This is a genomic window from Rhodococcus sp. IEGM 1302 (assembly GCF_030056935.1).
In the GTDB taxonomy this organism is placed as follows: domain Bacteria; phylum Actinomycetota; class Actinomycetes; order Mycobacteriales; family Mycobacteriaceae; genus Rhodococcus_F; species Rhodococcus_F qingshengii.
Genome location: NZ_JASHKY010000005.1, coordinates 219,709 through 274,825, shown reverse-complemented (window position 1 = coordinate 274,825; position 55,117 = coordinate 219,709). Strand labels below are relative to the sequence as shown.

Annotated in this window: 51 protein-coding genes (1 of these 51 cut by a window edge); 24 read left to right on the top strand and 27 right to left on the bottom strand. The window is 62.7% G+C overall.

Features of this window, described 5'->3' with window-relative positions:
• The gene (locus QM609_RS12160; RefSeq protein WP_010596804.1) at nucleotides 1-1,053 is read left to right on the top strand and encodes a beta-keto acid cleavage family enzyme; all 1,053 of its coding nucleotides are present in this window, start codon (nucleotides 1-3) and stop codon (nucleotides 1,051-1,053) included.
• A 139-nt stretch (nucleotides 1,054-1,192) separates the two neighbouring features.
• Nucleotides 1,193-2,551, top strand: coding sequence for an MFS transporter (locus tag QM609_RS12155; RefSeq protein ID WP_010596803.1), 1,359 nt, complete (start codon nucleotides 1,193-1,195; stop codon nucleotides 2,549-2,551).
• A 231-nt stretch (nucleotides 2,552-2,782) separates the two neighbouring features.
• On the opposite strand, the gene QM609_RS12150 is transcribed toward QM609_RS12155, so the two are convergent.
• A complete protein-coding gene (locus QM609_RS12150; RefSeq protein WP_076948576.1) occupies nucleotides 2,783-3,655 on the bottom strand; it encodes an alpha/beta hydrolase in 873 nt (290 codons plus the stop codon).
• Complete coding sequence (locus QM609_RS12145) at nucleotides 3,652-4,878, bottom strand: metal-dependent hydrolase family protein (protein WP_228232440.1); 1,227 nt, start codon at nucleotides 4,876-4,878, stop codon at nucleotides 3,652-3,654. The genes QM609_RS12150 and QM609_RS12145 overlap by 4 nt, the downstream gene beginning before the upstream one ends.
• Nucleotides 4,879-4,976: 98 nt before the next feature.
• On the opposite strand from QM609_RS12145, the gene QM609_RS12140 reads away from it, so the two are divergent.
• Both QM609_RS12140 and QM609_RS12135 read left to right on the top strand, forming a co-directional pair.
• Nucleotides 4,977-5,540 (top strand): TetR/AcrR family transcriptional regulator, encoded by a 564-nt coding sequence (locus QM609_RS12140; protein WP_007734140.1) that lies wholly within the window; start codon nucleotides 4,977-4,979, stop codon nucleotides 5,538-5,540.
• A 250-nt stretch (nucleotides 5,541-5,790) separates the two neighbouring features.
• A complete protein-coding gene (locus QM609_RS12135) occupies nucleotides 5,791-6,159 on the top strand; it encodes a cupin domain-containing protein (protein WP_050656836.1) in 369 nt (122 codons plus the stop codon).
• A gap of 26 nt (nucleotides 6,160-6,185) precedes the next feature.
• On the opposite strand, the gene recD is transcribed toward QM609_RS12135, so the two are convergent.
• From recD to recC, 3 genes are read right to left on the bottom strand one after another with little or no spacing between them, the layout of a single operon-like run.
• Nucleotides 6,186-8,054 carry an exodeoxyribonuclease V subunit alpha gene (recD, locus tag QM609_RS12130; RefSeq protein WP_050656835.1) on the bottom strand — a complete coding sequence of 623 codons (1,869 nt, stop codon included), beginning with the start codon at nucleotides 8,052-8,054 and terminating at the stop codon, nucleotides 6,186-6,188.
• Nucleotides 8,051-11,368 carry a UvrD-helicase domain-containing protein gene (locus tag QM609_RS12125; protein ID WP_050656834.1) on the bottom strand — a complete coding sequence of 1,106 codons (3,318 nt, stop codon included), beginning with the start codon at nucleotides 11,366-11,368 and terminating at the stop codon, nucleotides 8,051-8,053. The genes recD and QM609_RS12125 overlap by 4 nt, the downstream gene beginning before the upstream one ends.
• A gap of 3 nt (nucleotides 11,369-11,371) precedes the next feature.
• A complete protein-coding gene (gene recC, locus QM609_RS12120) occupies nucleotides 11,372-14,653 on the bottom strand; it encodes an exodeoxyribonuclease V subunit gamma (RefSeq protein WP_050656833.1) in 3,282 nt (1,093 codons plus the stop codon).
• Between the two features lie 97 nt (nucleotides 14,654-14,750).
• Here recC and QM609_RS12115 point away from each other — a divergent pair, with 97 nt between their 5' ends.
• The 4 genes from QM609_RS12115 to QM609_RS12100 all read left to right on the top strand — a co-directional run bounded on the left by QM609_RS12115 (nucleotide 14,751) and on the right by QM609_RS12100 (nucleotide 18,366).
• On the top strand, nucleotides 14,751-15,584 hold the full coding sequence (locus QM609_RS12115; RefSeq protein ID WP_003945415.1) for an ABC transporter ATP-binding protein: 834 nt from the start codon (nucleotides 14,751-14,753) through the stop codon (nucleotides 15,582-15,584).
• Nucleotides 15,581-16,411: an ABC transporter permease gene (locus QM609_RS12110; RefSeq protein WP_042449422.1), complete on the top strand. Its 831-nt coding sequence runs from the start codon at nucleotides 15,581-15,583 to the stop codon at nucleotides 16,409-16,411. The genes QM609_RS12115 and QM609_RS12110 overlap by 4 nt, the downstream gene beginning before the upstream one ends.
• Nucleotides 16,408-17,205 carry an ABC transporter permease gene (locus QM609_RS12105; RefSeq protein ID WP_003945590.1) on the top strand — a complete coding sequence of 266 codons (798 nt, stop codon included), beginning with the start codon at nucleotides 16,408-16,410 and terminating at the stop codon, nucleotides 17,203-17,205. Before QM609_RS12110 ends, QM609_RS12105 begins: the two co-directional genes overlap by 4 nt.
• A gap of 78 nt (nucleotides 17,206-17,283) precedes the next feature.
• Entirely contained in the window at nucleotides 17,284-18,366 is a 1,083-nt protein-coding gene (locus QM609_RS12100; protein ID WP_031332841.1) for an ABC transporter substrate-binding protein, read from the top strand.
• 10 nt (nucleotides 18,367-18,376) lie between these two features.
• On the opposite strand, the gene QM609_RS12095 is transcribed toward QM609_RS12100, so the two are convergent.
• A complete protein-coding gene (locus QM609_RS12095) occupies nucleotides 18,377-18,976 on the bottom strand; it encodes a TetR/AcrR family transcriptional regulator (RefSeq protein ID WP_050655894.1) in 600 nt (199 codons plus the stop codon).
• Between the two features lie 118 nt (nucleotides 18,977-19,094).
• Between QM609_RS12095 and QM609_RS12090 the strand changes: the two genes are divergently transcribed.
• Complete coding sequence (locus QM609_RS12090; protein WP_050655888.1) at nucleotides 19,095-20,039, top strand: alpha/beta hydrolase family protein; 945 nt, start codon at nucleotides 19,095-19,097, stop codon at nucleotides 20,037-20,039.
• A gap of 17 nt (nucleotides 20,040-20,056) precedes the next feature.
• On the opposite strand, the gene QM609_RS12085 is transcribed toward QM609_RS12090, so the two are convergent.
• Nucleotides 20,057-20,413, bottom strand: coding sequence for a hypothetical protein (locus QM609_RS12085; protein ID WP_050655893.1), 357 nt, complete (start codon nucleotides 20,411-20,413; stop codon nucleotides 20,057-20,059).
• A gap of 125 nt (nucleotides 20,414-20,538) precedes the next feature.
• On the opposite strand from QM609_RS12085, the gene QM609_RS12080 reads away from it, so the two are divergent.
• Nucleotides 20,539-20,973 (top strand): cupin domain-containing protein, encoded by a 435-nt coding sequence (locus QM609_RS12080; protein ID WP_050655887.1) that lies wholly within the window; start codon nucleotides 20,539-20,541, stop codon nucleotides 20,971-20,973.
• On the opposite strand, the gene QM609_RS12075 is transcribed toward QM609_RS12080, so the two are convergent.
• Entirely contained in the window at nucleotides 20,962-22,167 is a 1,206-nt protein-coding gene (locus tag QM609_RS12075) for a cytochrome P450 (protein ID WP_007734124.1), read from the bottom strand. The two genes, QM609_RS12080 and QM609_RS12075, sit on opposite strands and share 12 nt — an antisense overlap.
• A gap of 139 nt (nucleotides 22,168-22,306) precedes the next feature.
• Between QM609_RS12075 and QM609_RS12070 the strand changes: the two genes are divergently transcribed.
• From QM609_RS12070 to QM609_RS12060, 3 genes are all read left to right on the top strand, one after another.
• A complete protein-coding gene (locus QM609_RS12070) occupies nucleotides 22,307-23,167 on the top strand; it encodes an SDR family oxidoreductase (RefSeq protein WP_076948575.1) in 861 nt (286 codons plus the stop codon).
• Nucleotides 23,164-23,892 (top strand): acetoacetate decarboxylase family protein, encoded by a 729-nt coding sequence (locus tag QM609_RS12065; protein WP_042920495.1) that lies wholly within the window; start codon nucleotides 23,164-23,166, stop codon nucleotides 23,890-23,892. Before QM609_RS12070 ends, QM609_RS12065 begins: the two co-directional genes overlap by 4 nt.
• Before the next feature lie 95 nt (nucleotides 23,893-23,987).
• Entirely contained in the window at nucleotides 23,988-26,045 is a 2,058-nt protein-coding gene (locus QM609_RS12060) for a neutral/alkaline ceramidase (RefSeq protein ID WP_050655885.1), read from the top strand.
• An 81-nt stretch (nucleotides 26,046-26,126) separates the two neighbouring features.
• Here the strand turns inward: QM609_RS12060 and QM609_RS12055 are convergent, their stop codons facing one another.
• Nucleotides 26,127-27,323, bottom strand: a complete 1,197-nt coding sequence (locus tag QM609_RS12055; protein WP_050655884.1) for an MFS transporter — start codon at nucleotides 27,321-27,323, stop codon at nucleotides 26,127-26,129.
• Between the two features lie 143 nt (nucleotides 27,324-27,466).
• Between QM609_RS12055 and QM609_RS12050 the strand changes: the two genes are divergently transcribed.
• Nucleotides 27,467-27,913 carry a MarR family winged helix-turn-helix transcriptional regulator gene (locus QM609_RS12050; protein WP_003945852.1) on the top strand — a complete coding sequence of 149 codons (447 nt, stop codon included), beginning with the start codon at nucleotides 27,467-27,469 and terminating at the stop codon, nucleotides 27,911-27,913.
• Here QM609_RS12050 and thrS read toward each other — a convergent pair.
• On the bottom strand, nucleotides 27,910-29,130 hold the full coding sequence (gene thrS / locus QM609_RS12045; protein ID WP_076948574.1) for a threonine--tRNA ligase: 1,221 nt from the start codon (nucleotides 29,128-29,130) through the stop codon (nucleotides 27,910-27,912). The two genes, QM609_RS12050 and thrS, sit on opposite strands and share 4 nt — an antisense overlap.
• Nucleotides 29,131-29,460: 330 nt before the next feature.
• Between thrS and QM609_RS12040 the strand changes: the two genes are divergently transcribed.
• Together QM609_RS12040 and QM609_RS12035 are read left to right on the top strand one after the other, a co-directional pair.
• Nucleotides 29,461-30,735 (top strand): DUF445 domain-containing protein, encoded by a 1,275-nt coding sequence (locus tag QM609_RS12040; protein WP_003945674.1) that lies wholly within the window; start codon nucleotides 29,461-29,463, stop codon nucleotides 30,733-30,735.
• 2 nt (nucleotides 30,736-30,737) lie between these two features.
• Nucleotides 30,738-31,562 (top strand): Abi-alpha family protein, encoded by an 825-nt coding sequence (locus QM609_RS12035; protein WP_003945623.1) that lies wholly within the window; start codon nucleotides 30,738-30,740, stop codon nucleotides 31,560-31,562.
• Nucleotides 31,563-31,630: 68 nt separating this feature from the next.
• On the opposite strand, the gene hsaB is transcribed toward QM609_RS12035, so the two are convergent.
• From hsaB to hsaA, 4 genes are read right to left on the bottom strand one after another with little or no spacing between them, the layout of a single operon-like run.
• The gene (hsaB, locus tag QM609_RS12030) at nucleotides 31,631-32,215 is read right to left on the bottom strand and encodes a 3-hydroxy-9,10-secoandrosta-1,3,5(10)-triene-9,17-dione monooxygenase reductase subunit (protein WP_003945677.1); all 585 of its coding nucleotides are present in this window, start codon (nucleotides 32,213-32,215) and stop codon (nucleotides 31,631-31,633) included.
• A complete protein-coding gene (gene hsaC, locus QM609_RS12025) occupies nucleotides 32,212-33,114 on the bottom strand; it encodes an iron-dependent extradiol dioxygenase HsaC (protein ID WP_003945585.1) in 903 nt (300 codons plus the stop codon). Before hsaC ends, hsaB begins: the two co-directional genes overlap by 4 nt.
• Nucleotides 33,114-33,992: a 4,5:9,10-diseco-3-hydroxy-5,9,17-trioxoandrosta-1(10),2-diene-4-oate hydrolase gene (gene hsaD, locus QM609_RS12020; RefSeq protein WP_003945808.1), complete on the bottom strand. Its 879-nt coding sequence runs from the start codon at nucleotides 33,990-33,992 to the stop codon at nucleotides 33,114-33,116. The genes hsaC and hsaD overlap by 1 nt, the downstream gene beginning before the upstream one ends.
• A 10-nt stretch (nucleotides 33,993-34,002) precedes the next feature.
• Entirely contained in the window at nucleotides 34,003-35,178 is a 1,176-nt protein-coding gene (gene hsaA / locus QM609_RS12015) for a 3-hydroxy-9,10-secoandrosta-1,3,5(10)-triene-9,17-dione monooxygenase oxygenase subunit (protein WP_039973406.1), read from the bottom strand.
• Between the two features lie 195 nt (nucleotides 35,179-35,373).
• Between hsaA and QM609_RS12010 the strand changes: the two genes are divergently transcribed.
• Both QM609_RS12010 and QM609_RS12005 read left to right on the top strand, forming a co-directional pair.
• Nucleotides 35,374-36,534 carry a 3-ketosteroid-9-alpha-monooxygenase, oxygenase component gene (locus tag QM609_RS12010; RefSeq protein WP_003945847.1) on the top strand — a complete coding sequence of 387 codons (1,161 nt, stop codon included), beginning with the start codon at nucleotides 35,374-35,376 and terminating at the stop codon, nucleotides 36,532-36,534.
• 2 nt (nucleotides 36,535-36,536) lie between these two features.
• The gene (locus QM609_RS12005; RefSeq protein WP_003945499.1) at nucleotides 36,537-36,908 is read left to right on the top strand and encodes a hypothetical protein; all 372 of its coding nucleotides are present in this window, start codon (nucleotides 36,537-36,539) and stop codon (nucleotides 36,906-36,908) included.
• A 70-nt stretch (nucleotides 36,909-36,978) separates the two neighbouring features.
• Here the strand turns inward: QM609_RS12005 and QM609_RS12000 are convergent, their stop codons facing one another.
• The 6 genes from QM609_RS12000 to QM609_RS11975 all read right to left on the bottom strand — a co-directional run bounded on the left by QM609_RS12000 (nucleotide 36,979) and on the right by QM609_RS11975 (nucleotide 41,531).
• On the bottom strand, nucleotides 36,979-37,812 hold the full coding sequence (locus QM609_RS12000) for a hypothetical protein (RefSeq protein WP_050655882.1): 834 nt from the start codon (nucleotides 37,810-37,812) through the stop codon (nucleotides 36,979-36,981).
• 197 nt (nucleotides 37,813-38,009) lie between these two features.
• A complete protein-coding gene (locus QM609_RS11995; protein WP_050655881.1) occupies nucleotides 38,010-38,636 on the bottom strand; it encodes a TetR/AcrR family transcriptional regulator in 627 nt (208 codons plus the stop codon).
• 74 nt (nucleotides 38,637-38,710) lie between these two features.
• Nucleotides 38,711-39,967 carry an NAD(P)/FAD-dependent oxidoreductase gene (locus tag QM609_RS11990; protein ID WP_050655880.1) on the bottom strand — a complete coding sequence of 419 codons (1,257 nt, stop codon included), beginning with the start codon at nucleotides 39,965-39,967 and terminating at the stop codon, nucleotides 38,711-38,713.
• The gene (locus tag QM609_RS11985; protein ID WP_050655879.1) at nucleotides 39,967-40,158 is read right to left on the bottom strand and encodes a rubredoxin; all 192 of its coding nucleotides are present in this window, start codon (nucleotides 40,156-40,158) and stop codon (nucleotides 39,967-39,969) included. Before QM609_RS11985 ends, QM609_RS11990 begins: the two co-directional genes overlap by 1 nt.
• 30 nt (nucleotides 40,159-40,188) lie before the next feature.
• Complete coding sequence (locus tag QM609_RS11980) at nucleotides 40,189-40,359, bottom strand: rubredoxin (protein ID WP_007734092.1); 171 nt, start codon at nucleotides 40,357-40,359, stop codon at nucleotides 40,189-40,191.
• On the bottom strand, nucleotides 40,356-41,531 hold the full coding sequence (locus QM609_RS11975) for an alkane 1-monooxygenase (RefSeq protein ID WP_003945652.1): 1,176 nt from the start codon (nucleotides 41,529-41,531) through the stop codon (nucleotides 40,356-40,358). The genes QM609_RS11980 and QM609_RS11975 overlap by 4 nt, the downstream gene beginning before the upstream one ends.
• Before the next feature lie 383 nt (nucleotides 41,532-41,914).
• Between QM609_RS11975 and QM609_RS11970 the strand changes: the two genes are divergently transcribed.
• Nucleotides 41,915-42,205 (top strand): HIT family protein, encoded by a 291-nt coding sequence (locus QM609_RS11970; RefSeq protein WP_283337284.1) that lies wholly within the window; start codon nucleotides 41,915-41,917, stop codon nucleotides 42,203-42,205.
• A gap of 139 nt (nucleotides 42,206-42,344) precedes the next feature.
• Complete coding sequence (locus QM609_RS11965; protein ID WP_050655878.1) at nucleotides 42,345-43,952, top strand: FAD-dependent monooxygenase; 1,608 nt, start codon at nucleotides 42,345-42,347, stop codon at nucleotides 43,950-43,952.
• Here QM609_RS11965 and QM609_RS11960 read toward each other — a convergent pair.
• The 6 genes from QM609_RS11960 to QM609_RS11935 are packed head-to-tail and all read right to left on the bottom strand — an operon-like array spanning nucleotide 43,939 to nucleotide 49,518.
• On the bottom strand, nucleotides 43,939-44,427 hold the full coding sequence (locus QM609_RS11960; RefSeq protein WP_050655877.1) for a VOC family protein: 489 nt from the start codon (nucleotides 44,425-44,427) through the stop codon (nucleotides 43,939-43,941). The two genes, QM609_RS11965 and QM609_RS11960, sit on opposite strands and share 14 nt — an antisense overlap.
• Entirely contained in the window at nucleotides 44,424-45,176 is a 753-nt protein-coding gene (locus QM609_RS11955; RefSeq protein ID WP_050655876.1) for an SDR family NAD(P)-dependent oxidoreductase, read from the bottom strand. The genes QM609_RS11960 and QM609_RS11955 overlap by 4 nt, the downstream gene beginning before the upstream one ends.
• Nucleotides 45,177-45,179: 3 nt before the next feature.
• Nucleotides 45,180-46,223, bottom strand: coding sequence for a 4-hydroxy-2-oxovalerate aldolase (gene dmpG, locus QM609_RS11950; protein WP_007734084.1), 1,044 nt, complete (start codon nucleotides 46,221-46,223; stop codon nucleotides 45,180-45,182).
• The gene (locus tag QM609_RS11945; RefSeq protein ID WP_050655875.1) at nucleotides 46,220-47,122 is read right to left on the bottom strand and encodes an acetaldehyde dehydrogenase (acetylating); all 903 of its coding nucleotides are present in this window, start codon (nucleotides 47,120-47,122) and stop codon (nucleotides 46,220-46,222) included. Before QM609_RS11945 ends, dmpG begins: the two co-directional genes overlap by 4 nt.
• A gap of 8 nt (nucleotides 47,123-47,130) precedes the next feature.
• Complete coding sequence (locus tag QM609_RS11940; RefSeq protein WP_042449395.1) at nucleotides 47,131-47,916, bottom strand: 2-keto-4-pentenoate hydratase; 786 nt, start codon at nucleotides 47,914-47,916, stop codon at nucleotides 47,131-47,133.
• A 3-nt stretch (nucleotides 47,917-47,919) separates the two neighbouring features.
• Nucleotides 47,920-49,518: an FAD-binding protein gene (locus QM609_RS11935; RefSeq protein ID WP_050655874.1), complete on the bottom strand. Its 1,599-nt coding sequence runs from the start codon at nucleotides 49,516-49,518 to the stop codon at nucleotides 47,920-47,922.
• A 115-nt stretch (nucleotides 49,519-49,633) separates the two neighbouring features.
• Between QM609_RS11935 and kstD the strand changes: the two genes are divergently transcribed.
• The 3 genes from kstD to QM609_RS11920 all read left to right on the top strand — a co-directional run bounded on the left by kstD (nucleotide 49,634) and on the right by QM609_RS11920 (nucleotide 54,038).
• Nucleotides 49,634-51,358 carry a 3-oxosteroid 1-dehydrogenase gene (gene kstD / locus QM609_RS11930; protein WP_007734077.1) on the top strand — a complete coding sequence of 575 codons (1,725 nt, stop codon included), beginning with the start codon at nucleotides 49,634-49,636 and terminating at the stop codon, nucleotides 51,356-51,358.
• On the top strand, nucleotides 51,348-52,205 hold the full coding sequence (gene chsH3, locus QM609_RS11925; protein WP_050655873.1) for an enoyl-CoA hydratase ChsH3: 858 nt from the start codon (nucleotides 51,348-51,350) through the stop codon (nucleotides 52,203-52,205). The genes kstD and chsH3 overlap by 11 nt, the downstream gene beginning before the upstream one ends.
• A gap of 69 nt (nucleotides 52,206-52,274) precedes the next feature.
• Entirely contained in the window at nucleotides 52,275-54,038 is a 1,764-nt protein-coding gene (locus QM609_RS11920) for a cholesterol oxidase substrate-binding domain-containing protein (protein WP_076948572.1), read from the top strand.
• A gap of 135 nt (nucleotides 54,039-54,173) precedes the next feature.
• Here QM609_RS11920 and QM609_RS11915 read toward each other — a convergent pair whose 3' ends face one another.
• Nucleotides 54,174-54,410, bottom strand: coding sequence for a hypothetical protein (locus QM609_RS11915; RefSeq protein ID WP_007734072.1), 237 nt, complete (start codon nucleotides 54,408-54,410; stop codon nucleotides 54,174-54,176).
• Between the two features lie 484 nt (nucleotides 54,411-54,894).
• On the opposite strand from QM609_RS11915, the gene QM609_RS11910 reads away from it, so the two are divergent.
• Nucleotides 54,895-55,117 carry the 5' portion of a MerR family transcriptional regulator gene (locus QM609_RS11910; protein WP_003945791.1) on the top strand. It continues 65 nt past the right edge of the window, so only the first 223 of its 288 coding nucleotides appear in the window; it begins with the start codon at nucleotides 54,895-54,897; its stop codon lies off the right edge, out of view.

The following is a 55,117-nucleotide window of genomic DNA, read 5'->3' as shown; positions in this document are numbered from 1 at the left end:
ATGCACTTCCACGACGACGCCCTGTTCCCCGAGAACCAGGAGAAGCTGGTCATCACCGTCGCCCCCTACGGCCCCGAGTGGGACATCGACGACTTCGCCGAGGATCTGCCACTGACCATGGACGAGCACGTGCAGAAGGCGGTGGACTGCTACGACGCCGGAGCCACCGTGCTGCACATCCACGTCCGTGAACTGGACGGCAAGGGCTCCAAGCGGCTCTCGAAGTTCAACGAACTGCTGGCACGGCTGCGCGAGGCGGTGCCCGAGATGATCCTGCAGGTCGGCGGCTCGATCTCGTTCGCCCCCGAAGGCGAGGGCGCGGACGCGAAGTGGCTCTCCGACGACGCCCGCCACATGCTCGCCGAACTCGACCCCAAGCCCGACCAGGTCACCATCGCGATCAACACAAACCAGATGAACATCGTCGAGCTGATGACCGCCGACGACATCGCCGGCACCTCCTTCGAGCGCCCCGAGGTGTACGAGGCCTACCGCGAGATGACCGTCCCGGCCGGGCCGGGCTGGGTCGAGGAGCACCTGCGCCGGCTGCAGGCCAACGGCATCCAGCCGCACTTCCAGCTCGCCGACATCGCCCAGCTCGAAACCGTCGAGCGGTTGATCCGCCGCGGCGTCTACACCGGCCCGCTGATGGTGACCTGGGTCGGTATCGGCGGCGGTTTCGACGGCCCCAATCCGTACAACATGATGGAGTTCGTCCGCCGCACCCCCGACGGCGCGGTGCTCACCCTGGAAACCCTGATGCGCAGCGTGCTGCCGGTCAACACCATGGCCATCGCAATGGGTCTGCACGCCCGCTGCGGCACCGAGGACACCCTGTGGGGCCGCAAGGGCGAGAAGATGACTTCCGTCGCCCAGGTCGAACAGCTCGTCCGCATCGCGAACGAACTCGGTCGTGAGGTCGCCACCGGCAAGGAGGCCCGCGAGATCTACCGCCTCGACGAGCACTACACCGACGCCGACGAGACCCTCGCCAGGATCGGCTTTGCGCCCAACCGCCGCCCCGGTCAGCGCGGCTTCACCCAGCACGCCTGACGCGGTATCCGCGTGACCGGTGGGCGCGACACCACAACCCGGTGCCGCGCCCCCGGATACGCGAAACCCCCTCCCAGCCAACGTCATCGGTTCCACCTCGGCCGTCGAGCTCGTCCCCTCACCCAGATTCAGGAAGATCATGTCGTCTGTCACCACCACCGCGCCGGAGCGGCCCGCGGCCGTTTCGGCGCCGTCGCGCCGCAGCGGGCGATCCCGGTTCTACCCGTGGCTCGTGTTCGCGCTCACCTTCGGACTGCTGCTGTCGGACTACATGTCCCGGCAGGTCCTCAGCGCGGTGTTCCCGTTCCTGAAAGCCGAATGGGCGCTCTCGGATTCGCATCTCGCATCGCTGAACAGCGTGGTCGCGTTGATGGTGGGGTTGCTCACCCTGCCGCTGTCGATGCTCGCCGACCGGTGGGGCCGGGTGCGCAGCCTCGTCGTGATGGCCGCGTTGTGGAGCGTGGCGACCCTGCTGTGCGCGGTGGCGGGCTCCTACGAGCAGATGCTCGGCGCCCGGTTCCTGGTCGGGGTCGGTGAGGCCGCCTACGGCAGCGTCGGTATCGCAGTCGTGCTCAGCGTGTTCGCCCCGCGGCTGCGAGCCTCGCTCTCGGGTGCATTCATGGCCGGCGGTTCGTTCGGGTCGGTGATCGGCGTCGCATTCGGCGGGGTCATCGCCGTACAGCTGTCCTGGCGCTGGTCCTTCGCGTCGATGGCGGTCTTCGGGCTGGTCCTGGTCGCACTGTTCTGGGCGCTGGTCAGTGAACGCAAGCTCGCCCGCCACGCCGTCGACGACGACGACGCGAACACCACCCACATCGCTGCGCCCGGCACGGCTGCACGTGCCCCGATCTCGAGCCTGTTCACCAACCCCGCGGTGCTGTGCGCCTACATCGGCGGCGGGCTGCAGATGTTCACCGCCGCCGCGCTGATGGCGTGGCTGCCCAGCTTCTTCGGCCGCTCCTACGGGCTGGCCGCGGACAAGGCCGCCGCGATGGCCGCGGTCTTCGTGCTGCTCATCGGCGCCGGCATGATCGTGTGCGGCATCGTCGCCGACCGGGCCGCCCGCATCGACCCGGCCCGCAAGTGGACGGTCGCGATCGCGATCAGCCTCGCCGCCGGAGTACTGCTCATCGTCGGGTTCCAGCTGCCGGTCGGCACCGCGCAGCTGGTGCTGGTCGGACTGGGCGCGTTCTTCTCCGCCGGCTCCACCGGCGCGGTCACCGCGATGGTCGCCAACCTGACCCACCCCACCGTGCGGGCCTCGGCGTTCGGCACCACCACCCTGGCCAACAGCCTGCTCGGGCTGGCTGCGGGCCCGTTCGTGGTCGGCATCCTCGCGGACAAGATCAGCCTCGCCAATGCGCTGCAGCTCGCGCCGCTCGTCTACCTGGGGGCCGTCGTGGCGCTGCTGGTCGGCAAGCGCGTCTACCCCGCCGGCGTCCGCAAGCTCGCCACCGTGTCCGCCGCCTCCACGCAACGGACCGGAACCGAGCAGTGAACTCTCCCGAACCCGAGGCAGGCTACGGCCACCGGCCCGCCGCGGAGGATGCCGTCCGCGAGCTCGCCGAGGCTCCGCAGCTCCCACCGGTCCCCGTCGCGGGCTGACCCCGGACCGTGGGGGGGGGCCCCCCCGGTGGGGCACCCCCACCCCCCACTTCTCCTTCAACGGCGTCTACGGAAAATCGCCCGTCGAACGTGTCAGCGTGCACATCGTCGCCGGGACGAACAGCTACCGTGCATGGCATTTTTTCAAGTAGCTCAGGAACGATGCCTGCAGCCCGGTTACGTGCGTCTCGTGCAACAACGCGGTCGAAACATCCTGCGACCGTCCCTTGCCATGCAACTGCTCCACGACGGCGAGAACGTTGCGTGACAGTCCGCGATAGATCGGAATGGGTCCAGTCAGTTCGGCTTCGTTCAGCGTGACGTGCAGCTGCGGAACAACTGAGCCCGCGCCACGCTCGGGCAGTGCCTCGACCAGTGTGTGGATCTGGCTGTCGGCGTTCACAACTCCGGGACTACCCGCACCGAAGGTCGCGAATGGGGGCGCGTCGCGCAGCCATGCGTAGAGGGCGAAAAGGCCTCCGTACGAGTACCCGAAGAGTCCGTGCCCGGACTCGCTGACACGTAGCTCCGACGAGTACAGGCGAGGGTGGAGTTCGTTGGTCAGGAAGTCGAGGAAGACGTCCCCGTGGGTGTCTGCCAGCTCCTCGAGGTAGGCGTCCACGTACGCCTGGGTCATTGCACCCGAGTCGCGAGCAGCGGCGAGAGTAGCCATCATTTCTTCGCCTACCGGTTCCCCAGGCGGCACGAGATCGCGGTTGCGGAGCCGTGCCCAGTTGGCAGCTTCCTCACCGGCATATCCGACGCTGACCTGGATGTACGGGGCGACCGTCAGGTACGGGTCTGCCTGCGTGACGATGAGCGGGGCGGTAAGACCTACAGCCCAGTTGCCGTCCATCACGTAGATCAGCGGTAAGGGATCCATGGAGTCCGCGTAGCCGGGGGGTGTGGTCACCCAGACGCCGTAGCTGTGTCCCGACTTCGCCGTGATTTCGAAGTACTCCGTGTCTGCAAAGCATCCGTGCAGCATTGCGCTCATCGAACGTCTCCCTTGACGATATTTCCGGACTTCACGACGAGAACAGCCATGTCCGGATCGGCGAACACCTTTGCGTCTCGGAGTGGGTCTTGCTGCCAGGCAACCATGTCCGCCTGCATACCGACGCGGATCGTCCCGACGCTTTCCCCGATACCGAGAATGTCGGCATTGACGCTGGTGGCCGAAACGAGTGCATGCATCGGCGACTCCAACTCCGCGCGCAAGTGCAACTCCTCACCTCGGTGCTTTTGGTGCGGCCCGATGAGGTCCGAGCCCAGGCCGATCCTCAGGCCTGCTGCGCGAGAGGCCTCGAGCGCTCTGGCCATGCGTTGACGCACTCCGGCTGCACGCTCTCGTATTGCCGGGTCCAGGTCCATGCTCTCGGTGTCCGCCAACTGCTCGACCACGGCGAAGGTAGGGACCAGAGCCACGTCATGCTCGCGCATCAGCTGGGCCGTCTCCGCATCGATGTCGGTGCCGTGTTCCACGCACCGGACACCGGCTCGCACCGCGTTGCGAATGCCCGCATTGTTGTGCGCGTGCACCGTGACGTAGGTGCCGCGCGACGCTGCTTCTTCCACTGCCACGGAGATTTCCTCGACGGTGAACTGTGTGTCGGTGAGGCTGTCATGGCCTCCGACGACACCGCCGGTGACGCACAGTTTCAGAAATGTTGCACCTCGGCGGAACGACTCGCGCACATTGCGTCGTAGCTCGTCGGCATTACCCGACATCAAGGACAAGGCGCAGAGCCCGGGAATGTGGTGCATGTTCCACAGCTCGGTCGGCTCCCACGCGGCCCCGTAGTAGCCGTGTCCACCGGTCTGGCACTGCACAGGACCGCACGAGAGGACACGCGGACCACGCACCTTGCCGCTCGCGATAACGTCGACGACTCCGCCGTCGATGCCACCGACGTCTCGCACCGTGGTGAAGCCCGCGTCGAGGGCATCGCCCGCAGTGGCGAAGATGCCCGCAGCCAGTTCGGCTGCCGAGAGCTCAAACCCGAATTGCCTTCGGATCGGACTCGAAATACCCAGGTGCACATGAGCATCGATCAGCCCCGGAGTCAGAAGCATGCCGTCCAAGTCAACTGTCGTCGAACCCGACGGCGCCTGTCCGATCGCGGTGACAATGCCGCCACTCACGCACACGTCGACTTCGACCGGGTCGGTGCCCGATCCATCCGCGACCATGCCGCCGGCAAACCATACGTCAGTCAAAGGGACCTCCCGAGCATTGGAAACCACTCTCCTAAACACTGGTGAATTCGATATGCGGTACCGTACTCAACAGTGGTGAACCCGTCAATGGAGGTAGCGTGAGATCGCCGGTTGGGGAGGGTCGAGAGCGACTGTTACAGGCGCTGTTCGACGAGTTCGGTGAAACCGGCCCAAGCCCGAAGCTGTCGATGCGCCAAGTAGCGGAGCGACTCGGAGTGCACCACACGCTGCTGACCTATCACTTCGGATCACGACCGGGACTCCTCAGCGCCGTACTGTCGGAAGCTCGCCGCCGTGACAACCTCGTCATCGCCGCGATGGGCAAGGATCTCGGGTTCGCGGCCCTGTGCAGGGCGATCTGGACCTTCTACTCGAACGCCGAGCACGAAGATCGAAGCCGCACCTTTTTTCACCTGGCCGGACTTGCGGTGTACGAGCACAAAGCATTTCAAGATTTCGCCGCCGACCTCGACGATTTGGCGCACCTCCTCGAAGCGGCGGCCCTCCGCGAAGGGTTCACAATGGTGGACGCAAAGCAGCAGAGCATCATCGCAACCGCATGTCTGCGAGGACTGTTGCTACAGAGGTTGCTCACCCCCGACGCCGAGGTCGACGCGGCCGCCGAGCGCTTCATCACCTCGTTGACAGCGTCCACCACGTAAACCCCTCATACACAACCGATCACCCCCGTTCGAGATCACCGGCGCGGGGGCGTTTTCCCTGGGCTCGGGCATGTTTCGGCGTGAGACGGGTCTCTGAACCCCGGTTGAATGATGGTCGATCACCCTTTCGACATCTGTACGAGCGAAACGCCGAAAGATGCGACAAGTGAATGTATCCCGGCTCAGCAGACACACGACATCATCGACAAGTCCGATGATTCACATGAGTTTCGAAAGTCAGGATTGAATTGTGACCATTACCTTCCGTGCCGCAGAGTTGAACAGCGCAAGTGGGATCTTCCAGCAAGCACTGCTCGGCCAACCCAGTGCAGAGCCACTCGGCGGAGACATCATCACTCGTGCAGATGTCGAGTTCACCAGTGACGACGGCCGCATTCAATCCGGAGTCTGGGAGAGCGAACCGGGAAAGTCGCGGTGGGAGTTCCTCACCCGCGGCGAGATCATCACCATCGTCTCCGGCGCCATGACCGTGGAGGAGGACGACGGCGATCCCGTACATCTCGTTGCCGGAACGAGTGCAATCTTCCCAACCGGATGGAAGGGTACGTGGACGGTCACCGAGACCGTACGCAAGGTGTTCGTCGTATACAACGAATGACCAAGAGAATCCGCAACATCCGACTTTCACGGCCCGTCGTACGGACGGATCTCCCGACGCAGCCCACTTGCCCTGAGTACCTGTCGCTGCACTCCCGCCCTCACGGAATCCTCGGTGCCGATTACTCTCACATGGTTTCTGGCGCGAGTGATCGCCGTGTACAACAACTCCCGAGTCAGCAGTGACGACGCCTCGGCCGGCAACATCACCGATACGGTGTCGTACTGGCTGCCCTGGCTCCGGTGAATCGTCATCGCGTAAACCGTCTGCACCGACGAGAGTTGGCTCGGGTGAATCAGAAACGCATCACTGCCCCGCTGGAATGCGGCAATAGGCACGCCATCCTCACGCTGCACGATCACCCCGGCATCCCCGTTGTAGATCTTCGCCTCGTAGTCGTTGGCCGTCACCAACAGGGGTTGGCCCGGATACCACCTCGTCGGGTCCAGGAATTGCCCTGATGCCGTGCCGACCCACTCCATCGCCTGCTGCGCCCACCTCCCGACACCGTACGGTCCGTCACGGTGGGCGCACAGAAGGCGGTGCGATTCCAAGCCTTTCAGCGCGCCGATCGCATCACTCACCTCGGCCGACGCCGTCACCACCTCTGAACTCGCAACGATGTCGGCGCGCAATGCGTCAACATCCTCGGGCGAATGGAAGGAGACGGCTGGATCACCGCTGCGCAGGATACGCAGAACCTCAGCGGAATCTCCCGCTCGAACTGCCCTGGCCAACGACGCGATGGTTCCGTCGAAGCGGCGCCCGCGTGAGAGTTGAATGATCCCGCCCCGCAGACGATCCTGTTCATCCGCACTCAATGCCTCTTCGGAACCAGTGGCCGTGAGATCGTCACCCACCAACTGTGTCAGCGTCGGATTTCCACTGACCTTTACCGGGCGGGCGACAAGATCAGCAAGAACAGCGCCCGCGTCGACTGAGGTCAACTGATCGGGATCGCCGACGAGCAGTAGCCGGGCATCGGGGCGAACGGCTTCGAGCAGGCGCGCCATCAACGTGAGGGAGACCATCGACGTCTCGTCGACGACGACCACATCGTAGGGAAGTCTGTTGGTCGCATTGTATTTGAAACGACTCGAACTCCCCCGCTGCCAACCGAGTAGGCGGTGCAGGGTCATGGCCGCGAGTTCTTCGGGAAGGCCAAGGCTCGCGGTCTGCTCACGTACGGACTCCTGCAGCCGCGCTGCGGCTTTACCCGTCGGTGCGGCCAGACCGATGCGAGCATTCGAACCCAATTCCTCCGACAGGAGAGCGAGAATACGTGCGACCGTATGGGTTTTGCCGGTTCCGGGCCCACCGGCGATGACGGTGGTCCACTGTGTCGCGGCGAGAGCAGCTGCTATCCGTTGACGATCCGGCGCGATGGTCGGCCCGTTCTCGTCGACGAACAGCGAATCCAGCCGCGTTCGGACCGCTTTCAGGTCGGCGGGCGGCCACGTGGACGCCCGCTCGTCGAGCACTCGCCGAATCGTCTGCTCCTGCAGAAAATATCGATCGAGGTAGAGGAGTTCACCGTCGTCCGTGTCGACCAACCGGAGCGGTCTGAGAGGTCCGGCGTTTCCGCCGATCACCAGAGGGCTCAGCCGAAGGGCGGCAACGATCTCCGACGGTTCGGGCCACGGCAACGACGTGAGTTCCTCCTCCGTCGCATTGTCGACGCTCACATCACGCATCCGTTGCAGATCGAGGCACACCGAACCTGAGCGCACAGCGCGGACCGCCAACGCTGCGGCCAGCATCACCTCGTCCGACGTTTCACCGCCCAGGCTGCACACTCTCGTCGCGACATGAACATCGGCGGCAACCAGAACCCCGGCTTCGTTGAAGATTCGCACGATCCCTTTGGCGCGCTGCGCCAATTGCGCCTCGGTCATCGAATCTTCTCCCCTACTGTGTGGGACGCATCAAGACCGGCCAGCAGATCCGATAGTTCAACCGTCAGCTGAGCAGGCGGTTTCCATTCGAAGACACCGCATTCCGGCGGGCTGTCCGGGCCGAGCATCCCACGCACGAATTGATACTGCACGCCCCCGAGATGACGGTGCGGATCGTAGTCGGGCAGGCGCCACCGCAGATACCGATGCAGTGCAACCGAATACAGCAGTGCCTGCAGCGGATAGTGCGAGCGCATCATCTCCGTCGCCATGAGTTCACGCGTGTAGCTGGCAGCCGTCAGATCGCCGCGACCGATCCGGTTGGTCTTGTAATCGACGATCACGAACGACGGGCCCGGGATCCGCAAGACTGCGTCGATACTGCCCGTCAGGAATCCGCGCATCGGTGACGTCTCGACACGGTCCAGATAGTCGGCGTACGACGCCAGAATGTCGTCGGAGGAAAGGTGGCGCCTCAACAGTTCCGATACTCCGCGGAGTGTGACACTCATCGACACCGGATCGTCGCCACCGGCCAGTGGGAGTTCGAAATCGAGTTCGGGAAGACGATCTTTCGGCGCGATCGTGGCCAAGGTTCCGAATCCCAAGGGAGTCTGCATCACCAGATACAGCGCATCCGCGAGTGCTTCGGAGTCGACCTCGGCCGCCCGTACCGAGACCGCCTCGGCGCAACGCATCCCGAGTTCCGCTCTCAGATCTGCCACAGCCGTGTCCACCACCTCGAGCACCTCATGCACCAGCGTGCCGAATGCGGCGCCCGCGGGAAGTCCGTTCATGGGTGAAGGGAACGCCTCCAGGGGCGAGGGGGTAATGCTCTCGAGGTCTACGGAATCCTCTGGCTCGTCGTCTTTTTCGGGATCCTCGACCTCACTGCCCGTGGTCGTGACCGCGTGGTGCGCTCCGGCGGTGAGTGCCGAGTACGACGTACGACGCCACAGAGTGTCCAGGTCTCGATCGAAACGCGCCGCGGCCAGTTCGGTCACGTCCGCAGCCGCTCTGGACCAGTGGACGGGCGAGGGCGGATGGGGACCAACAGGTTCCACCGAGATCACGTCGGACGCTGCTGCCGGCCAGGTTGCGAGCCGTGCTGCGGTTGTACCGTCGTCGAGCACCTTCACTACCCGAGCAGGTTCGGCGATGCCGGGTGTACGTCCGAGCATCAACCGGTGCAGCGGCGAGCGGGAGGTCCCGTAGCTGGGTGCCCACCAGAGCACGAGTTGGCACTGCGCCCGGGTCAGCGCCACGTACAGCAGCCGCAGTTCTTCGCCCGCTTCTTCGGCCTCCGCAACAGTCTTTCTGGCGTTGTACCCCGGGCCTTCCTGCCCGCCGACGTCGAGGATGCGGCGTCCCTCCGGGTCGTGCAACAGCTGCGTCGGCGAGTTGAAGCCGCCAACGCTCTCCCAACTGAACGGGACGTAGACGATCGGGAACTCGAGCCCTTTGGTGGCATGCACCGTAGCGATTTGCACTGCGGCAGCGTCACTGTCGAGGCGACGGCTTCTGTCGGTCGCGCTCCCGGACGTCGGATCCTTGATCCGGTCGGAAAGCCAGCGAACCAGTGCGCTCAACCCGAACGCTTCCTCGGTCGCGACGCGACCGAGGAGTTGTGCGACGTGCCGCAGATCGGTGAAATCTCGTTCGCCGGACGGGGCCGCGAGTACACGCTTCTCCAGATTTGTTTCGGCAGAGATTCTTTCGAACACAGCCGCAAACCCGACGCGTGCGAACAGCCCGGAATAGGAGCGCAGTTGACCGGCAAGTTCCGCGACGATGTTGTCGCCATCCTTGTCCAGTTCTTGGGCGGTGCGCCCGAAAATTGGTGAGAGGGCCGTCAACCGGACACGATCGGAGCGATGGGGCTGCTCGATCGCCTGCAACAGCCACAGCCACTGGGTCGCACTGGGTGTCGCGAAAACACTGGACCCTCCGGTCAAAACGGAAGGTACACCGACGGCATCGAGAGCATCGCGGATCATCGCCACGTGCTTGTGGGTGCGCACCAACACCGCGACGTCTCCCGGTTCGACCGGGCGTGGAACACCGTCGACTGCCAAGCGGGCATCGCCGCCCAGGAGCGCGACCACGTCTGCTGCGACGTCGTCCGCGACGCGACTGCGAAGTCTGCCTACGGCTGGAAATCCCGAACGATTGAGCGGTCCGGCTCCGGTACGGGGCAGATGGCGTACACGCATCGGCACCGGGCCGAACAACCGAGACTTTTTGTGCGAAGCCTCCACCGGATGCGCGACGATGCCTTCGTTGCCGAGTGCGGCACCACCGTAGAGGTGTTCGAGTGCCGCCAACAACCCTGGGTCGCTACGCCAATTGGTGGTCAACTCCTGGTGCGCATCCGCCTGATCGACCGCATCGAGATAACTCAGAACTTCTGCCCCGCGGAACGCATAGATGGCTTGTTTGGGATCACCGACCAGGACCAGGGTGGTGTGACCGTGGAAGGCCAAACGCAGAATGTCCCACTGCAACGGATCGGTGTCCTGGAACTCGTCGATCAACACGACCTTGAACTTCTCGCGCACCCGACGACACGCGACGGGACCGTATTCCGGATCGGTCAATACGCCGTGCAACAGCGTCAGCAGATCGTTGAAGTCGCGAATTCCTTTGGTCCGCTTACGTCGTTCGACCTCGACACGAGCAGCAGCCGCGAAGAGAACGCGCTGACCGGGTGCGGTCTCCTCCTCGCCGTCGGGTTCGAGAATTGCCTGACCATCGCCGACTGCACTTCGGGCGATGGCCAGCGCGTCCTTCGTGGAGAACGGTGGAGACGAGTCCGTCCGGCTGTAGCGGCTGAGGTACAAATCCGAGACGACCTCACTGATCAGGTCGTCGACCGACTCCACAAAAGTTGTGTCCGGTTCGCGTTCCCCGGCGATGCCGAGTCCGTCGAGCATCCTCTGACAGAAACTGTGGGTGGTCGTGATGGTGCCGGCGTCGAACTCCGCGAGAGCGCGCAGGAGTCGACGACGCCGCACGCCGATCTCCTCGTCGTCAGCTGTGGCGAGGTACGCCACCAGATCATCATCCGACCGCCTCGCCTCCTCCGGGTCGACCAGAGCGGCGGACACTCCCGCGAACCTCTCCCTGGCACGCTCACGAAGTTCCTGAGTGGCGGCCCGGCTGAATGTCACCAGCAGAACTTGCGAAATGTCGGCGAGACCTTCGGCAACACAACGGGTCGCGAGTCCGACGATCGCGTAGGTCTTGCCAGTTCCGGCGCTCGCTTCCAACACCGTGGTGCCGGTAGGCAGTGGCCCCAATAGATCGAAGTCCACGGGTTACTCCGCTCTTTCGTTGGTCAGCAACGGATCCCACAGTCGTCGGGCGAGAACTCCGAATCGAGTCGGTTCCTCGGCCCAGACGAATTCGTCGTCCGACGGCGGATCCGCAGCCAACTCCGCCAGTGTTCGAGCTTCTCCGAAAACGTAAGCGTTGCTTGGATCGATCATCTCGCCGTACTGCCCGGTCCACTGGGTGTCCGCACCGTTTGTCGCATCGTCGACCGACTCGCCACCAAAGCGTCGGCGCGCATATTCGGCTGAAGTAGCGGCCCACATCGGCAACGGACGCTGCAGCCCCCGCTCGCGTAGGTCCACCAGTTGCTGCAGGATCTCGACCGCATTGCCTGGCGCATCGAGCACCGACCGTGCCGCTGCGATCTTTCCCCGACCCCGTCCGATCGAGACTGCATCGAGCGCACCGGGTCGTCCGTGCGCTTTCAAGGCGAGCAGGTTTATCCAGGCCGTCATCCGATGTTTAGGCGCCAGTGAGGAATACGACGCTCCCACCACTGAATTGCCGTGCACACCGGTTACCGTTCCGGTGAGACGACGCCCGTCACCGAGGTCGATGTCGACGTCGACGGCCTCGGAGTCGCCCTCGAGGTGTGGCAATGCAAGACCGGCAAGTTGGTCTACCACCCACTCGACGTTGCCCAGAACCGTTGCGCCCAGGTTGTAGGGCGGCAAAGTACCGCGGCGCCACTCGGCTGCACGGAAATCCGCCGAGCTGCGTCCAGCCAAGCGCGAGAGAAGCATTCGGTCACCCAGAGCCCAGGTGGACAGTGGATCGAGCTCGGTTGCCAGCGAATCCGCGATGTCGTCGTCGAGTTCCGGTACCCGGACGCCGAGGCGTTGGCGCAGAAAACCACGCGCGGGATGTACCAGGAAGTTCACCAAGTCGGCGAGGTTCACTTCCTTCGGATGCACCTCGGGTAGCTCGGCCGACAAGACTGTCGGCAATTCGACCGGTGTTCCGGAGGCAGCCCTCGCACCGGCCAGCGCTGCCGTGTCGAAGCTGAACGGCTTGTTCGGCGCGAAGTTTCGATTGTCGAACGATTGCAACGGATGCCGTGTCAGCACTCCGTTGATCGCTTCCGGACCCACCGTCGCACTGAGTACGTCGAGAAGGCCACTCAGGGGGATCGCCGGTGGTCTGACGACACCGGTGACCGGATCGGCACCGGTATACAACAGAATCAGATGTTCGCCCGCAGACATCACGGCATCGAGAAGCAGTTGCCGGTCTTCACTGCGCAGATCACGCTCCCCCACAACGGGATCACGGGACAAGATGTCGTCGCCGTCGACTCCACCGGTTCGAGGGAACACCTCGTCGTCGAGTCCGATCAGCACGACCACGCGATGCGGTACCGAACGCATCGGAACCATCGTGCACACCGTCAGTTCGCCGGTTCGGAAGTTGGCACGCGTCGGTCTGCCCGCGAGGCTGCGCGAGAGCATCGCGCGAACATCGGCCAGACGTAACACCGTCTCTCCGCCGAATTCGACAGCAGCTACCAGTTCGCGGTGGGCCCCCTCGCTCTGCCAGGAATCTGCGGGCGCTGTGTCGGTCAGCAGATCCAGGGCCCGCATCAGCACACGAAGCCATTCGGCCGGTGAATGTGGGCCGGCAAGATCGCGAAGCGAGACGGCCAGGCGATCGACGAACTCTGCGAAACGTCCAGTCAGGTCGATGTCTGTGCCGTCCACGTCATCGAGTGGTAGCGCGAGATCCAACCAGGCATTTTCCGATTCGTCCGCGCTGACCCCCAACAAGATTCGGTCCATGGCGGTGTTGAAGGTGTTCTGCGGAAATGCGTCGAGGCCGAACGTGGCACGCTGCCGACTACCGATTCCCCAGCGAGCACCCGCTTCCGTCGTCCATTCCCGCAGTCTTTCCAACTCGTCGTCGCCCCACGAAAAACGTGTGCGGACAGGGTCGGTCGCGGCCAGGTCGAGAACCTCACTGGCTGTGGCCCGGCCGTCGGCCAATTCGAGAAGAGAGCCGAGAACGGCCAGGACAGGATTGGTCTGACGTAATCCGCGGTCTGCCAGCCTTACTCGAAGGAGATGCCCCGGGTGGCCATGGACGCCTTGCCCGAATGCAGCACGAACCAAAGGTGCGTACGTTTCGACGTCCGGGCACATCACGAGTACGTCGCGCGGCTGCAATGTCGGGTCGTCCTCGAACAATCGGAGCAGACATTCGCGGAGCACCTCGACCTGCCGTGCCGGCCCGTGGCAAGCGTGGACCTGAACTGTCCCATCCGGTTCCGCTGCAACGCTGGGAGCACGATCTGCGATGACATCGGCCTTGACCGTCGCCAGGAGGGATTTCGGGCCGGCTGGTTCGGGAAGATGCACCGACTCGAACTCGGCGGCACCGAGGCTGATCTGAAGTTCACGAACGTCGCGAGCAAGACTCGACAGCAACGGATTGGCGGATATCAGCGCTGACCCGTCTTCCGAACGTCGGATCGTGCTCTCGCTTCGAGGCTGCATGCGCGAGCTCATCTTGGTCCACAGCGCGGGGCTGGGATGCGGGAGCCAGACGTGGACGTCCCGATTCGCACTGAGTGCGCTCAAGATCATTCGCTGATCGACCGGCAGCCGTGTCGGCCCGAAGACCGACAAGCGTTCCGGTAGGTCGACCAAGGCCGGGTCCTCGACCAGCGCGCGGCTCACTTGCCCCAGTCGCTCTGCGGGCCCCGGAACCTCGATCTTGTCCGCGACGATGCACCACAGACGTGCCTGCCATTCGAAATCCTCCGACAGCGCCAATCCGTGTCCGTCGGTCAACCGCCCGGCGGCCCAGTCGATCAGCATCTGCGGGCGTTGCGCGGCATAACTGCGGAAGAGGTCGGTGACATGTGTGGCGGAGGCAAACCGTCGACCTTCACGATGGCCTTCGAGATGTTTCGCCAGGACTCCGCACCAGGGCTCGCCGAGGGACTCGTCGATCACATCGAGAACCGTCCACACCAATCGCGTCGGCGACCATGGGTCGTCGTCAGCCGTGATTCCACTGACCGCGGCCACGGACTCCGCGACCAGGCGCGCGGGTGAAGGAAACGCGATGTTCGCAGAAATTCCGTCCACTGCTGACGGTCCGGACGTGCCTAGCTGGGAGGACAGCCGCTGATTGAGCCAACGCTCGACGCCCTTGGCCGGCACCGCAACAGTTTCCCGGGCGAATGGATCCGACAGCGGGGTACGGAGGAGCGTGGCCAACGCCGAGACCAAGGTGTCCGAACGCTCGGCCCGGTACAACTTCAGCAATCTTCGCTCCCCTCACTCCGTCCAGAGGTCCATCTCACCACGGCGCTATGACAGGAGACGCTGAACCAGCCTCACGCAGCGGTGACGCGTAGGCAACATGACCGCAACCGGACGTTCGTACTGTGCGGGAATGACCAGTCCCGTCACCACACCTCGCCCCGCTGGAACCGGTCTCGACATCTCCGGCCTCGGCAAGACCTTCGAGATGGGTCGTCGGTCGGTGACCGCGCTGACCGACGTGTCCCTTCAAACCAGCGAAGGCTCTTTCCTGTCTCTGCTCGGGCCGTCCGGATGCGGGAAGTCCACCGTTCTCCGCATCCTTGCGGGCCTTGATAGTCCGACGTCGGGAACGGCCCTTGTCAACGGACAGTCGCCGGCCGAGTTACGCAAGCGCCGCGAACTCGGAATCGCCTTCCAGGATTCGGCTTTGCTGCCGTGGCGAACAGTGGCCTCCAACATCAAACTGCCCCTTCAGGTTGCCGGCATCGATCCCGACCCCGACCTGATCGCCGACCTGATCGCTCTCGTCGGCCTCGAAGGATTCGAGAAGGCCAAGCCCGCTCAATTATCCGGCGGTATGCGTCAGCGTGTGTCGATCGCGCGATCGCTCGTGGTCAAGCCGAGTGTCCTGCTACTCGACGAACCCTTCGGCGCGCTGGACGACATGACCCGTCAACGGCTCAACATCGAATTGCTCAGGATCTGGACCGAGAAACCCGCGACCACGTTGATGGTGACTCACGGAATCGCCGAAGCCGTGTTCCTCTCCGACGTCGTCGCCGTCATGACGCCGCGGCCCGGACGCGTCCTCGAAGTCGTGCCGATCGACCTGCCGCGCCCGCGTACACCCGAGATGATGCGTACACCCGAGTTCCACGAGATCCACGACTACCTCTCCGGACTGCTCTTCGGAAAAGCAGGCGTCGCATGACAATTACCGATATCGAGAACGTCGCGACCGCGGCGGCGCAGCCATCTGTGCCCCGCCGGATCCGATTGAAGCGTCCGACGTGGTTCGGTGGTGCAGTCGGCATCTGCGGACTGATCACTCTCTGGTGGATTCTGGCGGCGGCCGGTGTTGCGGGAGGCACGATTCCGACGCCGTGGGTGGTTGTCTCGACGATGTTCGACGACGGTTGGTCGCTGTACGGACCCAATTTCACCGTCACGGCTTCCGGTGCGCTGCAGGGCTTCCTCTGGGGAAACCTGCTGGCGATCACGCTTGCCGTGCTTGTCGTTCTCATTCCGCCCATCGAGGGATTGGCCACACAACTGGCGATCCTGAGCTACTGCACACCGCTGTTGGCGCTTGGCCCAATCATCCTGGTCGTCTTCGGCGGCCGGACCCCCACAATCTTTCTCGCCGCAATGTACTGCTTCTTCACCACGATGGTCGGCACACTCGCCGGCCTGAGATCGGCCGACAAGACGAGCCTCGATCTCGTCGCCGCCTACGGCGGTGGGCGTTGGCAGAAGTTCACCAAAGTTCAACTTGTGAGCGCACTTCCGAGCACCTTTGCTGCCCTCAAGATTGCTGCACCTTCGGCCGTACTGGGTGCAATTCTCGGTGAGTATCTCGGCGGGGTGGACAGCGGGATCGGCGTCGCACTAACGGCCGCTCAGACGTCGTACAACGTCCCGCGAACGTGGGGAATGGCTATCGCCGCCGCCTTGCTCGCCGGTCTGGGGTACGCCGTAGTCGCAGCGATCGCCCGGCTCGTCACGCCGTGGACCAGCGCTCCGGGAGCACAGAAATGACCGCGGTACGAGGAACATTGAGATTCCTCGCCCCGATTGCCATCGCCTCGGCGCTGTTGCTTGTCATCTGGGTGGTCTTCCTCAACGCCTTCCCCCAGGTCGGCCCGCGTGTGGGAAAGACGCCGGCCGACGTCTGGGAGTACCTGTTCTCCGGCCCAAAATCCGCCGACGCTCGTTCGGGCATCATCGACAACCTGTTCATCACTCTGCGCGACGCCGGTGTCGGCTTTGCCGTCGGAATGACTGCCGCGCTCGTGGTGGCATCGATCTTCGTCGTTTCCCGCACTGTCGAACAGACTTTCATGCCCGTTGCAATGCTTCTACGATCTGTTCCTCTCGTTGCGATGACCCCGATCATCGTCCTGATATTCGGCCGCGGAATCGTGGGTGTGACAGTCATGGTTGCGATAGTGGTGTTCTTCCCAGCCCTCGTCATGATCATGGTCGGTCTACGTGCCGCTCCGGCTCAGGCACAAGACCTCATCGCTGCCTACGGCGGGAGTCGTTGGACCGCATTGCGAATGGTGTCCGTGCCGTCCGCACTTCCGGCTGTGTTCGCCGCTGCACGAGTATCCGTACCCGGCGCCTTGATCGGAGCACTGATCGGCGAATGGCTCGGTAGCGGCCAAGGCTTGGGTTCGAGCATGATCAAAGCCATTCCGCGCTACCAGTACAACGAATTGTGGGCATCTATCGTGGTGATCACCGTGGTGTCGATCGTCCTCTACGCCGTGGTCGGGATCTTCGAAAGCATCGCTCTGTCTCGTTTCGGTCCTTCGGCGGGCAAGTCGTGACATCTGTTAACACGACCTCAACAAACTCTCTCTCCCAAGCAAACTGAACGAAACCGACTGGCCCTAGTGTTCCGATTCATGACGCCATTCAAGCCCGTCCGCCAGCTGGACCGCAGGGCCTTCTTCCGCTACTCCGCGCTGACCGGCATCGCAGTCGCCGGTAGTGCGTCATTGCTCGCGTGTAGCAGTGACTCCAGCAGTTCGAGTGGCGGAACCACGGACGACGGTTCCGAATTCGGAACAGTTGCAGTGCAGTTGTCCTGGATCAAGAACATCGAGTTCGCCGGTGAGTACTTCGCTCTCGACAAGGGGTACTACAAGGATGCCGGGTTCGGGAATGTAGACCTGGTGGCAGGCGGCGCAGCCGGCACCGGCGTCGAAGCCGGCCTGGACACCGGCAAGGTGTGGATCGGAATGTCCGCACCGCAGCTCACAGCCCCCGCCGTACTCGACGGACTGGAGGCAAAGATCGTCGGTGCGACATTCCAGAAGAACCCGTTTGCGATTGTCAGTTCCGCTGCGGCACCGATCAACTCACCACAGGACATGATCGGCAAGAAGATCGGCGTCCAGGATTCCAATCAGCTCGTCTTCGGAGCTCTCCTGGCAGCAAACGGCCTGACCGAAAGCCAGATGACGATCGTGCCCGCGCAGTTCGATCCGAGCCCCTTGGCGAACGGCGAGGTGGACGGCTGGGTCTCCTACGTGACCAACGAGCCGATCACACTGGCCGCCAAAGGTTTCCCCAACGCCCACTTCCTCTTCGCGGACTACAACCTGCCGTTGGTCGCCGAATCGTTCACGGTTCTCCAGTCCACCATCGACAACGAGAGGGACAAACTCAAGGCATTCCTGAAGGCCGAGATCCAAGGATGGAAGGATGCGGTCGCCGATCCGGCAGAGTCGGCACGGCTTGCCGTCGAGGTCTACGGCAAGGACCAGAACCTCGAACTCGAAGAGCAGATCAAGGAAGCCACCGCACAGAACGATCTGGTGGTGTCGGCAGATACCAAAGCCAACGGGTTGTTCACGATGACACCACAACTGATCGAACAGAACATCGCGGCACTGTCGAAAGCTGGGCTGGAGATTACGGCGGAGCAACTGTTCGACATGTCGATCCTCGAAGAGGTGTACGCCGAGAATCCGGAGCTGATCTGACTGCCGAGCGTCAGCGAACCTCTCGCGCGAGTACGCCCGAGATGAAAAGCTGTACAAGGACCTCGGCCTTGTACCGGCCATCGGACCCAGCACCGATACAAAGGTTTCCGATGCCTTTGAGCACGTTGTACGCATCGACCCGCGAAGCAGTGCCAACGGACTCGAGCGCTGCCGCGAGGAGGGAGTCACATACCGGGACGAGGCGGTCGACGAAGTAGGTATGCAGAGCGTCGGACCCGGCGCTGTCTCCTTGCAGTGCACCGGCAAGCCCATGCTTGGTTACCAGGAACTCCACGAACAAAGCCACCCATGCCCGCAAAGCCGCCTCGGGCGTTGCACTCTCCGCGAGCATCTGTGGGCCCGCGTCCGCACACGCCTCGACTTGGTGTCGGTATACGGCTACCACCAACTCGGGACGCGTCGGGAAGTGGCGGTAGATCGTCCCCATGCCGACGCCGGCCTTCGCCGCAATCTCCCGCACCGGAGCGTCGACTCCGGACTCCACGAACACTGCTGCCGCCGCGTCGAGCAGCGCCTGCTCGCTTCGACGTGGGCGACCGACTTGCTTGGGAGACGCGACGCGCGACTGCTCGTCCTGGGCATCAGCCATGTGCACTCCTCGCTGACTCACATCATATGTTTGCATTACGGAACAACGCTCCGTAATGTTGCGGAGCGACGCTCCGATAAACAGTATCGCAGGGTGCAGCCTCAGCAAGGAACTTGCCATGACCTCATCAATGATCGACACTCTGAACGGCATCATCGGCGCCGGCACCCCGGTCGTCTCCGTTTCCCCCGTCGAGTTGTTCGCCCCCGATCGACCTGTCCCGCTGGAAGTACGTGTGTCTGCTCCGGCAGCAGGCACGAACCTCCCCGTTGTGGTGTTCTCCCACGGCAACGGCTGGAACCTCGATGGATACTCGCCACTCACGGCATTCTGGGCATCCCACGGATTCGTGGTGATCCAGCCGACACATCTGGACTCGCGCCGGAACGGTTTCGGGTTCGACCACCCGGTTTTCCCGACGATCTGGACTGAGAGGATCGCGGATCTCACACGCATCCTTGATCAGCTCGACACCATCGAATTTGCCGTGCCCGGGCTTGCCGGCCGCATCGACCGCAGTCGAGTTGCCGCCACTGGTCACTCCTGGGGCGGGCAAACCGCTCAGTCGCTCCTCGGAGCAAGGATCTTCGACGAGGCCGGCCAGGTCGGCCAGGACATGTCCGACAGTCGCGTCACCGCGGGAATCCTGTTCGCGGCAACCGGTCTCGGCGGCGAGAACCTGCATCCGTTCGCGCAGGCGAACTTCCCGTTCATGCGCCCCTCGTTCCAGGAACTGACGACGCCGACACTCGTCGTCGCGGGCGACCACGACCGGTCCAAGATGTCCAGCCGCGGACCTGACTGGTTCACCGACGCCTACACGCACAGCCCCGGAGCCACCGACCTCCTGACCTTCTACGGTGCCGAGCACGCACTCGGCGGAATCGTCGGATACGAAGTCGCCGAGACCACTGACGAGAACCCAGAGCGGGTCGCCGCCATCCAACGGATGAGTACTGCCTACCTTCGGACCACGTTGCGCATCGATGAGACCAGCTGGCCAGCGGCCCGGGCCGCATTCAGCGACAACGCCGACCCGATCGGCCGAGTCGACACCAAGTAATGCGGCAGTGATCCGACTTATTGGCCGAAGTTGAACCTGAGATTCGCATTGATCAAGGTGTTGAGCCGCTTTCGCATTCTGACAACCTCCGCCTCGGGCGGTATCGGATCGTCCAAGAAAAGCGTCCAACGCAGCATCGTGCTGTTTCCGACCGCCTCGATGTCGAATCGGATGACGGCGTCGGGTCGGTCCGGCCAGATCGACGACCAGATCACCAGCTCCGGTTCTTCAGCCCTGACGATCTCCGGTGCGATCTCGCTCTCGAGAAGTTCCAGCCAGTGCCGGGCGGGCTGGCGGTACGGATCGATCAATGCCTCGAACATGAAGCGCGCAGGCGGCGGCTGGCTCCGGCGCCTCGTCGCGACTTGCAGCATGGCACGAGCGTAACCGCCTCTCAAGGGCATACCTCTGCCTTCGCAGTGCTGGATCCACGAAAACTGGGATAAACCGGGCATCGACGGAGGACACTCAGGAGCACATCCGTCTGGGAGGGCCGCTCATGCGTAAACGCCATCAGGTTCTGTTTGCAGTGTCCGCAGCGATCGGACTGTCGCTGACGCCGATCAATGCGTCGGCAACACCGAGCACGGGAGTACACGGAGAAATCCTCGGGCAGGTGACTTTCGACGGCAAGGACTACATCCTGCGCCAGATCACCATCGACCCCGGCGGTTCCACCGGTTGGCACTTCCACGACGGGACGCTCTACGCGCTGATCGCGCAGGGCACGTTGAGCCACTACCGATCCGATTGCTCCGTCGACGGGATCTACAGCGCCGGAAATACTTTGATCGAACCGAGCGGTTCAGATCATGTGCACATCGGAAACAACTCGCAGACAACACCATTGGTGCTCGAGGTCGTCTACGTCAATCCGGCGGGCAGCCCCCTCTCCGAAGATGCTGCGCCTCCTAACTGCCAACTACCCGGCTGACGGGGCAGAAGAGTTAAACCGCACCGGCATCGATTCGAGCCCGGACACGAAGTTGGCCGCACGCCGCTGCAACGGCGCGTCGGTGGCAAGTTCCATGTCCGGCAGCCTGGCGAAGAGTTGCTCGAACATGATCCGTCCCTCCAACCTGGCCAGCTGATTGCCCAGACAGAAATGAGTTCCGAAGCCGAAGGCCACGTGCGGATTCGGTGTGCGGCCGACATCGAACCGTTCGGCGTTCAGGAACACGGACTCGTCGAAATTTGCCGATTCGAAGAGCAGCAGCATCTTCTCACCTGCCTTCAGCTGCGCGCCGAAGAAATCGGTGTCACGGGTCAGGGTTCGAGCCATGTTCTTGATCGGCGAGGACCACCGCAGCATCTCCTCCATTGCCAAGGGAATGGCATCGGGATCGTCGACTAGCTCCCGGCGCTGGTCCGGATGGCGCAGTAGCTGTTCCATGCCGCCGCTGAGCACGTGCCGTGTGGTCTCGTCACCGCCGATCAGGATCAGCAGGGATTCGTTGACGATTTCCTGATCGGAGAGGGCTTCGCCGTCGACCGCACTGTGAATCAACGTGCTCACCAAATCGTCGGCCGGGTCGCTCCTCCGCTCGGCGATGGTTCGCATCATGTACGCGGTGAAATCGACGTACGCAACCATCATGGCCTGCAGTTGATCCTGGGAAGCGTTGCTTCCCAATGCCTTCACCAGATCGTCCGACCACCGCAGAAACAACGCGCGTTCCTCCGGACGGACACCCAACATGTCGCCGATGACGGCCATCGGCAGCGGTGCCGCCAGGTCTGCGACGAAGTCGGCTTCTCCTTTCTCACAGACGGCGTCGATCAGTTGATCGCAGATCTCCCGGATACGGCCGGCCTTGGCTTCGACCTTCTTACGTGTGAAACCCGCATTGACCAAGCGTCGACGTGTGAGGTGCTGCGGGTCGTCCATGTCGATCATCTGCGGCAATGGACCGGTTTCGGGGCGGATGCCACCGGCGTTGGAGAACAGTTCGGGATCCCGCTCGGCTGCGACGACGGCGTCGTAACTCGCGGCCGCGGTGATTCCGTTAGCGTCGTCTCGGTACACGGGCTCGTGATCACGCATCCAGGCGTATGCGTCGCGCACATTCCCGAGGTCTCCGCTGTAGAAGCGTCCGTCGATCAAATCGAAGGTCGGTCTGGTAGCCATCACTCCACCTCTCGCACAACCCTTGCCTCAATAAGTAGAACCTGTTCCTATATAGCGTGGGGCGTTTTCACCGAAGCCGGACCGGAAAACCTCCAGAAGCAGCACGCGAGCCCGCCGGAGCAACGACCAGGAGACACGCATGGACGACGACACCGCCTCAGCGGGCATACCCACTTTCACCGGCACATCGATACTGGTGACCGGCGGCGGTAGTGGCATCGGCCTGGGCATCGCTCGTTCGCTCGTTGCGTCCGGCGCTCGCGTCACGATCTGCGGACGCAACAAGGAGAAACTCGATGCTGCCGCCGAATCGATCCGGCACGCGACTGCCGCAGGATCGGTCAGCGTCTCCCCCGCCGACGTCACGATCGAGACAGACGTCGTCGCCGCTGTCGCCGCGGCGGTGTCCGTCACCGGAAAGCTCGACGGAGTCGTGGCCTGCGCCGGCGGGAACGAAACCATCGCACCGGTCACGCAACTCGACGTCGACGCCTGGCGCCACACCGTCGACCTCAACGTCACGGGGACCATGCTGACGATCAAGCACGGCGCGCGGGCACTAGTGGCAGGAGGCGGTGGATCCATCGTCGCGATCTCGTCGATCGCCAGCAGCAACACACATCGCTGGTTCGGCGCGTACGGCGTCTCGAAGTCCGGCGTCGACCACCTGGTGCAATTGGCGGCAGACGAACTGGGCGCCAGCAACATTCGTGTCAATGCGATCCGGCCGGGTCTGACCCGAACGGATCTGGTCGCGCTCATCACCGACGGTGGCCCCATCCTGGACGACTACCTGGCCAACACGCCGCTCGAACGCGTCGGCGAGGTCGAGGACGTCGCCGGACTCGCTTCTTTCCTCCTCGGACCGCAATCCACCTGGATCACCGGGCAGATCATCAACGTCGACGGAGGCCAAATGCTGCGCCGCGGACCGGATTTCCGCTCGATGCTCGAACCCGTCTACGGCTCCGACGGACTCCGTGGGGTGGTAGCGCCATGAGCTACACGATTCTGGGCAAGAGGGTCGAGATGCCCGTCGAAGTTCGCACCGCGTCGGCCTTCATGGCGTTGTACTCGGTACCGAGCACAACCGCGCAGTCGATCATCGACTACACCGGCTTGACCGTGCTCCAGTACCGCCCCGGCCGGGCGCTGTGCGGCCTGGTTTTTGTCGACTACATCGACGGGGATCTGGGTCCGTACAACGAATTCGGAGTGACGTACATGGTGCGCAGCCACACTGCGCCTCCCGAAACCTCGGTGCTGGGAGATCTACGTTCGCTCGCTGCCGGAACTGCAGGGGCACTCATTCACGAGTTGCCGGTGGACGGAGAGTTCACCAAGGCCGCCGGCCGGGAAATCTGGGGATTCCCGAAGGTGCTCGCCGAGTTCGACACCGAGCACGTCGGCTCGGTCAAGCGCGGATCCGTCTCGCGCGACGGCAAACTCATCACACAGTTGAGTGTGAAATCCGGCGTCAGCGTGCCTGGCGGCGGAGCCAACATGTCGTTGGCCGCGTACTCACATCTCGACGGCGCCACCAGGTGCACGTCGTGGGACATGGCACCGACCGGCGTCAAATCTCGCCCTGGTGGAGCCGAGGTTCAACTGGGCAGTCACCCGATGGCGGCGGAGCTTCGGAAACTGGGACTCCCCCGCCGGGCCCTGATGACCACGACCATCAAGAACCTGGCGATGACGTTCGGGGAGGCCACAACAATCTGAGTGTCGGCCGACGGCACCCCTTTCGGTCACGTGTGACTCGGGCTACACTCCTGGACGGTTGACCAACTCGCGTCAGACCGCCCGAAAGGACACTCGTGCAGATCACCCGACGCACCGTACTGGCAGGCGCTGCCGCCGCACCTGCGCTCGCCGCTCTGTCGACGAACCAGGCCGTCGCAGCTTCGCCGGCACGCACCGTTTCACCCGCACGCACCGACAAGTCGTCGGCGTCACTGCAGGTGGGCGTCGGAATTTCTGACGTGACCGGACCGGTCGCCGAAGTCGGCATGATGGGCTACTCGAGCTTCGATCAACGCGCCGAAGGCCTGCACCAGCGAATGCGCGCACGCGCCTTCATCTTCGAGTCCGGCGGGTCGCGGGTCGCCTACGTGTGCGTCGACAACTGCATGATCTTCCAGTCCGTTCACGACGAGGTCCTGCGCCGACTGGCCGGGAGGTTCGGTGACATCTACACCGAACGCAACGTCATGTTGACGGCCATCCATTCACACGCGGCATGTGGTGGGGCCTCGCACAACTACGCGTACAACCTCGCAGTTCTCGGCTTCGAACTGCAGGTGTTCGAAGCCGAGGTCAACGGCATGGTCGAGGCGATCAGCGCTGCGCACGAGAACCTGGCGCCAGGCACGGTCCGTTTCGGGCGGTCCGATCTCACCGACGCCAGCGTCAACCGATCGCGAGTGGCGTTCGACCTCAACCCCGAAGAGGACAAGGCCTACTACCCCGGTGGCAACGACCACCACATGCGTGTCATGCGGATCAGTCGGGGCAGCAAGGACATCGGAGCGATCAACTGGTTCGCCACCCACTGCGCCTCGCTCACGAACGAGAACCATCTCATCTCCGGGGACAACAAGGGCGCCGCGGCGTACTTCTGGGAGCACGACGACCAGGGCGTGCGCTACCTCGACGGCGACACCAGCTTCATTGCTGCGTTTCCGCAGACCAACAGCGGCGACATGTCACCGAACCTCTTCCTCGAGCCCGGACGCGGACCGACCGAAGACGAATTCGAGAACGCACGCATCATCGGGCTGCGCCAGGTAGCGGCAGCTCGAACTGCCTTCGACGCGGCGTCCGACACCGTCACCGGTGGCGTCGACAGTCGGATCATGTACCTGGACATGGCAAATCAGGTGGTGAGCGGAAGATTCACCCCCGACGGACGCGAGCACCGCACCGCTCCGGCCGCGATCGGCGCGGCAATGAGCGCCGGAAGCGTCGAGGACGGACCGGCAATCCCGATCTTCCCCGAGGGCACCCGAAACCCCATGATCGACGCCCTGGGCGGTATGGATGCTCCTGTGCCTCAATGGCTTCAGGATGCACAGGCGCCCAAACTCGTAGTCGTTCCGGTCGGCCTGCTGCCACCGGGAGGATGGGTGCCGAACGTACTCAAGATCCAGATCCTGCGGATCGGTCAGTTCTACATCGTCGGTGGCCCTGCGGAATTCACCATCGTCTCCGGATTACGAGTGCGTCGAACCGTCGCCGAGGAGCTTGGGGTTCCCCTCGAGAACGTCATCTTCCAGGGATACGCGAACTCGTACTCGAGCTACTGCACCACACCACAGGAATACGATTCGCAGCAGTACGAGGGCGGTTCGACGATGTTCGGTCGTTACACACTGCCGGCCTATCAGCAGGGGTATGCCGCCCTTGCAGCCGCGATGCGCGACGGCACCGAACCTCCTCGCGGCCCCGCTCCGGCAGACCTGTCCGGGTTCCAACCCAGCTTCGGACCTGGCGTCGACTTCGACGAGCCCTTGCCGGGAACACAATTCGGCGACGCAACCGTCCAACCCGGCGACACCTCACCGGGTGGGCAGGTTGCCGTCGAGTTCGTCACCGGCCACCCCAAGAACGACACTCACCGAAACGGGACCTTCTACGAGATCCAGCGCAATACCGGCGGATCCTGGACACGGGTCGCCGACGACAACGACTGGCCCACCAAACTGCACTGGCGCCGGGTCGGGAGCAACGGTTCCGTCGTGCGCATCACGTGGGATGTTCCGGCCGATACTCCGGCGGGTACGTATCGAGTCCAACACTTCGGTGCGTCGAAGGCTCGGGGTAGCGGCGCGATTTCGCCGTTCTCCGGGGTGACCGCCGAATTCCGCCTCACCTGACCCGCGTGAACGTATCGCTCCCCTTGTTGGACAAGGGAAGCGATACGTTCACGCGATGGGGTCAGAGCGCAGTGGACAGGTTCAGGCGGCGGTCGGGTGCAGCGAGGTGCTCGGCGTCGACGGCTCTGACGCTGCCGGGCGGTCGATCTTCGCCGCGACGAGCAAGACCAGCAGACCGGCGACAGTGACTGCCGCTCCCATCCAGATCGGGGAGGTGAAGCCGAGTCCCGCGGCGATGGTGATTCCGCCCAGCCATGCCCCGAGTGCGTTGCCGACGTTGAAGGCGGCGATGTTGGCACCCGATGCCATGGTCGGTGCTGCCGACGCGTAGTTCATGATCCGCATCTGCAACCCGGGTACCGTCGCAAAACCGAAGGCGCCCATGAAGAACAGTGAGATCACTGTCATGACCTTGCTCTCCGCGGTGGCGGCGAACACGATCAGAACGACGGTCAGGATCGCGAGAATCCAGACCAGCGCCTTCGTGAGCGAACGGTCGGCCGCCTTGGCGCCGAGGAAGTTACCGACGAACAGGCCCGAGCCGAAGAGGATGAGCAGCCACGGAACGCTGGACGTCGCGAAGCCGGTGACCTCGGTGAGGGTGAAGGCGATGTAGGTGAAGGCTCCGAACATTCCGCCGTAGCCGAGGATGGTGATGGCGATCGAGAGCCATACCTGCTTGTTGCGGAATGCCCCCAACTCTCCGCGCAATCCGCCACCGGTCGTGCTGGCGGGCGTCGTCGGGACGAGTGCTGCAATTCCGATCAGTGCGATGACGCCGATGACGGTGATGGCCCAGAACGTCGAGCGCCATCCGAGTTGCTGGCCCAGCAGCGTGCCGAACGGAACGCCGAGAACGTTGGCGATGGTCAGGCCCGCGAACATCATCGCGATGGCGCCGGCGCGCTTGTTGGGCGCGACCATGTCGGCGGCAACCACCGAGCCGATTCCGAAGAACGCACCGTGGCACAGCGCCGCGACGATGCGTCCGCCCATCATGACCTCGTAGGAGGGAGCGAGCGCGGACATCAGGTTGCCGATGATGAACAGCACCATGAGCGAGAGAAGGACCTTCTTGCGCTCGAAGCGGGTGACGGCAGCGGTCAGGAGGATCGCGCCGATCGCCACCGACAGTGCGTAGCCCGAGATCAGGTAGCCCGCGACGGACTCGGTGACCTCGAAATCAGCCGAGATCTCGGGCAGGAGGCCCATGATGACAAATTCGGTGAGGCCGATCCCGAACCCGCCCATAGCGAGGGCAATGAGACCCAATGGCATCTCGATGTTCCTTTCACAGAATTACGCGTAAGCCGTTAGCGGGCGTGTGCAGTAGTTGCAGGCGCGCTATAAATAGTTGCACGCGCGCGCTACATGCGCAAGCTGGTAACCTGGAGTCGCAGGAAACGGACAAGGAGAATCACATGGGGATCGCCGACGACGCCGTCGAAATCCGTTCGCAAGGGTGGCGCACGCTCGCAGCACTGCACGGCGCCCTCGACACCGAACTGGAACGCGCGCTCCAGCGTGAGCACAAACTGTCCGTCGTCGAATACACCGTGCTCGACGCACTGAGCCGCCAGGATGGCTGGCACATGCGGATGGCTCAGTTGGCTCGCGCTGCCGCACTGAGCAGCAGCGCCACGACGCGCTTGGTCAATCGACTCGAAGATCGAGGACTATTGACGCGCATCCTGTGCGCCGACGACCGTCGAGGCATCTACACCGAGCTGACGCCGGCCGGCCGCGAGCTTCTCGAAAGCGCACGGCCGACGCACGACGCCACCCTCGAAGCCGCACTCGACGAGGCATGCAAGACACCCGAACTCGCGCCACTGGTGCGCGCCCTCCACGAGCTTCCCGTCGGCTAGAAGTCTGCCGGAAGCAGGGCACGCTCTTTGATGCCCGAGACCACCTGAGCGACAAACACACTCGCATCGACGACCACCCGCCCACCACGCGCGGGGACCAGAACGTCGACGGTGCCGCCGTGCACCTCGTTGTCTCCGATCACCGCGATGTACGGGTCACGGTGAGTGCGTGCCTCGCGGATGCGACGTCCCAACGATCCGTCAGGCGCGATCGCCACTCGAACATCGCGAGCCTCGAGATCGGCCCGCAAACGCTCGGCCTCAACCTGGTGCCGGTCGCCGACGGGCAGAATCGAGACTTGGTTGGGTGCCAGCCACGGCGGCATCCGCCCTTCGAACCTTTCGATCAAAAGCGCAGTCATGCGTTCCATCGATCCGAGCAAGCCCCGATGGATCATGACGGGGCGAGCCTTGGATCCGTCCTCAGCGGTGTACTCGAGGTCGAACCGCTCCGGTTGATTGAAGTCGAGTTGCACGGTCGAGAGTGTTTCCTCGCGGCCGTGCGCGTCTCGCACCTGGACGTCGATCTTGGGACCGTAGAACGCTGCCTCCCCATTCGCTTCCACGTACTCGATCGAGCGTGCATTCAGCGCCTCGCGAAGGTGATCCTCAGCGTCCGCCCACTGCTCGTCGGTGCCGAGGTACTGCCCCTCTCCCCCTCTGATCGAGAGGCGGTACTCCCGTTCGGCAATCCCCAGAGTCGAGTAGCAGCGCTCGATCGCGACGAGCGCGACGATCACTTCTGCTTGCACTTGTTCACGACTACAGAAGACATGTGCGTCGTCGAGATTGATCTGTCGGACTCGACTCAATCCGCTGAGAACTCCGGAGAGTTCGCTACGGAACATCGAGCCGAGTTCACGAACGCGGAAAGGTAGCTCGCGATAACTACGACCGTGAGCGGCGAATACCTGAGCGTGATGAGGACAGTTAGCCGGACGAAGGAGAAATGACTCTCCGCCTATCTTCATTTCGGGGAACATGTCTTCCGAGAACTTGGACCAATGACCAGATCTCTCGTACAACTCTTTCTTCGCCATAACCGGGGTATAGACACCCTGACAACCGGAGCGCGCTGCTTGTTCGGCGGCGAACTTTTCGAGTTCGTTCCTGATGACGGCGCCGTCCGGTAACCAGAGCGGAAGGCCGGCTCCGACTATGGGGGTGGTGGCGAAAAACTCCAGGTCGCGCCCGAGTTCGCGGTGGTCAACACTCATGAGAGCTCTCCAAATCGTTCAAGGGGAGACGCACACGGAGCGACGAAACAGGAAAGCCCCGGGGCGATAACTCCCGGGGCTGAAAGGGTTCGGTCAGCAGTTGCTAAACGATGCGCCGGAAGAGAACCGGCGTCGTCGTGTTGTGCGCAATACTGACCATGTACGTGAGGTTACATCAACTTCCTACCCACCTACAGCCCGAATTGTCGGGCCTCTATGCTGACGCAACTGGGAAGGCGCAGCAGTAGCCAACGAAACACCCACGAAGAGCGAAGTTTCGGCAATCATGTCCGAACGTGAGGTTCTCGGATATGAGGAGGATGTGCGACGGTGCCGGACCACTTGCTCGAACAGTTGATCACCATTCCTTTGTTCACCGGAATCATCGGGTACATCACCAATTGGTCGGGCGTCCTGATGCTGTTTGCGCCGATCAACTTCCACGGGATCAAAGTGCCCGGCCTCAAACTGCTCTTCCCGTTCCTCCCCCGACGCGTCCAGGTGATCCCCGCGATCACCAGCGACGGCAGATTCGGTTGGCAAGGCATCGTCCCCTCGCGGGCGGAGAAGATGGCGTCGATCGCCGTCGACAAATCCCTCGCGAAAGTCGGCAGCATCGCCGATTTCTATCGCGTCCTGGACCCGGACAGCATCGCCGAGCACTTGGTGAACATCTCCCGCAGTGAAGTGCGCGGCGTGGTCACCAGAATCATGACGGCCGAGAATCCTCAGCTCTGGCACAACCTTCCGACGTCGGTGAAGGAAGCCGTCTTCCGCAAGGTGGAGGACGATCTTCCGGCCAGCGTGCGCATGATCACCGACCGCATCGAAGAGGACATCGACGAGTTCATCGACGCGAAGCTGATGGTGATCCGCTACCTCTCCTCGCACCCCAAACTGCTCAACGACATCTTCCGCACGATGGGCAACAAAGAGCTCAGGTTCATGCAGAACTTCGGCTTCTACTTCGGGTTCCCGATGGGCTTCGTGCTCGTCGGAATCCTCCATCTGGTTCCGCAGTGGTGGGTGCTTCCCATCGGCGGTGTGATCATCGGATACATCGTGAACTACCTCGGCATCACGATGATCTTCGAGCCGATCACCCCCAACCGTTGGGTGCCGTGGAGGCAGGGGCTCTTCCTGAAGCGACGCACCGAGATCATCGCCGGGTACGCAAAAACCCTCGCCGATCACGTCGTGACGCTCGAGAACATCGGCACCGAACTCCTCGAAGGTCCCCGCTCGGACCGAACGCGGCGGATGCTCGATCAGGTACTGCGCGAATCCGTCGACGACGCAGCCGGCTGGGCAAAGTCGGTGGTCAAGATGACCGTCGGTTCGCAGAGCTACAAGCGTCTGCCCGGACTGGCCACCACCGAAGTGCTCGACCTGTACCCAAGGGTCTTCGAGGACGCGGAGTTCGCCGAGAACCAGTCGGAGAAGATTCGTGTCTTCGTCACCGAACGCATGAGCATCCTTTCACCGGAAGATTTCAGCGAACTACTACGCTCAGCCGTCAAGCAGGACGAGTGGCTGTTGTTCGTACACGGGGCCGTGCTGGGCTCGTTTGCCGGTTTCCTACACCTCGCAATATTCGGAGTATGAGCATGAGTGAGCACGACCATCGCATGATCGTCGAAGCGGAATCGTACGACTGGGCTGCGGACATCACGCCGGTCGAATCCGTCGAAAAGCGTCTGATCCGTAGCCTTGTCGGGCTGACCGCCACGACGACGCTCACGTCGATCAAGCTGACGGGTTGGGCCTTCGGAACGGCGAAGGAGGCGACACGGCAAATCGTTCAGGCTGCCGCCGAAGCCGCGGCAGAGGCCGCTGAATCGGCCAATGTTCAATCCGAACGTCGGGCCGAGAACTCCAACGGAGACGGCTCGCGGACCGAGAACCTACGGGCGGCAATGGCAACTCGTACCAATCGCAAGCAGAGCGTCGAGGCCACTCTCGCGGCGCTGCGGGCACGCGGCGACAGGTTGCTGGACCGTTCCGCGGACGTGACCGATCGCGACGATCTGCACCCGGCCTACGACCGGATCCTTGACGAGATCGCGCCGGACGAAGCTCGAATTCTTCGGTTGCTGGCCACTTCAGGTGCGCAACCGAGCGTGGACGTACGTACGGCGCGGCCGTTCGGCGTCGGCTCGGAGATGATCGACGAGGGTCTGTCGATGATCGGAGAACTGGCGGGATGTCGCCATCTGGACCGCATCAGCGCGTACCTGAACAACCTGCATCGGCTCGGTTTGGTGGCGTTCTCACGCGAGCCCGTCGAGGCCGACCGGTACCAGGTGGTCGAGGTGCAGCCGTCGGTGATCGAGGCGGTCAAGCGCGCCGGCCGATCGAACAAGATAGTGCGTCGTAGCATCCTGCTGACGCCGTTCGGTGACGACTTCTGTCATACCTGTTTTTCTCTGTAGGGCCTCCGGCCCTGTGCGCCTTTTTGGTAGTTACCACTACCAAAAAGGCGCACAGGGGGGCTTGCCCCCTACAGCCAGGTATCTTCTGTCGTGGTCGTCAGGAACGCTTCCAGATCGTCACGCCAGGTAGCCGGAACAGTCTTGTCCGGCTCGATGCCCGTGTACTGCCCGCGATAGAAGAGCAGCGGGCGTTCGGTCTTGATCTCACTCATCGACGACACCCGACCGAAGACGACGTAGTGATCGCCACCGTCGTGGACGGTTTCCACCGTGCAGTCGATGTGTGCAAGGGACTTGTCGATGATCGGCGAGCCCAGAGGCGATGGCGTCCAATCGATGCCCGCGAACTTGTCCGGCTCACGCGACCCGAAACGAGCACACACCGCCTGCTGTTCCTCCGCCAACACGTTGACGGCGAACTTCCCGGTCCGCTCGATTGCCGCCCACGACCGAGAACCCTTGGTGGGGCAGAACAACACCAAAGGCGGGTCGAGTGACAGGGCCGCGAAAGACTGACATGCGAACCCGACAGGCTCACCGTCGTCGACTGTCGTGATGATGGTGATACCCGTGCAGAATTGCCCGAGAACCGTGCGGAACTGGCGTGGATCGATCGCCTGCTCCGCACTCACCGACGCGTCGGGCGAACTCACGGCTTCATTCCCACCGTGAAGTCGTGACCCCACAGGCTCACGGCCGTGCTTTCCCTCGCGATCCAGTTTTCGTCCTCGACCTCTAGCCCCTCACAACCGAATTCGATGTCGAACCCGCCTGGAGTCTTCATGTAGAACGAGAGCATCTCGTCGTTGACGTGGCGACCGAGAGTCGCCGACATCTTGACCTTCTTGCGCAGTGCCCGGTCGAGGCACAGTCCGACGTCGTCGGAGTTCTCCACTTCGAGCATCAGGTGCACGATGCCCGTCGGGTTGGGCAACGGCAGGAACGCCAAGCTGTGGTGACGCGGGTTGCAGCCGAGGAACCTCAGCCACGCCGGGTCGCCGTCCGCGGGCCGGCCGACCATCTGCGGAGGCAGACGCATCGAGTCGCGAAGCTTGAATCCGAGTACGTCGCGGTAGAACCGCAGCGAAGCATCGTCGTCATCGGTGGTGAGCACGACGTGGCCGAGGCCCTGCTCACCCGTCACGAACCTGTGCCCGTACGGGCTCACGATCCGGCGGTGTTCGAGAGCAGCTCCGTGGAACACCTCGAGGGAGTTGCCCGAGGTGTCCTCGAACGCGATCATCTCGACGACGCGACGGTCCTTGAGCTGCTCCGCCGTGCCTTCCTTGAACGGAACACCGGCTGCCGACAACCTGTCACGGATATCCTGCAGCTCAGCGGCATTCGCGGTTTCCCAACCCGAGACGAGCAGACGGTCCGTGTCGTTCGGAACGATGACAAGACGCGCCGGGAAGTCGTCCATACGCAGATACAGCGATTCCGCGTCAACGCCCTTGCCCTCGATCATTCCGAGGATCTTGAGTCCGTATTCGCGCCACGCAGCCATGTCGGTGGCCCCGATGCGCATGTACGCCAGAGATCGAATACCCATCATTTACCTCCGTCGAGCAGGAAGTCGGTTGCGAGCCGGTTGAATTCGTCGAACTTCTCGAGCTGCGCCCAGTGACCGCAACCGCCGAAGACGTGGAGCTGCGCGCGCGGGATCATCTTGAGCGCGACCAGTGCGCCGTCGAGAGGGTTGACCCGATCCTCACGGCCCCAGATCAGCAACACACGCTGACGAAGCTTGTACGCCTCGCGCCAGAGCATGCCGAGCTCGAAGTCACCGCTGGAGAAGGACTTACCCATCGCCTTGGCCGCAGCCAGCGACTCGGGAGTGCTGGCGGCAGCAAAACGTTCGTCGACGAGTTCCGGCGTGATCAGCTTCTGATCGAAGACCATGATCCGCAGGAATGCTTCGAGGTTTTCTCGGGTGGGCTGGTAGCTGAACTTTCCGAGGTTCTTGACGCCCTCGGTGGGGTCCGGCGCAAACAGGTTGACACTCAGACCGCCGGGGCCCATCAGAACGAGGCGACCCGCACGGTCCGGGTAGTCGAGCGCAAAGCGAACAGCAGCGCCACCACCGAGCGAATTGCCCAGCAGATCAACGCGACCGGTGATCTCGAGCGTGTCCAGGAGATCGTTGAGCGCCGACGCACTGTGCACGAAGTACTGCGGATGCTCCGTCGGCTTGTCGGACTGCCCGTAACCGGGCTGATCGACCGCGATGACGTGAAAGCTCTTCGCCAACACCGGAATGTTGCGGGCGAAGTTAGACCACGACGACGCGCCTGGGCCACCGCCGTGCAGCAGCACGATGGTCTTGTCGTTTCCGACGCCCGCCTCGTGGAAGTGCAGTTTCAGATCGGGGCGCACTTGCGCGAACCGTGAAGTGGACTCGTAGGTGAGGGCTTCTTCGGTGGTTGTCACTGAGCCTCCTCTAGACCATCGTGTCGGTGATCGGCAGACCGAATTCGCCGGTTCCGAACATGACGTAGGCGCGTTCGGGATCGTTGGCGGCGTGGACGCGACCAGCGTGAGCATCGCGCCAGAAACGCTGAATAGGAGTGCCGTTCTGCAGCGCCGTGGCGCCGGAGTTCTCGAAGAGCTTGTCGATCGAGGCGATCGCGCGGCCCGTGGCGCGCACCTGGTCACGTCGAGCGCGCAGCCGCAGTTCCATCGGAACCTCTTCGCCCGCAAGGATCAACGCGTACTCGTCGGCGACGTTGCCGGAGAGCTGACGCCACGCGGCGTCGATGTCGCTGGACGCCTCGGCGATGCGCACCTTGGCAAACGGATCGTCCTTCGACTTCTCGCCGGCGAACGCAGCGCGCACACGCTTGCCCTGGTGCTCGACGTGCGCTTCGTAAGCTCCGTAAGCCATTCCGACGATCGGTGCCGAGATCGTCGTGGGGTGAATGGTTCCCCACGGCATCTTGTAGACCGGCGCGGTGTTGTTCTCGAGGCCCGGGGCGGTCAGTTCGCTCATCGCCCGGAAACTCAGAACGCGATGCTTGGGAACAAAAACATCCTTGACCACAACGGTATTGGAGCCGGTTCCACGCAGACCGACCACATTCCACACGTCGTCGATCTGGTAGTCCTCGCGAGGAATCAGGTAGCTCACGAAATCGACTGCGCGGCCGTCCTTGAACACCGGACCACCGAGAACGGCCCAGCTGGCGTGGTCACAACCCGAAGACCACGCCCACGCACCGTTGACCTTGTATCCACCCTCGACTACTTCACCCATACCCATCGGGGCGTAAGAGGACGAGATGCGAACGTCAGTGTCGTTGCCCCACACGTCTTCCTGTGCCTGCTGAGAGAAGAGGGCGAGGTGCCAGTTGTGTACCCCGATGATCGAGGAGACCCACCCTGTGGAACCACACGCGCTGGCGATCTTCTTGACCGCGGAGTAGAACAGCACCGGATCGGCTTCGTATCCGCCCCACTGCTTCGGCTGCAGCAAGCGGAAGAAGCCTGTTTCCTGAAGAGCCTTGATGGACTCGTCGGGGATACGACGCAGATCCTCGGTCTCCTGTGCGCGCTCGCGCAGTGCCGGCAGTAGTGCGTCGAGCCTCTGCATCACCTCGTGGCTGTCATGGTTACCCACTTCGACGCTCCCGTCTTCCTCGATCGGTTGGTTCACTTACACTTGAGACTAGAACACGTTCTCTTTTCTGTCGAGACGCTGACAAAGGTCCCGTTTGTGGCCGCAATGCTGTAACAAGTGCCCCCAAAATCTGGCGGAACCGGATCGAGTTCTATAACGTGTTCTACTAACAGCTAGAAGGGATGTGAGGTCACAATGGCGCAGATTCGCGAGATCGACGTCGGAACGGTGCAAACTCGTTTCGCCCGCGGTTGGCACTGCCTGGGTCTACTGAAGACCTTCAAGGACGGCAAACCGCACGCGATCGAGGCTTTCGGTACGAAGCTCGTGGTGTTCGCCGACAGCAAGGGCGACATCAAAGTTCTCGACGGATACTGCCGTCATATGGGTGGTGACCTCACACAAGGCGAGGTCAAGGGCGATTCCATCGCCTGCCCCTTCCACGACTGGCGCTGGGGCGGCAACGGCAAGTGCACCGGCATTCCTTATGCCCGCCGCGTGCCTCCGCTCGCACGCACCCGCGCGTGGACGACCCTCGAGCAGAACGGTCAGCTCTTCGTCTGGAACGACCCCGAGGGCAATCCGCCGCCCGAAGAGATCGTGATTCCTCGTATCGAGGGCGCGTACAGCGACGAATGGACCGACTGGACCTGGAACTCCATGGTCATCGAGGGGTCCAACTGCCGCGAGATCATCGACAACGTGGTCGACATGGCGCACTTCTACTACATCCACTACGCCTTCCCGACGTACTTCAAGAACGTCTTCGAAGGTGAGATCGCCACTCAGTACCTCAACACCACGGGCCGTCCCGACATCGGAATGGCCTCCCAGTACGGCGGCGACACGCTGCTTCGCTCCGAAGCTGCGTATTACGGACCGTCGTACATGGTCAATCCCCTGTGGAACAGCTACAGCGGATACGAGGTCGAGAGTGTTCTGATCAACTGCCACTACCCGATCAGCCCGGACTCGTTCGTGCTGCAGTGGGGCGTGACGGTGAAGAAGCCGACGGGTGTCTCCGACGAGATGGCCGACAAGTTGGCCGGCAAGTTCACCGAGGGCATCAGCGAGGGATTCCTGCAGGACGTCGCGATCTGGAAGAACAAGACCAAGATCGAGAATCCCCTTCTCTGCGAAGAAGACGGCCCCGTCTACCAGCTACGACGCTGGTACGAGCAGTTCTACGTGGACAAGGCCGACGTCACCGAGAAGATGACGCAGCGCTTCGAGTTCGAGGTGGACACCACCAAGGCAAACGAAGCCTGGCACGCCGAGGTCGAGGAAAACCTCGCACGCCAGAAGGCCGAGAAGGAAGCTGCAGCAGAAGCGGCAAAGAAGGAAGCAGAGGTCTAGTCGTGAGCGCCTCGATCGGAACCGACGCACGGTGGGCTCGTTGGGCAAAGGCACCGGACTTTGCCGGGCAAACGGAACGGCTCGAGGCGATCGCGGCCCAGACGATCGAGGACAAGCACGAATACCTCGACTCGGGTCTGCAGGAAGTCGACTGCAAGGCATGCGGCGCGTGTGTACTGGTTCGCAAGAACACTTACAAACACACCAGCGTTCAGTGGACTTCCGACCCGGCGCTGCGTTGCCACACCTTCAAAGAGGCAATTGCTTCCGGGCAGTCGTCGGCATTGAAAGACGGATGCCCGAAACTGCACGACAGCATCGCCGACGCGGTTAGGGACGGCACCATCACGGTGCGTGATCCCGAGGTCAGCTGACCTGATTGTGTAGAACGAGGGCCGACCCACGGGTCGGCCCTCGTTCTACGTTCCAGCGCCCGCGCGTCCGTCAGGCAGGCGGTCGCACCTTTCGTGCAGCCACCGCGTAGACGTCGCTCGACGTGGTGAGAGAGTTCTTTCCGCTGGCCGCCGGCACTCCCCCGCGTAGATTCACGGCCCAGTTGAGCGCACCCAGCGGTCCACACCCGCTGGCTCCCGGCGCCGCAAACACCGCATCCGAATGTGGGACTGCCGGGAACACTGCACCGGGGAACTCACCGATAGGTTCCGACGGAGGGTTTCCGGTTGTGGTCAGGTGAAGGTTGATCGGATTCGAAACCGAACCGATGTAGCAATCGTCACCGAGCAAGGGATTAGACAGCTTCAATCGAACAGGCATGGTGAGTTCCTGCTCGAGAACCTTCAGATCCGGGACTCCCACCGATTCCACCGTCGCGCTGATCTGAGTCAGTCCCAGCGGAGTATCGATCCCGAGAGCACCTCCGGGTACCGAAATCGGATTGGAATAGACCCCGTTGGACCCGTCCTGCTTGGTGACGAACGTCTCGATGAAACTGTTGTCCGGCTGGGTCGCGTATTTCACTCCGCCCGCAACCTTGAGGCTTCCGTCCGGGATCGGCACCGAAAGTGCGCCCAATTTCATGGTCCCTCCGCGAACTACGACGCTGGCGCACGTCGTCACCTCGAGATCCTCGATCGGGCACGTGCCCCAACCGTCGAAGGTCAACGGATCAACCGCTGCCGCACCGGAGGAACCGAGCGATCCGCTGCCGGAAGACCCTGACGATGATTCGTCGGCAATTGCCACACCTGCACCGGCCATGACAAATGTTGCAACTAGCGCGACTGTCGACATCACTCGAGATTTGTTGCGGCTCTTCATCTTCGAATTCCTCCACCGTTGACGGAAATTCACGAGAGCCACCCCCTGCGGATCGCACCTCGATCTACGCCCGGCACGCTACCGAGAAGTGAGACGCGGATTCACACATAACGACGATATTTCCCACCAAAGAACTACGGCGATCACGCTCGATCGAACTTCCGTCCTAGCCCGGAAACCGTATCGATCCTGTCGGCTCAGCTCGTTTCGACTGTGCCCGAACCGATGACCTGATCGAGGAACGGCCCGAACATCTCCCCCAGGTTCTCGGCGATCTGATCGGGGGTACCGAAAGACAACGTCACGTGACTGATCGCCAGACGCACTATCGTGCTGCCGAACATCTCGGCATGGATGCGGTCGACGTTCGCCCAACTGGTCATGAAGATCTCGGCCAACCTCGCGCTCGCATGTTCGAGCAGCGGAGTCCCGTCAGTGGTGACCAAGCTCAGCAGGTCGTGCTGCGGCCGGGGACCGACAATGCTGACCACCATCGGATCCCGGGCACCGGCGTCGAAGAAGGCACGGAAGGCTGCCGAGACCGCGCCCCGCGGATCCGAATGATGCAGCGTTACTTCGCGTTCCACCTCTTCGAGGAACTCGTCAACGAAACGGATGAGGTATCCGGACGCCAATCCCTGGCGGGACGTGAACTCCTTGTACAACGTCTGCCGGCTCATGCCCGCAGCTTCCGCGATATGCGCCATCGTGATGTCGTTCCACGATTTCTCGGTCAAGAGTTCGCGTGTGGCGTCGAGCGCTGACGCACGGAGGAGTTGACGAGCTGCCTCGTGGTACGGGACACGGGCACGAGCGGTGGACATATCGGGAAGATTTCCATCGCCCGTGCTCGGTGTCAAAACGGTGGACACGCAAGCCACAGAAGTCGCGAGTGCACTCAGAGCACCGGTGAGGCGACAAGACCCGCCGCAAGTTCGGTCAGATCCCTGTTTGTATCGGCGAGTACGTCGGCGCTGATGTCCGGGGAGCGTTCGATAAGGGTTCGGACGGCACGAATGTCCTTCGGCCGGCCCACGCTCACAGCACCGACGATATTTCCGTCGCGCATGCAGATCGCAGTGAAGTCATAGGAGTCCAAGTCTCCTCGAACAATCACGGTGTCGTCCGCGCCTGGCCAACCCGCTACTTGAATGTTGCGGCCGAATTGGTTCGACCAACTCCAAGGGACGGATTCGAAGGGTTCTTCCTTCCCGACGATGGTCTTGGCAACTGCAACTGCGTGGTCCTGCGCAGTGTTCCAGTGCTCACCACGGTGCATGCCGCCGAGAAAACCGTTGGGCACGTTGGCCACATCGCCGATCGCGTACACATTATCGACAGACGTCCTGAGGTATCCGTCTACCGAAATCCCGTTGTCCACCGCAATACCCGCAGCAGCAGCCACATCGGTATCGGGCAAGGATCCGATTGCGACGACGGCCAACTCCGCTGTCCACTCGCGTCCGTCACGCGCACGTGCGGTGACGCCGTCGGCACCCGTCGTGAGCGTCTCGAGGTCGACTCCCGTCTGCAAGGCGACGCCCGCCGAGGCGTGCAGCGCGGCGATCTTCTCCGCTATCGACGGTGGAAGCAGCCTGGACAGGGGCACCGGTTGCGCTTCGAGAACCTGCACACTGCAACCCAAGTCGCGTGCCGTTGACGCCACCTCCGATCCGATCAAGCCACCGCCGACCACCAGTAGCGAGGATCCTTCGATCAGCTGGGATTGCAAGCGTCGCATGTCTGCGATATCCCGAAGATAGTGAACGCGCTCGGAATCTTCGTTCTCCAACCGTCGGGACCGTCCACCCGTGGCAAGAATCAGAACGTCGTAGTCGATGCTGTCACCGTCGGCTAAAAGTACTGTGCGGGAATCTGTGTCGATACTCGTGACAGTTGCGCCGATCCGAAGATCGATACCCTGCTCGGTCCAGAAAGTCGACGGCCGCAACCGAGCCCGATCGATCGACGCTTTCCCGGACAGTAGCTCCTTCGACAGCGCCGGGCGGCGGTACGGCTCCTCAGGTTCGCTGCCGATCAGGATGATGCTGCCGCCGAACCCTTCCTTGCGCAGGGCCTGCGCGGCACCGGAACCGGCGATGCCCGTGCCCACGATCACGACGGTGCGTGTGTCGGGCTCGCTGACCGCTGTCATCAGCGGTTCACCTCCACCATTTCGAAATCGACTTTGGCGGCACCACAATCAGGGCAGGACCAGTCTTCGGGAATCTCGTCCCAGCGAGTACCCGGCTCGATACCGTCGTCGGGCCAGCCGATCGCTTCGTCGTACTCGAACCCGCACTGGAGGCAGCGGAACAATTTGTAAGCAGTGGCAGTCTCGGACATCGGTTTTCCTTTCACCGGTGGGTATTTCGATCAGGATTGCGTGACGAGGGTGAAGTCGACCTTCTCGCGGACGCCGCAGTCGGGGCAGCACCAGTCGTCCGGGATACTCGACCACGGCGTGCCGGGCGGAAAGCCTTCTCGCGCAGCACCTGTCGATTCGGTGTACGTGTAGTCGCAGATCGGGCAGATGTAGGCGTTCATGCGTTCACCCCGTAGGCTGCGAGGATCTTGGCCCGCTTCTTCGGCGCGATGTTGACCTGGGTGATGTCACCTCGGTAGTGCTCGAGAACGCGGTGGTCCATCACCTTGCGCCACAGGGGCGGAACTGTGGCGAGCATGATCATGCTGGCGTAGCCGCTCGGGAGCTGAGGGGCCTCTTCCATACTGCGAAGCGCCTGGTAGCGCCGTGTCGGATTCGCATGATGATCGCTGTGCCGCTGCAAGTGATAAAGGAAGACGTTGGTGCAGATGCGATCACTGTTCCAGCTGTGCGCCGGCGTGCATCGCTCGTACCGTCCGCTTGCGGTTTTCTGACGTAGGAGTCCGTAGTGCTCGAGGTAGTTGATCGCTTCGAGCAGCGAAAACCCGATGAACGCCTGGATCACGAGGTACGGCGCGATGCCGATCCCGAACACTGCAAGCGCGACACCGAACAGAACAACCGACATGAGCCAGGCGTTGAGCACGTCGTTCTTGATGCTCCAGTGCGTGGTGCCCAAACGCTCGAAGCGGGTCTTCTCGAGATGCCACGCCGACTTCAATCCCCCGCCGACGCTGCGCGGCCAGAAACCGTAGAGGGTCTCACCGAAGCGCGAGGTCGCCGGATCTTCCGGAGTCGACACTCGCACATGGTGGCCACGGTTGTGCTCGAGGTAGAAGTGACCGTAAGCACTCTGTGCGAGAACGATTTTGGACAACCAGCGCTCGACGCTCTCCTTCTTGTGCCCGAGTTCATGGGCTGTGTTGATGCCGATTCCGGCCGTCACACCGATCGTCACTGCGAGTCCGATATTGGAGAGAACGCTCAAATCCCAACGCGCCCAGATGTAGCAGGACAGGAAGAAGGCCGTGTACTGCAGCGGCAGATAGGCGTAGGTGCACCACCGGTAGAAGCGGTCGTTCTCGAGTTCGTCGATCACCTCGTCGGGCGGATTCTTCCCGTCCTCACCCGCCAGGATGTCGATGACGGGAATGAGAGCAAACGCGATCAGTGGGCCGGTCCACCAGAAGACATTCCATCCGGTGGCGGTAACAAGCCCCACGGCGATGAAAGTTGCCGATGACGGAATCAGCGCCAACAGCCACAAGTAGCGTTTCCGGTCTCTCCAAGTTGCGAGCCGACCATCTGGCTCGGTGTACACCAACGCCGCCATCGAATTCTCCAGTTCTCGTTCGGATCAGTGAGTACGTCCTGCGCGGTAATCCGCGACACGAACAACATCTATGTATAGAGAGTGGACAAATGATGGTGTCTTGTCAACGATTTTCAAGGTAAAACTTTTACAAACATGCTGATTTGTACATCTAGATGAACCCTCCGTTCGGGCTGATCGCAAATCTTCCGCCACCGCGCCACACTCGGTACAAAAGTGGAATGGGGACGTCAACGTGCGCAATATGCGCCAAACACCAAGGAACTGGCCCGCTCGTCAGCCCCCGAATATTCGAGGACGACTTCGTCGTTGTCTCGCATCGGCCTCCTCAGCCAGACGGCCGTTCGGTTCCTGGATATGTGTTCGTCGAGACCCGTCGACACGTGTCCGGATTGCCTTCACTATCCGAACCTGAAGCACTCGCCATCGCACACGCGGTCTGGTGCGTCTCACGTGCCCTCGACTCGGAATTGACTCCGGAATTCGTGTTCTCCGCGATCGCCGGGCGAAGCGTCCCCCACTTTCATCAGCACGTTTTCGTCAGGCCCTTCGGCGCTCCGAGTTCAGTGAGTTGGAACGACGTCGATTCATGGGACGACGCGCCACGCGTCGACGAGGTCGAGCTCACGCTTCTGTGCAGGAGAATCGCGCTCGGCTTCGAAGCCGAGCAATAGCGCAAAACAGTCGGTGCGCGGACGGACAGTCGGCGCGAGACACAACCCCTCGATGTCCGATTTGCGCGAATTTCCCCAAAACGAAAGTTCGCTTACCCATACTGAAATGACCGACTGTCCCCGACGTGAGTGGGTCCTCATGGATACCGACGTATTGGTAGCGGGCGCCGGCCCGATCGGCTTGACCACCGCGATCGAGCTGCGCAGACGCGGTATCTCGTGCCGAATAGTCGACCCGCTCGACGAACCGCGGCAATACGCGAAAGCCGTCGGGATTCAGCCACGCACTCTCGAACTCTTCGAGAACATGGGGGTGCTCCGCCAGGCACTCGACGCCTCGACATTGATGCGCGGTCAGATCATGTACACGAACGGCGTCGAGGTCGGCCGCGTCGACCTCACCCTCCCCGACGACGTTCCTTACTGGTTTCTCTGCCTGCCTCAGTACTCGACGGAGCGCATCCTCACCGAGCGCCTCACCGAGTTGGGAACAACCGTCGAACGCGGAGTCGGCCTCACTGCATTCGAACAGTCCGACGACGCCGTCACCTGCACCCTCAGCGACGGCAGCACTGTGACAGCCCGGTACCTGGTGGGTTCCGACGGCGCGCACAGCGTGGTCCGCAAAGGGCTGGGCCTGAGCTTCGAGGGCGGCGCGTTTGCCGAGAGCTACATGCTCGGCGACGTCGAAGTCGACTGGTCGATCCCCAGCGGCTACTCCGTCCGCGCCAACCACACCACCGACGACGGAACCACCGACGACCTACTCGTCTGCATCCCACTTCCCGGACACAAGCGGTACCGCATGTCGATGCTCGTTCCGGACGAGTTGATGCCGGGCGAATCGTCGAACAAAGCCGCTGTACAACACGGTTTTTCAACCGGCAAGAAACCGGAACTCCATCACATCCAGGCCGTGCTCGACAGACTGTCCCCAGAACCGACAACCGCCTCGATGCTGCGATGGTCCTCGGTCTTCCGCATCAGCCACCGCATCGTCGACGCTTACGGTCGCGGACGGGTTTTTGTCGCCGGCGACGCCGCGCACATCCATCCCCCGACTGGCGCGCAGGGCATGAACACCGGGATCCAGGACGCCCACAATCTTGCGTGGAAGATAGCGCTCGCCGTCAAAGGCGTTGCAACAGCAGATCTTCTCGAGACCTACGATGCCGAAAGACGGCCGGTCGGTGAAGAAGTCGTCGGGATGACCGTCCGAAATGCTCGAGAAGGAATCGGTTCGGGAGAGTCTTCCATCGACACGGCAATGCGGCGCCAGGCTCAATTGTTGATCGACTACTCGGAGAGTCCGCTGAACACCGGGCGTAATTCTTCGAGTCCACACGTTCAACCGGGCGAGCGTGCACCCGATGCACGCGGAATGCGCCGAGACGGTGTGCAGTATCCAATTCGGTTGTTCGACTTGCTGTCAGGAGTCGACCACACGTTACTGCTGACTTCGGACGGATCCGCGGAGAGCATCAACAGCTTGGAGAAGGTCGCCGACGCCGCAATTCGATCAGCGCACGGCTTGCTGGACGTCTACGCGATAGTGCCACCGGGAACCGTGACCGTCGACTCGCTGGTGCCGATCATCGAGGACAACGCCTCGCAACTGTGCGCCGCGTATGGGGTCGAAGGTACGGCGGCGCTGGTCATTCGCCCCGACGGCTACCTCGGATTCCGTGGTCACCCGGAGAACGTTTCCGATTACTTCACGAAAGTGTTTGCCGTCAATCAGGAATGAGCGAAGCGAACATCAACCGAATCTCGGGCGAGAGCTTCATCAACTCGACGTATCCACCCAACGGCCCGGCATCGAGGTAGGAGAACTCCATGCCGGCGCCCTCTACCCGACCTTGTTGCACCACCGACATTCCGCGACGCTCGGCCTCGAGCAACGTCGCCTCGTAATCGTCGGGAACCCAAGCCATGTGATGAACTCCGACGCCGTGAGTCTCCAGGAACTCCGTGTACAGGTTGCGTCCGGACACTGGTTGGATCAACTCGAGCTGTTGGCTGCCCGCATATCCGATCGACACGTGAACGACATAGTCCGCGGGCTCACCTCGATACGTTGTGGTCTCGGGACCAAAGGCGATGTCTGGCATACGTAGCCATCGCTCCACTCCCCACTGCCGAGTGAACTCCTGTTCGGCGGCCTCGATCTCCTCGACCGCCCAGCAGATCTGGAAGATCGGTCCCGAGACCAACGGGGTCATGCCATTTTTCCGTTGTCCACCGAGTAGACGGCCCCGTGTATCGCCGAGGCGTCGTCGGAGGCAACGAAAGCCACCATCTTCGCAACGTCCTCGGCTTCCATCAAGCCACGCGGCGAGGCAACCTTCATGACGAGGTCGAAGTCGACTCCGTCGGGGAAGGTGAATCCGGTGACTTGAGGAGTCATCATGCCGCCGGGGCAGATTGCGTTGACACGCAGAGACTTTCCGGTGAACTCCATCGCCATCGCTCGGGTCAGTCCGATGAGTCCGTGCTTGGCAGCGCAGTATCCAGCCGAGTACGCCTGCCCTTCCAGCCCCGCGATCGAGGAGACGTTGACGATGTTGCCGCCCCGTTCCAGCAAGTGCGGCAGTGCTGCTCGGGAAAGGAAGAACGGTCCGTTCAGATTGACCGCAAGGTCATGTGCCCATTCGGAATCCGCAATATCCGCCGTATGACGAAGCGAGTGCGATCCCGCCACGTTGACGAGGATGTCGATACCACCGAGTTCGTCGACACACGCTTGCACGGCCGCATCACACTGAGCGGAATCCGAGACGTCCGTCGCCGCGAAACGACGCTCTCCATCCGCGCCAACCACCTCGACCATCGACTGTCGCAGCTTTTCCTTGTCGCGGGCGATACCGAAAACCTTTGCGCCCCTGCGGTGGAGGAGCTCGGTGACGGCGCGCCCCAACCCTGAGTACGCGCCGGTCACCAAGGCCACTTTTCCGGCCAGTACGTCTGCCATGGCCTAGGAAGCCGCTGCTTCGCGCTGGAGTTCCAGCGCGATGTCGATCAACTGATCTTCCTGGCCGCCGACCAACTTGCGCTTGCCTGCGCGCACCAACAGCTCCGCGGACGACACTCCGTACCGCTCGGCCTGACGCTCGGCATGCTTGAGGAAGCTCGAGTACACGCCGGCGTAGCCCATCATCAGTGCCTGACGATCGAGCAGGCACTCCTGCGGCATTGCCGGGCGCACAACGTCTTCGGCTGCATCGGCGATCGCGAAGAAGTCGATACCGGTCTTGACTCCGATCTTGTCGCAGACACCGACAAACGCCTCGACCGGGGCGTTGCCGGCGCCGGCACCGAACCGACGGGTACTACCGTCGATCTGCTTGGCTCCCGCACGAACTGCCGCAATGGAATTGGCGACGCCCAGGCCCAGGTTCTCATGTCCGTGGAAGCCGACCTGAGCGTCGTTGCCGAGTTCCTGAACCAGCGCCTCGACGCGATCGGATACCTGCTCGAGCACAAGTGCGCCGGCGGAGTCGACCACGTACACACACTGGCAACCCGCGTCGGCCATGATGCGAGCCTGCTTGGCCAGCTTCTCCGGCGGAATCGAGTGAGCCATCATGAGGAATCCGACTGTTTCGAGTCCACGCTCACGCGCGAGGCCGAAGTGCTGGATGGATACGTCTGCCTCGGTGCAGTGAGTTGCGATGCGGCAGATGGACGCACCGTTGTCCTGTGCGATGACGATGTCGTCCTTGATGCCCAAACCGGGCAGCATCAGGAAGGCGATCTTCGCGTTGGTCGCCGTCTCGACTGCAGCTTTGATCAGTTCCTGCTCGGGAGTCTTCGAGAAGCCGTAATTGAAGGAGGACCCGCCGAGGCCGTCGCCGTGAGTGACCTCGATGACCGGCACTCCGGCTCCGTCGAGGGCACCGACGATGGCTCGTACTTCGTCGACGGTGAACTGATGACGCTTGTGGTGGGAGCCGTCGCGCAGCGATGTGTCGGTGACGCGGATGTCCCAGCTCGAATCGAAATGAATCATGTCGCTCATGCCTTCACACTCAGAAGCTTCTGGGCGATTTCCTCGCCCACCTTGGTGGCTGCTGCCGTCATGATGTCGAGGTTGCCCGCGTACGGCGGCAGGAAATCGCCTGCGCCTTCGACCTCGACGAACGTGGTGACCGTTGCATAGCCACCGGAAACGACGCTCGGTTCGTCGAACTGCGGTTCGTTGAGCAACCGGTAGCCGGGCACGTACTGCTGGATGTCCTTGACGACGCGGTGAATGGAGTCGGTGATCGCGGCCTGATCGGCGTCTTCGGGGATAGCGCAGAAGATTGTGTCGCGCATGATCATCGGCGGGTCCGCGGGGTTGAGGATGATGATCGCCTTGCCGCGCTGTGCGCCGCCGATGGTCTCGATACCGCGGCTGGTGGTCTTGGTGAACTCATCGATGTTCGCGCGAGTTCCCGGGCCGGCGGACAACGATGCAACCGAGGCGACGATCTCGGCGTACGCCACGTCGACGACACGTGATACCGCGTAGACGATCGGAATGGTTGCCTGCCCACCGCAGGTGATCATGTTGACGTTGGGTGCGTCCAGGTGCTCACGCAGGTTCGCGGGCGGAACCACAGCCGGGCCGACCGCGGCCGGCGTCAGGTCGATGGCACGGATACCGGCGGCCTCGTAGCGTGGTGCTGCCTCGCGGTGCACGTATGCCGACGTCGCCTCGAAGACCAGGTCCGGTTTCTCCGCCTGGCTGAGCAACCAGTCGACGCCCTCGGCGGAGGTCTCGAGTCCCATCTTGCGGGCGCGCGCCAATCCTTCACTCTCGGGATCGATTCCGATCATCCATCGCGGTTCGAGCCACTCGGAACGCTGCAGTTTGTACAACAGATCGGTACTGATGTTTCCCGATCCGACGATCGCCACACTTGCCTTGGTCATGACTACTCCTACGTGAACTGAAGAGAGACGGAACCGAGGCCGCTGAACTCGGCTCGGAAGTTGTCGCCTGGATGAGCGTCGATCGCTCGCGTGCACGAACCCGGCAGAACGATGTCGCCGGCCTTGAGCCGAACTCCGAACGTGTCGACCTTCTGCGCCAACCACGCGACAGCGGTGACCGGGTTACCGAGAACCGCATCGCTGCGCCCCTCCGCAATCCGCTCCCCGTTGCAGGTCAGCACCGCGTCGATGGCCTTGATGTCGATGTCCGACGGGCGAACTCGTTCCTTGCCGAGGATGAACCCGGCGGAGGACGCGTTGTCCGCGATGGTGTCCGAGAGGCCGATCTTCCAGTCCTTGATCCGGCTGTCGATCAACTCGATGGACGGCGCATAGGCGACAGTAGCGTCGATGACGTCTTGTTCGGTGCACCCGGCGCCCGGCAGATCTGCTCCCAGAATGAAGGCGACCTCCACCTCGACGCGCGGGAAGCAGAAGCGCGACGTGTCGACCGGACGGTTCTCGAACTCTTCCATCTCGGCGAGCAGGTGACCGTAATCTGGCTCGTCTACGCCCATCATCTGCTGCATCGCCAGTGACGAGAGTCCGACCTTGTGTCCGACCACCTTTGCGCCACCGGCAACACGACGCCGGATGTTGATGAGCTGGATCTCGTAGGCGTCGACGACGTCGATGTCCGGATACGTGGCGATCAGCGGGCTGATCGGAGCGCGATCCCGTTCCGCCGAATCAAGATGGTCGGCAAGTTCGCCGCGGATCTGCGTCGAGAGCATCGTTCAGGCCTTTCCGACTGTGGAGAATGCGGCTGCGTGCTGACCGGCTCGTCGTCCGGAGAATACGCAGTCGGCGAGCGACAAGCCGCTCACATACGAGTTGGAACAGATACCGACCGCGGTACGGCCGGCGGCGTACAGACCAGGGATACCCTCCCCGGCCTCGTTTTTCACCATGCCGGACGATTCGTCGACCACCAATCCACCGAGCGTGAGCATCGGGCACGGATTCATCATGTTGGGCTTGATCGAGACGTCGTACATCGTGAACGGCGCAGACAGTATCGGCCTGACGAAGTCCGACGGTTTACCCATCGGATCAGGTTGTCCGGCAGCGGCAGCGGAGTTGTGCGCGTCGACGGTGGCTTGAAGGCCGGCGACGTCTATCCCCGCTTTGCGGGCGACCTCGGCAATGGTGTTGCCACGCAATGCAGTACGCATCATTCCGGTGGCCTGTACCCGCTGGAACCACATCGACTGGTCACTTATCTGCGATTTCGCTTCGCGAACGAGTTCGGAATCTGCCAGCAGCCAACCGATTCCGCTGCTCTTCTCCGCCATCGCCTGACCGAGAGCGGCACCGTAACGGGACTCGTCGACGATTCGCGCACCGGATTCACCCACCAAAATGGAACCGAGAAAAGCACTCGGCGGGACGATGAATCGCCAGGCGGACACATTGCCGAGCTTGTCGGTGGCTCCCCCGGCTTCGACACCGAGGTTGATGCCTTTGCCATCGTCCCCGGAGGTGCCGAGCGGGATACCGCCCTTGTAGGCGGGAGCATGGGTACGCATCATCTCGCGATTGGACACGAAGCCGCCGGCGCTGAGGATCACGCCGCCGCGTGCCTGGATACGAATCCGCTTGGCGTGCTTCTTCTCGATCTTCGCGATCAGTGCGTCGAGAATCGTGCGCAACTGCGGTGCGTAGACGCCGGGCTTGGAGGACAAGGACCCGAGCGTCGCGTGACGGCGACGAACTCCGGCGGGTGCGTCACGCAGCGTCAGTGCTTCGACGCCGATCACCCGGCCGTCCTCGATGATCAGCCGGTCCGCTCGCGTCTGGCCGAGCAACTGGACGCCCTTCGCCTCCGCGGACTTCGCGAGCGGGCCGTACAGCATCTTTCCCGACGTGCCACGCCCCTTGGCGCGATGACCACGCGGAGCAGGTTTTGCGATGTCACGGAACCCGCCGGCCGATTCGCTACCCGAGAAGTAGAGGTAGTGCTTGTTGCTCGGGTACGACGTCTTGTACGGACAGAGTGAGGCCTCGAACGGCACGCCGTGACTGCGCAGCCAGTCGATCGACGCCGGGCTCTCGTCGACGAACCGGCGCAGAGTCTGCGGCGTCACCGCGTCACCGACCTCGCGGTTCAGGTAGGCGAGCATGGCTTCGGGACTGTCCTCGACACCGGCTTCCTTTTGAATCACGGTGCCGCCGCCGGCGTAGTAGATTCCTCCGGAAATCGTGCTGGCACCACCACCGAGTGCTCGGTCGATTGCCAAAACCGACGAACCGGCCGCTACAGCTTCGAGCGCCGCACTGGCGCCCGCCACACCGAACCCGACCACAAGGACGTCAACCGAAGTATCCCAGGTCACACCGCACCATCCTCAATCTCACTGCAACGTGTTTCGTTATCAATGACAACGTCCGGAAATACTTCCTGGCAGAAAGCATGGACTGACACCCCCATCATTCTATAACGTGTTCTACATGAGCAAGCAGGAATACGACATCGTCGTCGTCGGCAGTGGTGCCGCAGGTATGACAGCGGCCTTGACCGCAGCCCACCAGGGCTTGAGTGTGGTCATCGTGGAGAAAGCCGCCCACTACGGCGGATCGACCGCCCGTTCCGGTGGTGGGGTCTGGATCCCCAACAACGAGGCACTTCAAGCGGACGGTGTCACCGATACACCGGAGGCCGCACGTTCCTACCTGCACAGCATCATCGGCGACGTTGTCGCTCCCGAACGCATCGACACCTATCTCGAGCGCGGTCCCGAGATGCTCTCGTTCGTGTTGAAGAACAGCCCGCTCGAGCTGCAGTGGGTTCCCGGCTACTCCGACTACTACCCGGAAGCACCCGGCGGACGCCTCGGTGGCCGCAGTGTCGAGCCCACCCCGTTCGACGGCAACAAGTTGGGCGCCGACCGCAAGAACCTCGAGCCCGACTACGTCAAGGCCCCCAAGAACTTCGTCATCACCCAGGCCGACTACAAGTGGCTCAACCTGCTGATGCGCAATCCTCGCGGACCCCTGCGCGCCATGAAGGTCGGCATGCGATTCCTCGCAGCGAAGGCCACCAAGAAGGATCTACTGGTTCGCGGCCAGGCACTGGTCGCCGGTATTCGACTCGGACTTCAGTCCGCCGGAGTACCCATCCTGCTGAACACCCCGCTGACCTCCCTGTACACCGAAGACGGCGCTGTTCGCGGCGTCAACGTCATCGTCGACGGCGAGGAGCAGGTCATCCGCGCTCGCCACGGAGTCGTGTTGGGATCCGGCGGATTCGAGCACAACAAGGAAATGCGTGAGAAGTACCAGCGCGCACCTATCGGCACCGAATGGACCGTCGGCGCGAAGGCAAACACCGGCGACGGTATCCGCGCAGGCCAAGAAGTGGGCGCTGCAGTCGATTTCATGGACGACGCCTGGTGGGGCCCGTCCATTCCGCTGACCGGCGGACCGTGGTTCGCTCTCTCCGAGCGCACCCTCCCGGGCTGCATGATGGTCAACATGTCGGGCAAGCGCTTCGGCAACGAGGCTGCTCCGTACGTCGAGGCGACCCATGCGATGTACGGCGGTGAGTACGGTCAGGGCGAGGGGCCCGGCGAGAACATCCCGACGTGGATGATTCTCGATCAGCGCTACCGCAACCGCTACACGTTTGCCGGTATCACTCCCCGCTCCCCCTTCCCCGGCCGCTGGCTCAAGGCCGGCATCGTGGTCAAGGCGGGAACCATCGCCGAATTGGCAGAGAAGACAGGGCTTCCCGTCGCATCGCTGACCGAAACCGTCGATCGGTTCAACGGCTTCGCGCGCAACGGCAAGGACGAGGACTTCGGACGCGGTGACAGTGGTTACGACGCGTACTACGGCGATCCCCGACTGAAGAACCCCAGCCTCGCCGAAATCAGCAAGGCTCCGTTCTACGCCATCAAGATGGTTCCGGGTGACCTCGGCACCAAGGGTGGTATCTGCACCGACGTCAACGGCCGAGCACTACGCGAAGACGGAAGCGTCATCGACGGCCTCTACGCGGCTGGCAACGCGAGCGCTCCGGTCATGGGCCACACCTACGCCGGACCAGGCGCGACCATCGGTCCCGCAATGACTTTCGGTTACTTGGCCGTACTCGACATTGTCGAGCGTGCGAAGAAGGCCGAGACAACCGAAGCACCTGCAGCTGAAAAGACGGCGGTCGACCATGCCAATTGATCCGAAGATCGCACTCGGCGCCGAGCTTGCGCCACAAGAGTTCTCGTGGACCCCGTCGGACGTACAGCACTACCACTTGGCCCTGGGGGCAGGTGCTCGTCCGCTTGATCCGAACGAGCTTCGATACCTCGACGACGAAAAGCCTCAGGTACTACCCACCTTTGCCACCGTCGCCGCCAACTTCCACGCCACCGAAGCACCGAAGGTGTCGTTCCCCGGCGTCGAAATCGATCTGGCGAAGGTAGTCCACGGGAGCCAGGAAGTCACTGTCCAGCAGCCGATCCCGGCAAGTGGAAGTGGCCGCACCACAACTCGAATCGCCGAGGTCTGGGACAAGGGCAAGGCCGCGGTGATCGTGCAGGAATCCGTCACGGTCGACGCCGAGGGCAACCCGCTGTGGACAGCTCGCTCGTCCATTTTCGCCCGCGGCGAGGGTGGTTTCGGGGGTGAACGTGGTCCGTCGGAGTCGATTACGCTTCCGGATCGCGAAGCAGATGAGACAGTGGTGACGCCTGTGCTTCCACAGCAGGCTTTGCTGTACCGGATGTGTGGTGATCGGAATCCGTTGCACTCGGATCCGCAATTCGCCTCCGCGGCAGGCTTTCCAGCGCCTATCCTGCATGGACTGTGTACTTACGGAATGGTCTGCAAGACCGCAGTGGATACCATGCTCGACGGCGACAGCAGTCGGGTAGCCGGATTTCGGGCCCGCTTTGCCGGGGTCGTATTTCCCGGCGAGAACTTGAGTATCCAGATCTGGAAAGACAATGGGCGACTCCTGATCTCAGCTTCTGTACTGGAGCGCGAAGCTCCTGCCCTGGCTGACGTAGTTCTCACTCTTGTCTGATACCAACCTGTCTGATACCCACCTGTTAGAACTCACCGTAGTTCTCGAACCCGATGGAGTAGCCCGAAGATGACGGCACAAGACGAAAAGTTCCGACTGTCCCGACGAGGTTTCATGGCCGCTGGAGCCGGCGCCGTGGCAGCGACCGCATTCGCCGGCTGGACGCCGGCCTACGCCGTCCCCGCCGGCTCTTCCGGCTCCGCGGGTGGTCCCGTGTCCACCCTCACGCCGCCGCCTGCCTTCCCCGAAGGCATCGCGCTGTACCAGCAGGCATATCAGAACTGGTCCAAGGAGATCATGCTCGACGCGATCTGGACCTGTTCGCCCAAGACGCCCGAAGACGTAGTCCGCCTCGCTAACTGGGGTCATGCCAACGGCTACACCATTCGTCCCCGCGGCGCCATGCACGGCTGGACGCCGCTGACCATCGTCAACGGTGCGCCGGTCGACAAGGTCATCCTCGCCGACACCACGGTCCACCTCACCGGAGTCTCCGTCAACGCCGGTGGCAGCCCAGCCACCGTCACCGCAGGACCCGGTGCGACCCTCGACGCCATCACGACCGCACTGCAGGCACAGGGCCTCGGGTTCGCGAACCTGCCGGCGCCGGGTGTGTTGACCATTGCCGGCTGCCTCGCCGTCGACGCTCACGGCGCAGCTCTCCCCGCCGAAGGCGAAGCACACGTTCCCGGACAGACTTTCGGCTCACTCTCCAACCTCGTCACCTCCCTGACCGCAGTGGTCTGGAACGGCAGCGAGTACGCACTGAAGACGTACGCGCGTAGCGACGCGGCGATCAAGCCGCTGCTGACTCACCTCGGACGCACCTTCCTCACCTCCGTCACCTTGCAGGCCGCCCCCAACTACCGCATGCGCTGCGTCAGCCACACCGACATCGGTTGGCAGGAACTCTTCGGCGCCCGCGGAGCGTCCGGACGCACCTTCGAGAAGTTCGTCCGCGAAAACGGTCGCGCAGAAGCAATCTGGTACCCCTTCACCGAACGCCCGTGGATGAAGGTGTGGTCACTTGCCCCCACCAAGCCGCCGTTCTCGCGTGAGGTGACCGGACCGTACAACTACATCTTCTCCGACAACCTCCCGGAGCCGGTCACCGACATGATCGGCCAGATCAACTCCGGAAACCCGGGCATCGCACCGGCATTCGGGCAGATCATGTACGCCACCACCGTTGCCGGACTCGCCGCGACGTTCTCCAACGACCTGTGGGGATGGTCCAAGGACGTCCAGTTCTACATCCGGGCCACCACCCTGCGCCTGACCGAGGGCGGCGGAGCCGTCATCACCTCTCGCGCCAACATCGGCCAGGTCATCCACGACTTCACCCAGTGGTTCAACGGCCGCATGGAGTACTACCGCTCCATCGGACAGTTCCCCCTCAACGGGCCCGTCGAAATCCGTTGCTGCGGCCTCGATCAACCGTCGGATGTCGAGGTCGACTCGGCAGGCGCCCCCACCATCTCGGCCATGCGCCCTCGCCCCGACCATCCGGAATGGGACACCGCCATCTGGCTCAACGTCCTCGGCGTCCCCGGAACCCCCGGCATGTTCGCGTTCTACCGCGAAATGGAACAGTGGATGCGTAATCACTACAACAACAACGACGCCACCTTCCGCCCCGAGTGGTCCAAGGGCTGGGCGTTCGACCCCGACAAGCCGTACACCGACACCCCGATCATCACCCAGGGCCTCCCCCAGACCTACCGCGACGGCGTCCCATCGAGCGACAACTGGGACACCGCCAACGCCGCATTCAACGCGTTGGATCCGCACAAGGTCTTCAGCAACACCTTCCTGGACCAGTTGCTGCCTTGAGGTTCAAGTACTGAGCGCACACTCTGACAACTCGACGGTCGTCGCCACTCCCCTTACTTTCGGGAGTGCGGCGGCCGTCGTGCGTTGCAGTGAGCGGGATGAAGGAGTCCCCCGCATCCCGACGAGGCAGCTGCCTCAATCGCGATCAGGATGGATCGCCTCGTGCATACTTTCCACTGCCCTGGCGTGAGTTGAGAGCTCGGACCGAGCCGACCGAATCGTGGCGCTGTCGCTGCGTGCCCCCGGCTCGGACGACGACGAGTCCTCTCCGGGGTTCGGCGCGCCACCAGCTGGATGCTCGGAGGAGCCGGTGCGCTCTTCCCTCTCCGCGCGGGCGCGCAACAACGACTCGGACTTCGGGGTATTTCGCATCGGAGCATTGTCCCAGATCCATCTCCTATGACTCACATTGAGCGCTCTCACCCCCGGCGACCAGGCCGTTCCTGAATATCAACACCTAGAATGTTCGCAACAAAATATCTACAGCGGTCAGGGTAGACATTCTCGCGAGGCTGTTGTATCTTTTTTCTCGTAGCAAGGAACGAGTCAAGAGATGCGGGAGAGATGAACTACCCGCAAGCAGTACCGCAGGGCAGGGACGTGCCGGGGCCGAATTCGTGTGTGAGTGTGTAGTCGGACCCGGCACCCCCCTTCAAAGCGGCTACCGGATGTCTTGTGCGAGTCCGGAAGTTCGAAAGAATGCAGTTATGTAAGTAAGTTCAACCCCATCCGGCCCCCGGCGCTCCTCGCGCCGGGGGCCCCGTCCGTTCAGCGAAAGAAGCGAGCCATTCCGGCAGATACACCACCGGGGGACCCCTCCGGCAGATTCGACGACGAGAACTATCCTGCGTACAGCATGGGACATGCGGCCGAGATCCTCGGTGTCAGGCAAGCTTTCCTTCGTAGCCTCGATGCCGCGAAACTACTTACCCCGCAACGCTCTGAGGGCGGACATCGCCGCTACTCCCGCTACCAGCTGCGCATCGCAGCCCGCGCGCACGAACTCGTAGCCAACGGCACGGCGCTCGACGCGGCTTGCCGCATCATCATCCTCGAAGACCAACTCACCGAAGCCCGTC

Bases quoted from the DNA above. Each gene is read 5' to 3' on its own strand.
- QM609_RS12160 (WP_010596804.1), top strand. From the start codon at position 1: ATGCACTTCCACGACGACGCCCTGTTCCCCGAGAACCAGGAGAAGCTG.
- QM609_RS12155 (WP_010596803.1), top strand. From the start codon at position 1,193: ATGTCGTCTGTCACCACCACCGCGCCGGAGCGGCCCGCGGCCGTTTCG.
- QM609_RS12150 (WP_076948576.1), bottom strand. From the start codon at position 3,655: ATGAGCGCAATGCTGCACGGATGCTTTGCAGACACGGAGTACTTCGAA.
- recD (WP_050656835.1), bottom strand. From the start codon at position 8,054: ATGACCGAGGCGCAATTGGCGCAGCGCGCCAAAGGGATCGTGCGAATC.
- QM609_RS12115 (WP_003945415.1), top strand. From the start codon at position 14,751: ATGACCGCAACCGGACGTTCGTACTGTGCGGGAATGACCAGTCCCGTC.
- QM609_RS12110 (WP_042449422.1), top strand. From the start codon at position 15,581: ATGACAATTACCGATATCGAGAACGTCGCGACCGCGGCGGCGCAGCCA.
- QM609_RS12105 (WP_003945590.1), top strand. From the start codon at position 16,408: ATGACCGCGGTACGAGGAACATTGAGATTCCTCGCCCCGATTGCCATC.
- QM609_RS12100 (WP_031332841.1), top strand. From the start codon at position 17,284: ATGACGCCATTCAAGCCCGTCCGCCAGCTGGACCGCAGGGCCTTCTTC.
- QM609_RS12095 (WP_050655894.1), bottom strand. From the start codon at position 18,976: ATGGCTGATGCCCAGGACGAGCAGTCGCGCGTCGCGTCTCCCAAGCAA.
- QM609_RS12090 (WP_050655888.1), top strand. From the start codon at position 19,095: ATGACCTCATCAATGATCGACACTCTGAACGGCATCATCGGCGCCGGC.
- QM609_RS12085 (WP_050655893.1), bottom strand. From the start codon at position 20,413: ATGCTGCAAGTCGCGACGAGGCGCCGGAGCCAGCCGCCGCCTGCGCGC.
- QM609_RS12080 (WP_050655887.1), top strand. From the start codon at position 20,539: ATGCGTAAACGCCATCAGGTTCTGTTTGCAGTGTCCGCAGCGATCGGA.
- QM609_RS12075 (WP_007734124.1), bottom strand. From the start codon at position 22,167: ATGGCTACCAGACCGACCTTCGATTTGATCGACGGACGCTTCTACAGC.
- QM609_RS12070 (WP_076948575.1), top strand. From the start codon at position 22,307: ATGGACGACGACACCGCCTCAGCGGGCATACCCACTTTCACCGGCACA.
- QM609_RS12065 (WP_042920495.1), top strand. From the start codon at position 23,164: ATGAGCTACACGATTCTGGGCAAGAGGGTCGAGATGCCCGTCGAAGTT.
- QM609_RS12055 (WP_050655884.1), bottom strand. From the start codon at position 27,323: ATGCCATTGGGTCTCATTGCCCTCGCTATGGGCGGGTTCGGGATCGGC.
- QM609_RS12050 (WP_003945852.1), top strand. From the start codon at position 27,467: ATGGGGATCGCCGACGACGCCGTCGAAATCCGTTCGCAAGGGTGGCGC.
- thrS (WP_076948574.1), bottom strand. From the start codon at position 29,130: ATGAGTGTTGACCACCGCGAACTCGGGCGCGACCTGGAGTTTTTCGCC.
- QM609_RS12035 (WP_003945623.1), top strand. From the start codon at position 30,738: ATGAGTGAGCACGACCATCGCATGATCGTCGAAGCGGAATCGTACGAC.
- hsaC (WP_003945585.1), bottom strand. From the start codon at position 33,114: ATGGGTATTCGATCTCTGGCGTACATGCGCATCGGGGCCACCGACATG.
- QM609_RS12010 (WP_003945847.1), top strand. From the start codon at position 35,374: ATGGCGCAGATTCGCGAGATCGACGTCGGAACGGTGCAAACTCGTTTC.
- QM609_RS12000 (WP_050655882.1), bottom strand. From the start codon at position 37,812: ATGAAGAGCCGCAACAAATCTCGAGTGATGTCGACAGTCGCGCTAGTT.
- QM609_RS11995 (WP_050655881.1), bottom strand. From the start codon at position 38,636: ATGTCCACCGCTCGTGCCCGTGTCCCGTACCACGAGGCAGCTCGTCAA.
- QM609_RS11990 (WP_050655880.1), bottom strand. From the start codon at position 39,967: ATGACAGCGGTCAGCGAGCCCGACACACGCACCGTCGTGATCGTGGGC.
- QM609_RS11985 (WP_050655879.1), bottom strand. From the start codon at position 40,158: ATGTCCGAGACTGCCACTGCTTACAAATTGTTCCGCTGCCTCCAGTGC.
- QM609_RS11980 (WP_007734092.1), bottom strand. From the start codon at position 40,359: ATGAACGCCTACATCTGCCCGATCTGCGACTACACGTACACCGAATCG.
- QM609_RS11975 (WP_003945652.1), bottom strand. From the start codon at position 41,531: ATGGCGGCGTTGGTGTACACCGAGCCAGATGGTCGGCTCGCAACTTGG.
- QM609_RS11965 (WP_050655878.1), top strand. From the start codon at position 42,345: ATGGATACCGACGTATTGGTAGCGGGCGCCGGCCCGATCGGCTTGACC.
- QM609_RS11960 (WP_050655877.1), bottom strand. From the start codon at position 44,427: ATGACCCCGTTGGTCTCGGGACCGATCTTCCAGATCTGCTGGGCGGTC.
- QM609_RS11955 (WP_050655876.1), bottom strand. From the start codon at position 45,176: ATGGCAGACGTACTGGCCGGAAAAGTGGCCTTGGTGACCGGCGCGTAC.
- dmpG (WP_007734084.1), bottom strand. From the start codon at position 46,223: ATGAGCGACATGATTCATTTCGATTCGAGCTGGGACATCCGCGTCACC.
- QM609_RS11945 (WP_050655875.1), bottom strand. From the start codon at position 47,122: ATGACCAAGGCAAGTGTGGCGATCGTCGGATCGGGAAACATCAGTACC.
- QM609_RS11940 (WP_042449395.1), bottom strand. From the start codon at position 47,916: ATGCTCTCGACGCAGATCCGCGGCGAACTTGCCGACCATCTTGATTCG.
- kstD (WP_007734077.1), top strand. From the start codon at position 49,634: ATGAGCAAGCAGGAATACGACATCGTCGTCGTCGGCAGTGGTGCCGCA.
- chsH3 (WP_050655873.1), top strand. From the start codon at position 51,348: ATGCCAATTGATCCGAAGATCGCACTCGGCGCCGAGCTTGCGCCACAA.
- QM609_RS11920 (WP_076948572.1), top strand. From the start codon at position 52,275: ATGACGGCACAAGACGAAAAGTTCCGACTGTCCCGACGAGGTTTCATG.
- QM609_RS11915 (WP_007734072.1), bottom strand. From the start codon at position 54,410: ATGCGAAATACCCCGAAGTCCGAGTCGTTGTTGCGCGCCCGCGCGGAG.